Source organism: Salinicola sp. DM10 (genome assembly GCF_017306975.2).
GTDB lineage: Bacteria > Pseudomonadota > Gammaproteobacteria > Pseudomonadales > Halomonadaceae > Salinicola.
On the sequence record NZ_JAFLEN020000001.1, the window covers coordinates 1386322 to 1443700 of the forward strand.

A 57379-nucleotide genomic window follows, 5' to 3' on the forward strand; every position below is an offset into this window, starting at 1 on the left:
AGGTGCTGTCTGAAAAGTCGACGAGCGAAGGCCAGGCAAGGCAAAAATCGGCGAAAACGCGGAGTTTACGGGGTGTAAATGAGCATTTTTGACCGGGCTGGCGCTCCAGCCGATTTTTAACGACGCATGGGCGAGCGCAGTACTTTTCATACGGTGCCTAGGTGACGCCAGCGCAGGAAAGGATTCCCAAGTTCATGCAACACCTCGATCTACAAGTGCTCGACACCGCGCTGCGCTGGGCCAACGCCGGCGAGACGGTGTGGCTGTGCAGCGTGCTGGCCACCTTTGGCTCGTCGCCGCGGGAGCCCGGCTCGCTGCTGGTGGCCCGAGCTGACGGCAGCCATGTCGGCTCGCTCTCCGGCGGCTGCGTCGAAGAGGATTTTCTCGCTCGGGTGGCCGCCGGCGAATTCACCGACCCGCTCGAAGTCGTGCGCTACGGCGAGGGCGCCGACGAGTCGCCCCAGGTGAGCCTGCCCTGCGGGGGGATTCTCGACGTGCTGGTGGAGCGGCTGCCGGCGGATGCCGAGACCCTGACCCAACTGGAAGTGATGCACGCGACCCTGCTCGGCCAGCGCTCGCTGGTGCGGGTGATCGATCTGCCCAGCGGCCGGCGGCGCTTCACCGCCGCCGCCGAGAACGGCCCGCGGGTTGCCCGTGAGGGCAACGAGGTGCGTCTGCGTCTGGGCCCGGCGCTGCGTCTGATCATCGCCGGCATCTCGCCGGTGTCGCGCTTCTGCGCCGAGTTCGCCCAGGCGCTGGGGTTCGAGGTGATCGTGTGTGACCCCCGCGAGGAGGCGCGGCGCGACTTTGCCGTGCCCGGGGTCGAAGTGCAGGCGGTGCTGCCCTCGCTGTTCATCGCCAGCGGCGCCTGCCACGCGGCCACCGCGGTGGTGGCGTTGACCCACGACCCGCGGATCGACGATCTGGCGATGATCGAGGCGGTGCGCACTCCGGCGTTCTACATCGGCGTGATGGGCTCGAAGCGCACCTCGCAAAAGCGCGCCGAGCGCCTGGCCCGCTCCGGCGGGCTGAGCGCCGACGACATCGCCCGGCTGCACATGCCGATCGGCCTCGATCTGGACAGCAAGACCCCGGCCGAGATCGCCCTCTCGGTGGTCGCCGACGTGCTGCGGATACGCCGGGGCAAGGCGCGCGATGCGCTCTGAACCCAGGCTGACGGGCGAGCTGGTCGGGCTGGTCATGGCGGCCGGGGTCGGTCGCCGCTTCGGCAGCGACAAGCGCCGCCAGCCGCTGGCCGACGGCCGCACCCTGCTCGCGACCACCGTAGCGGCGGCCGCCGCGGCCTATCCGCGCCACTACGTGGTCCTGCGACCGGGTGAAGCCCCCGCCGCCCTAGGCCTGGCACCGGACACTCCGCTGCTCAGCGCCCCCGCGGCCGCCCACGGGCTGGGCGCGAGCCTGGGCGACGCCTTTCGTCAGTTGCTGGTGTGCGCGCCGGATGCCACCGCTGCGGCGGTGATCCTCGGCGACATGCCCTGGCTGAACGCGGCGAGCTGTGTGCGCCTCAACGCCCGGGCCAGCACCACGGCGATCGTCATACCCCATCATGCCGGGCAGCGCGGGCACCCGGTGATCTTCGGCCGCCGCTGGTGGCCGGAGCTGGCCCAGCTAAAGACCGGCGAAGGCGCCCGCGACGTGGCCACCCGGCACCGCCACGCGGTGGTCACACTCGAGCTAGACGATTCTGGCATCTGGCGCGACGTCGACCGGCCCCAGGATCTCCCAGACTAGGCGGAGTCTGAACAGTACTGCGCGCCTCAGCCAGCGAACTTGTCCCACGCCAGCAGGCCCCAGGTGGTAGCGGCCATGCCCAGCGCCAACATCACCGCGGCGGAGCCGATATCCTTGGCGCGCCCGGAAAGCTCGTGGTGCTCCGGGCCGATACGGTCGACCACCGTCTCCACGGCGCTGTTGAGCAGCTCGACGATCAACACGAACACACAGCTACCCACCAGCACCAGCCACTCCACCGGGTTCTTGCCGATCCACCAGGCGAACGGCACCAGCACCGCGCACAGCGCCAGTTCCTGACGGAAGGCGGTCTCGTTGCGGAAGGCAGCGACCAGCCCCTTGAGCGAGTAACCGGTGGAGTGAACCAGGTGGCGAAAGCCGGTCTTGCGCGAACTTGATTTCATCGGAACCTGTCGCGGTCGCCACGACGACCGCCCTCGATCGAGAACGAAGTGAGCGTCGACGAGCGAACCGGCACAGCGGGCTCGGCCGTCGAGAAAAGTATCGACGATGGTAGCAGAGGCGCCTGACGACGGCACCGCCAGCCACGGGCAAAACGCCACCCGTGGGTGGCGTCGGCGATGGCGAAGGTTACTTGAATAGTGGACGGAAAGGGGGAGGCAAGAGAGCGGCAAGAGAGCGTGCGACTCAGTCGCCGCTAGCCTTGCCCCTCACTCGTCAGCGGCCAGATCGAGAATCGTCGCGGCCACGGCCTGGGTCCGGGGCACAAAGGTCTCCAGCCGGCAGTACTCCTCGTCGGTATGCATCTTGGCCCCGACCGGGCCGGTGCCGCACAGCGTAGGGACGCCCAGGCTGGCGGTGGTGCCGGCATCCGAACAGCCGCCGGTGAACTCGCCCTCGACGGCGAAGCCGAGCCGCGCCGCCTGGGCCTGGTAGCGGGCGAACAAGGCTGCGCTCATCGCAGGCTCCAGCGGCAGGAAGCCGGAGGTCTGGGTGAGCGTGGCGTGGGTGCCGGGAACCTCCTCCTCGGCGACGATCGCCGCGATCGCCTGGAACAGCGCCTCGCGCTGGGCGTTGTCGACGAAGCGGGTGTCGAGCTGGGCGCTCGCTGCCGGGGCCACGGTGTTGCGCGACACGCCGCCCTCGATCACCCCGATGTTGGTGGTCACGCCGCTGGCGTAGTCGGTCAGCGCGTGCAGCTTGACGATCTTGCGCGCCAGCGCCTCGATCGCGCTGGCGCCATCGGCATGGCTCACCCCCGAGTGGGCGGCCCGCCCGCTGACCTCGATGCGAAAGGCGGCACCGCCCTTGCGCGCGGTCACCACGTTGCCGCTGACCCGCCCGGGTTCGGCGTTGAACACCGCCCGCGCCCCCTCGGCGGCGGCGCGGATGAACGCGGTGCCGTCCGGCGAGCCGATCTCTTCGTCGGCGGTGAACAGCGCGTGCACCGCGAATGGCAGCCCGCCGGCACGCTTGAGCGCCCGCAGCACGAACAGATTGAGCACCAGCCCCGCCTTCATGTCGGCGACCCCGGGGCCGAAGGCGAGATCGCCCTGACGGGTGTAGCCGCGCTCGCTCACCGTGCCGCGGGGAAAGACGGTATCGCGATGCCCCATCAGCAGTACGTGCCCACCGGCACCAGCGCCGGCCGCCGGCAGGCGCGCCTGGAGAATGTCGCCGGAACCCTCGCGCGGCGTGCGCTCGACAGCGATGCCATCGGCGTCGCACCAGCCGGCGATGGCGTCGGCGACGGCATCGGTTCCGGCCTTGTCGTAGCTGTTGGAGTCGATGTTCACCAGCGTCTCCAAACACGCCACCATCGCCTCCTGCTGCTGCGCCAGCCAGTCGCAGGCCTGCGCCAGGCGAGTCTCGTGGTCAGTGGCACTCATACGCCTCTCCTCATTGCCTGGCGTGCGGCATGCACGCTCGCGCCCTGTTCGCCCAGATCCCACCACAGCCCGGCCATGATGCCCAGCCCCTCGCGCAGGATGCTGGCCAGGGCGTGCTCGTCGGGGGCGTGCTGCGAACACGCCGGATAGGAGTGCGGCACCCACAGGGTGGGCAGCCCGAGCGTCTCGGCGAAGACATCGTTGGGCAGCGAGCCGCCCAGATTGGGCAGCAGCGTCGGGGTCTTGCCGCTGGAGGCGTGGATCGAGTCCAACGCCCAGCCGACCCAGGGGTCGTCCGGGTCGAGCCGAGTCGCGCGCATCTGCGATACCCGCGCCGTACTCACCTCGACATCGTCGAAGCCGTGGGCATCGAGATGCAGGCGCAGGTGGCGCAAAAAGTGCTCCTGATCGCTGCCCACCACGTAGCGTAGCTGGGCGTGGGCGTAGGCCTCGCCGGGAATGGCGTTGGCCGGGGCCTCGGGGTTGCCGGCCTTGAACGCCAACAGCTCCAGGGTATTCCAGGCAAACAGCCGCTCAGCGGGCGTAAGCCCAGGCTCGCCCCAGCCCTCGGCCAGCGCCGGGTCGCCCGGCGTGGTGCCGACTTCCAGCGCCGCCAGCGCCTGCTTCACCGCGGCGGGGATGGCCGGCGGGCGCAGCCCCGCGACCAGAATCCGGCCATCGGCATCGACCAGCGAGGCCCAGGCGTTGGCCAGGCGCGTGGCGGGGTTGGAGAGCACGCCGCCCCAGTTGCCCGAGTGGTGGGCGCCTTCGCGTGCGCGCAGGCGCAGGTCGAAGTTGAACGACCCACGTGAGCCGAGGAACAGGGTCGGCGCATCCGCCGCCAGGCGCGGGCCGTCGGAGGCGATGAACAGGTCAGCGGCCAGACGCTCACGGTAGGCCGCGCAGACCGCCTTGAGCCCCGGGGAACCGGTCTCCTCGCCCATCTCCAGCACCAGCTTGACGGTGTAACCCAGGCGCCCGCCGCGGGCTTCGATGACCGCCGCCAGTGCAGCCAGGTTGATGCTGTGCTGGCCCTTGTTGTCGGCAGTGCCGCGACCGTACCAGCGCTCCCCCTCCACCGTCAGCTGCCAGGGCGAGAGCCCCTCGCGCCACTGGTCATCGTAGCCGCGGACCACGTCACCGTGGCCATAGCTGAGCACGCAGAGGGCCGCCTCGGCTTCACGACGCTCGGCCAGCAGCAGCGGGCCGTAGCCCGGCTCCGGGTTGGCGACGATCTCCCAGGTGAACCCGAGCCGCTCGAGCTCGGGAATGATGCACTCGCGCAGATAGCGCTCCAGTTCGGCCTCGCCCTCACCGCTCTGGCTATCGCTGCGCACCGCGACCCGGGCCGCCAGCTGGCGGCGAAACTCGCCCTCGTCGAATCCCTTATAGACGCTGGCGAGCGCTTGTTGACGTGACATGCAGTGTCCTCGAATAGACTGAAAAATCACCCCTAACGTCCTGACGTGCCCTGCTCAGGCCGAGGCGAAGTGACAGGCGGCGCGGCTGACACCGGTGGTCTCCGCCGTGAGCACCGGGCGGCTCTCGCGACACCGCGCCTGAGCCTTGGGGCAGCGCGGGTGGAAGGCGCAGCCGCTGGGCGGGTTGCTGGGGTCGGGCATGACGTCGCCCAGGCCGATGTCCGGCACCCCCAGCCCCGGCTCCGGCGTCAGCGCCGAGGCCAAAAGCGCCTGGGTGTAGGGGTGGCGTGGGGCGGCGAATATCTGCTCGCGGCTGCCCTCCTCGACGATCCGCCCCAGATACATCACCGCGACCCGGTCGACCAGGTGCTCGACCACCGCCAGGTCGTGGCTGATGAACAGATAGGTCAGCCCGAACTCCTGCTTGAGATCGAGCAGCAGATTGAGAATCTGCGCCTGCACCGAAACATCCAGCGCCGAAGTGGGCTCGTCGCAGATCACGATATCCGGACGCATGATCAGCGCCCGGGCGATCGCCACGCGCTGGCGCTGGCCGCCGGAGAGCTGGCCCGGAAACTGCGCCGCGGCGCGCTGGGGCAGGCCAACCAGATCGAGCGTCTCGGCGACCCGCCGGGCCCGCTCGCGCGGGGTGCCGATGCCGTGCACGCGCAGCGGCAATTCGACGATCGCCGCCACCCGCTTGCGCGGATTGAGCGACGAATAGGGGTCCTGGAAGATCGGCTGGATATGCCGCGCCAGCGCCTTCTGCCCGGCGTCCCCCAGCGGGCGGCCATCGACGCGCACCTCGCCGGCGCTGGGCGTTGCCAGCCCCAGCAGCATCTTGGCCAGGGTGCTCTTGCCGCAGCCGGACTCGCCGACCAACCCCATCACCTGGCCGCGCGGAATCGCCAGCGAAACCTCGCTCACCGCCTGCAGCGCACGACCACGCTTGAACAGCCCGCCACCCAGGGTGTAGCGCTTGGAGAGTGCGCACAGTTCGAGCGCCGGCATGGTATCGATGCCGGTATCGGTGTCGCTGCCTGTCTCGGTGCCTGTAGGGGCGCCAGCCTGATCGGCCAGTGCGCCGGGGGACGATAGCGCGTTCATGGGCTCAGCTCCGGTTGGACGACGCGCGTGGCCGCGCGGTGTTCAGCGTAATGGCAGCGCGCCTGATGGGCGCCGGCAAGCTGGCGCAGCTCGGGCGTGCGCTCGCAGCGCGCGGCATCGACTTGGCCCTCGCGCACCAGCGGGCAGCGGTTGCGGAAAGCGCAACCCTCGACCTCGCCGACCAGGCTCGGCACCACCCCGGGAATCGCCTGCAGGCGGCTGCCGGGCAGGGTCTTGCCGGGGGCCGGAATACAGCTCAAGAGCCCGCGGGTGTAGGGGTGGCTGGGGTTGGCGTAGAGCGCCTGGGTGGGCGCGGTCTCGATCACCTCGCCGGCGTACATCACCGCCACACGATCGGCGATCCGCGCCACCACGCCGAGATCGTGGGTGATGAAGATCACCGCGGTACCCAGCTCCTGCTGCAGGTCGCGCAGCAGCCGCAGGATCTGCGCCTGGATGGTCACGTCGAGCGCCGTGGTGGGCTCGTCGGCAATGATCAGATCGGGGTCGCACATCAGCGCCATGGCGATCATCACGCGCTGGCGCAGACCGCCGGAGAGCTGGTGCGGGTACTGCGCCAGACGCTCGGCGGCGGCGCTGATGCCGACCCGTTCGAGCAGTTCGATGGCGCGCTCGCGGGCCTGGCGGCGGTTGCCCAGGCGGTGGCGCAGGAACGCCTCGCAGAGCTGATTGCCCAGCGTGTAAGCCGGGTTGAGCGCGGTCATCGGCTCCTGGAAGATCATCGCCATGCGGCGGCCACGCAGCTGGCCGCGCCGCCGCTCGGAGAGCGCCGTCAGCGACTCGCCGTCAAAATCTAGACGCCCGGCGCTGAGCCGGGCGCGCCGCGGCAGCAGCCCCATCAGCGCCAGCGAGGTCATCGACTTGCCGCAGCCGGACTCCCCCACTAGGCACAGCATCTCGCCGCGCTCGACGCTTAAGTCGATACCGCGTACGGCGTGCAGGGTGCCGGCTTCCACCGGCAGATCGACCCGCAGGTCCTGGACATCGAGCAGTGGCATCAGTGGCGCCCTCCCGGTGCGTTGAGATCGCGCAATCCGTCACCCAGCAGATTGATCGCCAGCACCAGCACGAACAGCGCCACGCCGGGAATCGCGATCACCCATGGCTGAAAGAACATGTAGGCCTTGCCCTCGGCAACCATCAGCCCCCAGGAGGGCAGCGGCGGCTGCACGCCCATGCCCAGAAACGACAGCGTCGCTTCGAGCAGGATGGCGTGGGCCATCTCCAGGGTGATCACCACGATCAGCGCCCCGGCGATGTTGGGCAGCACCTCGCGCAGCAGGATGTAGGGCAGCGAGCAGCCCAGGGTGCGCGCGGCATAGACGTACTCGGCATCGCGCAGTTGCTGGGTCACCGAGCGCGAGACCACCGCGAAGCGATCCCACAGCAGCAGCCCCAGCAGCACGATCACCGTGGTCAGCGAACCGCCGGTGAGCGAGGCCAGGGCCAGCGCCACCAGCACCACCGGCATCGCCAGGCGGGTGGTGATGATGTAGCTGATGAAGGCATCGACGCGGCCGCCGAAGTAGCCGGCGAGCACACCCAGGGTGGTACCGATCACGCCCGAGATCAGCGCCGCCACCAGCCCGATGATGAGCGAGATGCGGGTGCCGTAGATCAGCCGGCTGAGATAGTCGCGCCCCAGCTTGTCGGTGCCCAGCACGTGCTCCCAGCTGCCCTTGTCGTGCCAGACCGGCGGCACCATACGGTTGGAGATATCCTGGAAATAGGGGTCGTGGGGGGCCAGCAGCGGGGCGAACAGCGCGATCAGCACCGCCAGCCCGACGCAGACCAGGCCGATCGCCAGGCCGCGGTGGCCGAACACCTTGCGCGTCACCCGCGACCAGGCCGGGGGCGGCAACGGGACTTCGCTCAGCGCGCGGGCACGGCCGCCGGCAGCGGGTGCCCGCGAGGGGCGAGATGTCGTCGAAGTCGAAACGGTCATGGCGGGCTCCTCAGCGGGTGCGAATGCGCGGATCGAGCGCCGCATTGGCGATATCCGCCAGCAGCGTCAGCACGATGTAGAACAGCGCGATGATCAACACCACCGCCTGCACCACCGGATAGTCGTTGCGCGAGATGGCGTCCCAGGCGAGCTGACCCAGCCCGCCGAGGGAGAACACCGACTCGATCACCACCGAACCGCCGAGCATGAAGCCGAGCTCCACCGCGGCCAGCGCCACCACCGGGATGATGGCGTTGCGCAGGGCGTGCTTGAAGATCACCGCGGTGGTGGAGAGCCCCTTGGCCCGGGCGGTGCGGATATAGTCCGACTCCAGCACCTCGAGCATGCCGGTGCGGGTCAGGCGCATCATCGCCGGGGTGGCGTAGTAGCCGAGCGCGATCGCCGGCAGAATGAAGTGCTCGAGCCCCCCACTGCCCGCCGCCGGCAGCCACTTGAGGGTGACCGCGAAGACCACGATCAGGGTCAGGCCGAACCAGAAGCTGGGCATCGCCTGCCCCACCACCGCGAACAGCAGCGCCAGGCGGTCGACCCAGCTGTCGCGCTTGAGCGCGGCGACCACCCCGAGCGGGATCGAGATGCACACCGCCAGCCCCAGCGCCAGGCCGCCCAGGGTCAGGGTGATCGGCATGCGCTCGACGATCAGCTCGACCACCGTGCTCTGGTAGTAGTAGGAGCGCCCGAAATCGAACTGCAGCGCCCCGCCCAGCCAGTCGAGATACTGGCTCACGATGGGGCGATCTAGCCCGTACTCGGTGCGGATCTGCGCGACCTGTTCGGCAGTCGCCTCGGGCCCGGCGATCGATGTCGCCAGATCCCCCGATAGATGCAGCAGCATGAAGCTGACCACCGAGATGGTCAGTGCCACGCCCAGCGCCACCAGCAGGCGACGCACGATGAATGTGCCCATAAGCCGAACGCCTCTCCCCGTCTCTCCTGACGCCTGTCGACGCTTGCGTCACCCTTCTCTCATCACCCGATGCGTCGCGACGGCTCTCGAACGCCCCGGCGCTGACCGGGGCGCGGCCTCACGACAGCCGGATCATTTCCAGCTCGCCTCGGTGAAGCGCGGCAGCTCGTCCGGGTAGGGGGTGAAGTTCAGATCCGAGGTGTAGGCGTAGTAGGTCGAGTAGGAGAACAGCGGCGCCCAGTAGGCTTGCTGGGAGATCCGCGCCAGCGCCTGGCGGTAGTTCTCGCGGCGCACCGCGGGGTCCGTCGAGGTGTCGGCGGTCTCGAGCCAGGACTCGACCTGCGGGTCCTGCCACAGATCGTCAGCGCCGCCGCCGAAGTAGACGCTGGTGAAGGCCGAGGCGTCGTTGACCGAGTAGGAGCCCCAGGTCTTGAACGACATGTCGGTGTTGCCACTGCGCTGCTGATCGAGCAGCGCCGCCGAGGTCATGAAGCGCAGATTGGCGCGGATACCCACCTTGCGCAGGTCGCCGATCATCGCCTCGGCGTAGTCGCGCTCACGGTAGGCGTAGAGATCGATCTCGAAGCCGTCCGGGTAGCCGGCTTCCGCCAGCAGCGCGCGCGCCTTGTCCGGGTCATAGGCGTACTTGACCACGTCCTGGGTCTCGCAGCCGAACTGGGCCGGGAAGCACGGCGCGTAGAGCGGCCGGCTGCCTCCGCGCACCAGATTGTCGGCCATGCCCTGGCGGTTGATGGCGTAGTTGATCGCCTGGCGCACCTCGAGCTTGCTCAGCGGCGAGGCCTCACGCTTGGCGGCATCGAAGGAAATGTAGCCGACCCGCATGGTCTCGCCGCTGGCCACGGTGATACCCGGCATGCCCTGCATCTGCTCGGCCTGATCCGCCGGCACCCGCCAGATCCAATCGACCTGCCCGGTCATCAGTTGGGCCACGCGGGAGTCCTGATCGGGAATCACCTTGAACTCGATGTTGCCGATCTTCGGCTGGCCCAGCGGACTGCCGGCGAAGTAGTCCGGGTTACGCGTGAGCTTGACGCCCTCCCCCGGTTTCACCTCGGTGATGCGATAGGGGCCGGTGCCGATCGGGTGCCGGCTGAATTCGGCCAGGCCGACCTTCTGGAAGTACTGATCGGGATAGACCGGCGTCGGCCCGGAGAGATACTCCAGCGCCGCCGGGAACGGCTGCTTGAGATGGAAGCGCACCTGGAAATCACCCAGCTTCTCGACGCTCTCGATCCAGTCGACGTTCTGGCGCGTGACCACCTTGGAGTCGGGCGAGACCACGTAGTTGAAGGTGAACACCACGTCGTCGGCATCGAACGGCTCCCCGTTCTGGAAGGTCACCCCCTGGCGCAGGGTCATGTCCAGGGTGGTGGGGTCGACCCAGTGCCACTCGGTGGCCAGCTGCGGCTGATACTGATTGGTCTGCGGATTGCGGTAGATCAGGGTATCCCAGGCCAGATGCGAGAGGATCACCCCTTCGCGCACGTTGTTGTGGTAGGGGCTGACGTTCTCCGGCTCGGTATCGGAAGCGTAGACCAGGGTGTCGTCGGCCTTGCCGGCCAGGGCGGGCAGCGAGAGGCAGCACAGGGTAGTGCCGACCAGCACGCGATGGAGCACGGTAGTGGAACGCATATCGACCTCGTCTTGTTGTTACTGTCGTCGTTGATGCTGTCGTCTGTTTATTGGCTGTCGCTTGTTGGCTGTCGTTTTTAGCTGTCGCCTTGAATGCCTTGATGGGTGCCGTCGGGTGATGAGTCAGAAGCGCCGGCGAGCAAGCTCGCTCGAGATGGCGCTTGAAAATCAAGCTATCGAAGGGAAAAACATGCCGCAAGTATCATGTTTCGATGGCATCCTTGCCGTATCGGCAAACCTTAATAAAAACAGGGCAACACATCATGGCCAGCTCCCATCGCGCGTTGCAGGAGACCGCCCTGCGCTACTTCCTGGCAGTGATCAAGTGGGGTTCCATCAGTGAGGCCTCGGCTCATCTCAACGTCGCCGCCTCCGCAATCAGCCGTCAGATCGCGCGGCTCGAGACCGAACTCGACACCCAACTGTTCGAGCGCCGCGCCCGCGGCATGATCCCCAGCGCGGCGGGCGAACTGCTGGCGCTGCATGCGCGGCGCCAGCAGCTGGAGAGCGAGCGCGTGGTGGGCGAGATCCAGGGCTTGCGGGGGCTTCAGCGCGGCACCGTGCGGCTGGCCAGTTCGGAGGGATTCGCGGTCGACTTTCTGCCCAAGGCGATCGCCGAGTTCCGCCACGCCTACGCCGGCATCCTGTTCCGGCTAAACGTGGCCTCACCCGCCGAGGTGACGCGCCAAGTGCGCGAGGGCGAGGTGGATATCGGGCTCACCTTCAGCCTGGCGCCGCAGCCCGACGTGCGCGTCGAGCACCGCCAGCGCTCGCCGATCCTGGCGCTGATGTCTCCGGCGCATCCCCTGGCCGGCAGACGTCAACTCAAACTGGCCCAGTTGCAGCCCCACGCCATGCTGCTGCCGCCGCCGGAAACCACCCTGCGCCAGCTGTTCGACATCTGCTGTGGCCAGCAGAATCTGATCTTCACCTCGGTGTTCACCAGCAACTACATCGAGTCGATGCTCAACTGCGCCATCTTCGGCGGCGGCATCGCACTCGCCGGGGAGCTCTCCATTCGCCAGCGGCTGGCGCAGCAGCGGCTGGTGGCGATCCCCATCGTCGACGCCGGCATGGACGCCCGCCACATCGAAGTGCAGACCTTGACCAACCGCACCCTGCCGGCGGCCACAGCGGCCTTCGTGGCGCACCTCAAGCAGGCGATGGTCGCCCCGGCTTGAGGCGGCGCACTCGGAACTTCAAGTGGCGTGGCACTTCTTGAACTTCTTCCCACTACCGCACGGGCAGGGGTCGTTACGCCCGACATCCTTGAGCGCATTACGCACCGGCGCCTGGGGCGTGTGGTGGTGATGCTGGCAGTGCGGGCCGTGAACGTGACCAGCGGCGCCGTGGTCGTGCTCATGGGCGTGATCGTGGCCACAATCGGGGCCGTGGACGTGGGGCTGGGTCATGCCGAGTACTCGTGAGGGGGAGAAAGGCGACGATTATCTCCCAAGCCCTCCTCTACCGCCACGCCATCTCAGACCTTGAGTTCGATCTCGACGAACACGAACTCCTCGTCGTTGGGGTTGATCACATTGTGCTCGACGCCGCGCTCGCGGTAGTAGGAGACGCCGCTCTCCAGCGTCGAGAAGGTGTGGCCGTCCAGCGTCTCGAGATCGAGCTTGCCGGTGCTCTGGGGTACCACCACGTAGTCACAGTCGTGCACGTGCCAGCCGGTCTCGGCACCGGGGGCGAAGCGCCACTCGGTGACGCGCACGCGGGCGTTGTCGATCTGGACGCTGGACTGGGCCTGGGGGCGGTCGGTAAACATATGACTAACCTCATGAAAAACGAGTACCGGGCGCGGTGGCGTGCCCGGCAAGATAATGTAAAGACTCGGCGCCCTCCTCCTCGGACAGCGCCTGGGGGTTATGAATCCTAGAACCCCTCGCGGGTCAGAATCACCCCCTGATCCCCCACCGGACGGCCGAGAAACTCGAGCAGCGCCGCGGGGCGATTGGTGAAGAAGCCATCGACGCCGTTGTCGCGATAGCGGGCGAAATCCGCCGGCTCGTCGACGGTGTAGGCGTGGACCAGCAGGCCGTCGTCATGCGCCAGACTGACCATCCACGGCGCCGCCAGCTCCATGTAGCTGAACTGACTGCTGAAGGCCCCGTCATGATCGTGCTGCACGGTGGAGGGCCCGACGCCGATGGCGCCGTGTGCCTTGGCGACATCGAGCCACGCCTGGTAGGCCGCCGGCGAGGCCACCTGCTGGCGCGCGTAGTAGTCGGCGTCGCTCTCGTGCTCGCCCTGGGGGTCGCTCGGCGCGGCGTCGATACCGCCCTCGCCCAGCCACAGCAGCAGTACCCGCGGCACCTGGGGCATGGTCTCTTCCAGCGCCGCGAGGCTGGCCTTGGAGAAGGTCTGCAGGATGACCCGCGCCTTGCCGTCGGCGACCTTGACCGCGTCACCGCTGGCCGGTGCCCAGGCGCCGGCCCCCTCCCCCAGCCAGCCGCGCGCGGTGAGCTTGTCGCGCAGATCGCGCTCGATCCCGGGGAACTGCTCCGGCACCTTGGTCTCGATGTAGAGCCCGGGGTGGTTGGCGCCGCCCTCGGCGATATCGATCACCTCGTCGAGGGTCAGGACCTTGAGCCCGGCATAGGCGTCGCGGGCTCGCTCGGGGTAGCGCGCATTGAACCAGCTGCCGGCATCGAGCTGCTTCAGCTCGGCCAGGGTGAAGGCGGAGATTGGCGCATCGGCGCGCTCGGGGAAGACCTCGGCGACGTTGGTGTTACGCCCCAGGGTGTTGTCGTGAAAGGCCACCAGCTGGCCATCGCGGGTGCGCTGTAGGTCGAGTTCGAGGTAATCCGCGCCCAGATCGCGGGCCAGCAGATAGGCCGGCCGGGTCGACTCGGGGGCCTGATAGGAAGCGCCACGGTGCGCGATCACCGCATTGCAGGGCACCGGCACCTTGGCGCACAGCGTCGCCCCCGGCGTGGCGGATTGGGCCTCGGCGAGCGGCGCCATGCTCGCGCACAGACTCAAGCTCAGCGCGCCCAGGGCCAGGGCGGATCTCCAGCGAATCGACATATGGTGTTCTCCTTGTTTGATTCCTCGTTACGAGGTAAGGCGCGCGTCCGACTGATCCTCTTGTAGGCCCTCTAGTGTAGCGCTTCACCACGGCCGCGTTGGCGGCGAAACGAGACCGGGATAGCGGTGGACGCAGACATACGTTAAGCTGCCGGCCATCGCCATGACCTGTCTGGCCGTCGTCACGCGAAGCGGATAACTCTGACGACCCATCTGATCGGCGCCCCACCGGCGCACCTGCCAGCACTGGCTTTTCCCCGGCAGCGCGTAGCCGCTTCGCTACGCCATCCGCCGCGACTAGAGATTACCGAATGTCTTTTGATTCACTGGGCCTGAGCGCCCCGTTGCTGAAAGCCGTGGCCGAAGAAGGCTACGACACCCCCTCCCCGATTCAGGCCCAGGCCATCCCCGCCGTACTCGACGGCCGTGACGTGATGGCCGCGGCGCAGACCGGCACCGGCAAGACCGCCGGCTTCACCCTGCCGATTCTGCAGCGTCTTTCCGAAGCCCAGCGCCCCAACGGCCGTCCGGTGCGTGCGCTGATCCTGACCCCGACCCGCGAACTGGCGGCCCAGGTCGGCGAAAGCGTCGAGACCTACGGCAAGCACCTGCCGCTGACCAGCGCGGTGGTCTTCGGCGGGGTTAAGATCAACCCGCAGATCGCCAAGCTGAAGTCCGGCGTGGATATCCTTGTAGCCACCCCCGGGCGTCTGCTCGACCTGCACCAGCAGAAGGCAGTGTCGTTCGAAGCGCTCGAAGTCCTGGTGCTCGACGAAGCCGACCGCATGCTCGACATGGGCTTCATCCACGATATCCGCCGCATCCTCAAGGTGCTGCCGGCGAAGCGCCAGAACCTGCTGTTCTCGGCCACCTTTTCCCAGGATATCCGCAACCTGGCCAAGAGCATCGTCAACGACCCGGTGGAGGTCTCGGTGACCCCGCGCAATACCGCGGCGGCCACGGTGACCCAGTGGGTGCATCCGGTGGACAAGAGCCGCAAGCCGGCGCTGCTGTCGCACCTGATCGAGACCCACCAGTGGCAGCAAGTGCTGGTCTTCACCCGCACCAAGCACGGCGCCAACCGCCTGACCAAGTATCTCGAAGGCCAGGGCATCGAAGCCGCGGCGATCCACGGCAACAAGAGCCAGAACGCGCGCACCAAGGCACTGGCCGACTTCAAGAACGGTGATGTCCGCGCGCTGGTAGCGACCGATATCGCCGCCCGCGGCCTGGATATCGACCAGCTGCCGCAGGTGGTCAACTTCGAGCTGCCCAACGTGCCGGAGGATTACGTCCACCGTATCGGGCGTACCGGACGCGCCGGGGCCAGCGGCCAGGCGGTCTCGCTGGTGAGTCTGGACGAGAAGAAGGAGCTGGCCGGCATCGAGCGGCTGATCAGCCAGCGTCTGGAGAGCCAGACGGTGAGCGGCTTCGAGCCGACGCCGGGCGGCGGCCCCAAGGTCGACGAGAACGAAGGTCGCCCGGCGCGTCCGCCGCGTCGTCAGGGCGGCAACCGTAACGGTTCCGGGCCGCAGCGCAGCGGCGGTCAGCGCAGTGCCAACAATCAGCGCCAGAACGGCGAGCCGCGCGGCAACAACAACCGTGGCAACGACAACCGTAGCGGCGAGAACCGCGGCAACGAGTCGACCGCACCGCGGCGTCGCCGCTCGCGGGGCGGCCGGGGTCGCGGCAGCGGCAATGGCGGCGCGGCCAGCGGCAACCGCTGAGCCCTACGCTAGGACGCTAAACCCTAAACGCAGAACCAAAGACGCCACCGCATGTGCGGTGGCGTCTGCGTTTCAGGCCCGGTATGGAGGTATGAAAGTAGAGATGAGGCGGATCGCGAACGCCGGGTAACGGCGGCTCGCCCGCTCACTCCAGCACGATCAGCCGGTTGGGCAGCTCGTTGCGCTCATGGGTCGCCGGCAGGTGGACCTTGAGACGCTCGCCGCAGGCTTCGATACAGTCGAGGAAGCCCGCCAGCGTGCGCCCGCCCTGCACCTGCGCGGTAAAGCGTGCGACGATCTGCCCCCACTCGCTGTCGTCGAGGCGCTGGGAGATGCCGTGGTCAACCAGGATCTCCACGTAACGCTCCGCCTCCGAGACGAAGATCAGCATGCCGGTGCCGGCCTCGGTGCGGTGCAGGTTCTGCTCCAGGAACTGCCGCCGGGCCAGATTGGCCGCGCGCCAGAAGCGTACCCGGCGCGGGATCAGCCGGGTCAGCAGCGGCGGCCAGCGAAACGCCAGCGCCAACAGGCTGAACAGCAGCCACTGCACCAGCAGCAGCGACCAGGCGCCGAAGCCAGCGATCAGCCCCAGCCAGCTGGCCACCACCGCCACGGCCCCCGGCACCAGCAGCGCCGCCAGCCCGGCCCACAGCAGCGGAATATAGGTGTAGTCATCCGCCTGGCGCGCCAGCACGGTGACGATCTCGGCGTCGGTATCGCGTTCGATGCGGGTGATCGCCTCGCCTACCTGCTGCCGCTCACGTTCATTGAGTAGCGTCATCTGCCATCGCCTCGCTCGTTACCAGCCACCGGAGGCGCCACCGCCCCCGAACCCGCCACCACCACCACTGAAGCCACCGCCGCCGCCAAAGCCGCCGCCGCCGAAGCCACCACCCAGGCCGCCGCCCAGCAGCACGCCGCCCATGGCGCCTCGCCGACGCCGCCGGCGACTCCCCCCGCCACCACCGCCTCCGCCGCCACGCACGATCAGCATGACGATGAAGAACAGCAGCCCGAACCAGATCCCGGCGCCGCCCAGGTGATGCGACTCGTCACGCTGGGGCTTGGGCGTGCTGGCGCGGGCTCCCGGGTCGCCGCCCAGGGTCTGGATGATCGCCCGGCTGGCATCGACGATGCCGGCGGCGAACTGGCCCTGCTTGAACGCCGGTAGCAGCACCTGATTGATGATCCGTGAGGACTGGGCATCGGTCAGCCGGCCCTCGAGCCCATAGCCGACCTCGATCCGCGCCTTGCGCTCGGCCATCGCCACGATCAGCAGCGCGCCGTTGTCCTCGCCCTTCTGGCCGATGCCCCAGTGGCGCCCCAGCTGATAGCCGTACTGCTCGATGGTTTCGCCCTGGAGATCGGGCAGCGTGACCACCACCACCTGCTCGCCGGTGGCTTCTTCATGTGCCTTGAGCATCGCATCAAGCTGGCTCGTAGTGCCGGCATCGAGCAGCTTGGCGTTGTCCACCACGCGCCCGGTGAGCTCGGGGAAATCCGGCGCTGCCACCGCGACCGCGGCGAACAGCGCCAGCCAGACGGCGAGTGTCAGCGAGATCGCGTGTCGCATGGGCGCGCTCCTGTGGCAGTGAAAAAGGCGGGCTCGAACGTCCACCGGCACCTCAGAACTTGACCTGGGGTGCCTGGTCGGCATTCGGGCTGGTGGCCTCGAAGGTCTCGCGGATCGGCATGTCGCTGTAGAGCAGGCTGTGCCAGATCTTGCCCGGGAAGGTGCGAATCTCGGTGTTGTAGGCCTGCACCGCCTGGATAAAGTCGCGCCGCGCCACGGCGATGCGATTCTCGGTCCCTTCCAGCTGCGACTGCAGGGCCAGGAAGTTCTGGTTGGACTTGAGTTCGGGGTAGCGCTCGGAGACCGCCATCAGCCGGCTCAGTGCCCCGGTCAGCTGGCTCTGGGCCTGCTCGAAGCGCTTGAGCGTCTGCGGGTCGTTGAGGGTATCGGCATCGACCTGGATCGAGGTCGCCTTGGCGCGCGCCTCGGTCACCGCGGTCAGGGTCTCCTTCTCCTGCTGGGCGTAGCCCTTCACCGTCTCGACCAGATTGGGGATCAGATCCGCCCGGCGCTGGTACTGGTTCTCGACCTGGGCCCAGGCCGACTTCACCTTCTCGTCCAGGGTCGGGATGTTATTGACGCCGCAGCCCGACAGGGCCAGCACCAGACACAAAAGCGCCAGCCAGCGCCACGAGTAGGCCACGGCGAAACGACGGGGATCAGCAGGATGGGACATGAGATACGCTCTCGCAGACAGGTCAGGAAAGGATCAGGGAAAACCAAGCCCTAGGGTTCGCACGAAAAGTCGTCGAGCGAAGGCAAGACAAGGCAAAAATGGGAGAAGAGGCGGAGTTTACGGGGTGTAAATGAGCACTCTGAACCGATTTTTAACGCCGTATTGCCGAGCGCAGACAGTTTTCGTAGGAAGCCTACCGTACCCGCGGCAGCGGGCGCTGTACATCTCCCCGACTTACTCCTCCTGAGTGTCGCTGTCAGCCTCGCGAATAAACGCCGCAAGCCGGGCCAGCTCGGCATCGTCGGCACGCCTATAGTCGTGAGAAGAGAGATACCCTTCGTAGCGCTCGAAATACTTGTCCACCCGCGATTCGATCGGCTGGAAACCCGCATCATCGCCGGTACCGTGCATGGGAAACAGCTTGGCGTGGAGGTGATCGACGCCGTAGCCCTCGAAGAACATGCCGCAGCGGGCCACGCCCGCCAGCGCTCGATCCAGCCGCCTGGCCACCTGCTTGGTCGCCACGATCAACTCACACAGCACCGTGTCTTCCTGTTCGAAGGCATAGCTACCGTGATGCGCCTTGGGGATCACCACACTGAAACCACGGGTATTGGGGAAGATGGAGAGAAAAGCGAGATGCCGCTCATCCTCCCAGATCCGATGACAGGGCACCCACCCGGCCACCATGTCACAAAAGAGACAGCTCATAAGGGTTTAGTCCTTTCATCTCGGCGTGAACGTACCGATCTCTGGAGATTAGGGACAAGATAGACCATGGCGCTACGAGAGCGGGCTCCCAGTGACCAATAGCGAAGTCACAACAGCGCAGAAGACGAAGAAAGCCCTTGAGTCAGCTTGCTGGCTTGGAGGCTTTGCGTTGTGGCAACCATGCATCCTTGGTGGCGAATTGACACCAGTGTTCGTGGACGAATCTCGAAAATGGGCACGAATTTCGACAATCTGAACGCTTTGACCAGAAACCCAAACGGATAGGTCTAACTTGGGTCTGATTCCGACTGGCGGCCTCCGACCCTCAAGAAATTCAGAAGCAGCCCGCTCAATTTTCTTTGCTTCGAACTCACCGAATGCCATATACATTCTCTAATGGAGACGCCCACATAACGCTTGGCACAGCGGACGTTTGGAGCGACGCAGGAGCGGAAAAGCGTTCCGACTGCTGCCACTTTTTAGACATCGGGTGCTCCAGCTTGGACAGCCAGCCATTGCGACGCTGCGGCTAAGAGTGCAAACGACGAAATCAGAAAATCCAACCTAACGTTGCCAGATCCAAAGGTGATTCTTTCACCCGGCCGTGCGCGAGGTAGCTCAATGTAGCGTTGCGCAAGCGATGTAAAATTTTCATCAAATTCTTTGATACGGTCAACCTGTCGAGCAAGCTGTGCAACTCTATCGTCCGCGAGTGATTTGATTTTATGTGCCAACTCGTTTCGGATTCCATTGACCTCATGCATTGCTCTGACGAAGGGAATAGGCATTCCAAACGCACCTGCAAATGACAGTTTCTGCCCAGTATAACGCGGTATCTTTATGTATGGCTTAAGGTCTGCAGTTATCTTTCGGTCGAGATAGGATTCAAGTAATTGATCGATCGCAAGGTGCATACGAAGAACGGTGCCAATCTCATCCTCGGTTTCAGCGGCGCTAACTAACCGCTCAGCATCAAACCACTCTGCGATAACTTCCGTCATTTCACCTCCTTTGTCTAACGCCCCCAAGCAGGGGCATGTTTTTGCGTTTTGAGCGCAGCGAAGCAAAAAATATGCCCCACTGCCTTGGCTTGTTAAGTGGACGTTAATAGCTTGAAATCTTCAGGTTTTAGGGAGGTTTTTGATAGTAACTTTTGGCTTATGAGGTCCTTCCTAATAGCTAGGATGAGGCTACCCAATGCAACCTCTTTTTCTTCGTCAGACGAATCGCTTCCAGTGTGAACCGACTCGATAAATCTATAAGCCTTCTGGATTACCTCATCCGGACAGTACATCCAACAAAGATTAAGCTGATCTATGAACTGATTCTTTAGAACCTTACTTTCCTCTTGAGACCAAGACGATGCATAGAAACCCTTGAGCGATTTTATTAGCTCTTGGTATCTATCCTCCTTTCTATGGTACTCCTCCCAGCGTCGTTTCCGCCATTCGTTCGCGAACCAAGCAGTAGCTGCCGCGATCAAAGGGATTAGAATTTTAAGATAATCCATTCACTTCTCCTGACTTGGGTCCCACTTAACGCCAGCCAGCATGCGCGGCTACGGAATGGAGGCGAAGCCGCAATGTAGTAGACGTCGCCGTGCCTGGTCTTGTTATATTTTCTGGCATAACTGATCACCATAGACGCGCTGTCCAATCAGGTCGAACACCTCATCGAGGCTCTCGTCCCAATCGTTCAGCAACTGGAAAATATTTGCTTGAAGAGAAAGGTGGCCGCTTACATGATTGGTCGAATAACCTTCAACTCGGCCAAAACGCATAGCGTGTCTGTCGAGAATAAAACTGTGCTGTTCGTTTCCTCTACCACGGTTAGGTGAGTGGGCCGAAAAGCTATTTCTGAAATTTACAATGTCTGCGGTTTTAATTGACTCCAAGCCGTCAGTAACGCCAAGCTCCCTGCACAATACGAGTGTAGCCTGCTGTTGCATGTAACACGCATTGAGAAGGCCGTAGTAAAACAGATACAAGGCGCCAAAATCTAAGTCTCGAAACCTAGAATCTCTGAATGAGGCTTTCGCTAATTGGGTGTCCTCCAATAGGTAAAAAGCATCCAAAATAAAATTGTAAGAACGCGAAGTATCAACACCGACGAAGCGGTGCAGATCACCGTCATCTTTATCGTGATTTGTGGCGATATCAGAGAGATCTGAGCGAATTGCTTGAACAACGTTGTCGAGTTTACTCATGACTCCCTCAAATATAACAGTGGTTATACAGCGCGCTCGCTTAGTGACTTGAACGCGCTAGCACGCCCAACAACATTATCGAGCACACCATTTTTACTTAACCCCCTGATAGAAAAGGCTTCTCCAAACAGCTAACCTTCCTATGAAGAGTTCGCGCGCTTGCGCGTGTTGTCAGAGCCAATGAAGCTGTATAGAAACACAGCAGCTCAGACATCAACGGATAGATGCGCAGAGCAGACCTCCCAAGCTGATGGATCGTGTGAAGGCCATCATGCGGGTAAAACGCTACAGCCCGCGTTCCGAGAGAACCTAATGCCTGGCCACGCTACCGCCCCTACCTAGGCATGAGGTGATGGCACTTGCCATCCATGCAGTAGCGCTAGCATTCAGCTGAGAGACAATTCCACCTGGCCATGCAAGAGGTTTTGAACAACAAGATTATTCACTCATCATGAAGGATGCAAAACGTTGCGGGTCGCAATAGACGCATAATTCGCCGCTCTGGGATTCAGCCCCCGGGAACTCCACCACGCAAGCGGATGCCGGCTCAGTGAAAGCGCCACAAAAGAGAAACGCCCCGAGCCAGTGGTCCGGCCCGGGGCTTTTTCTGATACGGCGAGTTTGCTAGGCAAATCTTACCGTTAGCTACTGACCCACTGCCCGTTACGGTAAGCGAGTACTTCGCCGCTATGATCATCCAGCGCGAACAGATGCAGCCAGCCGTTGTGCGTCAGCGAGGTCAGCGCCTCGTGGCGTGCGACGATATCCGCGATGGCTTCCGGGGGTGCGGCGAGGTAGGCGCTCAGGCGCAGCGGTTCGTGGCGCCAGCGTTCGCCGTCGTGCAGCGACTGCAACGGCAGGCCGATACGCAGATCGCCGCCGTTGCCTTCGAACACCCCGATATGCCCACCGACCACGTTGTGCAACACCTTGTTGCCACTGCCGAACTTGCGGTTATCGGTGACCGAGGCGTTGTACTGCATGTTGATCCAGTGGGCGACCACCAGCGGTGCGGTCATGATCGCTTCCAGCCGCGCGAAGTCGCTATCCGTGCGCCAGTCGTAGTCGTGCAGGAAGCTGCGCCCGGCAAGATCGAGTAGCGCGGTACAGCGCCGCGGGGCGGCGATGAAGCTGGCGTTGTTGGCCAGCCCCCACTCGGGGCGGGTCTGCGACCAGTCGGCGCCGCGGCGGTCCAGGGTCTGCTCGAGTTCGGGCGTATCGGCCGCGAGGCCGAGCTGCGGGGCGCGCTCGCGCCGGGCCTGCTCGCCGGCCCGTTGGAGCCAGGTGCGCATCTCTTCACCCAGCACTTGGGCGTCCGTCTCGACCTCCAGCAGTTCGAGGCGGTCGGTGATGGTGTGATGCAGCGCCGGTACGAAGCGCGTCTCTTGGGGGATGACCAGTCCATCTTCGGCCAGCGCCTCCCGCATCGCGGGGTCGTTGAGCAGCCGCGCCAGGGCGCGCACCGAGACCTCCCCGGACTGGCCGCCGCAGGCGCCACACTCGAGCCCCGCAGCATGCGGGTTGTTGCTGCTGTGGCTGCCGTGCCCCACCAGCAGTACTCGCGAGGCGATGTGCTCGGTCAGCCCCATGCCCACCAGCACGCTGCGGGCGAGCGCGGCCTTGTCGGCCAGGCTCAGCGCCTCACCACTGCCGCGCCAGTGCCAGCTCAGCGTATCCATGGCGAGCGGCTGGCGCCGGCCCTTGGCCTCCAGCGAGCGGCGCAGCAGCTTGCCGGCATAGAGCAGCCCGCCCGCCTCCACCGCAGTGAAACTGGCGCTCGCCGTGCGGCTCCACTCCTGCAGGCGTGCCTGCCAGTTCAGCCGTTGCGCGGTGTGTGTCGTCCCCGTGTTCGGTTCGCTCTTGAGCATCACCTGTGGCGCCAGCAACCCCGGCAGATGCGGCTGGGCCAGCGCGGTGCCGCCCTGCTGGTGCGCCAGCGGCAGTCCGAAGAAGCCGGCGAAGCCCAGGGTTTGGATCGCCGGGCTCTGGCGCTCCAGCGCCCGGCGCATCGGCTCGGAGCGCACATCGATGCAGAACACCGCCTGTAGCCGCGGCGTCTGCGTATTGCCTGAAGCCACACCCGCAGCCTGCCGCAGCGCGTGATGCAGCGGCTGCTGGTAGGCGATTTCGCTGGCGAGCTGCCACACCCATAGCGGCTGCTGCGCACGCTGGTGGCGCTCGATGCGCGTCGGCAGCTCCACCAGCTCGGCGTGCCACAGCCGATTCAGGCGCTCGGCCTGCTCCGGCTGCTCCGCTCCGGTATAGCGCCACAGCACCAGCTCCCAGGCCAGGCGGATCGCCAGCAGGCTGCGCATGTCCGAAGGAGGACGCTCGCCCTCGCGCTGATGCGCCTCCTGCCCTTCACCGGCGGAGGCATCCAGCCCCTGCTGCCAATCCTGATAGGCGACCCAGCTGGCCCAGCCGTTGATATCGAGCAGCAGCGCCTGGGCGTAGCTCTCGAGATGGCCGGTGGCGACGTCCAGCTCGGCAATGGCTGCCTGGAACAGCCCCTCTTCGCTCTCCGGCAGGGTCTGGAAGTAGCGCCGCAGCCGCGGTTCGCCCATCAGGATGGCGATGCCGCGATCCTCGAGGGTCATCTCGCGCCAGTGCTGGTAGAGCCGTTTGCCGCGGGGCGCGTGCAAGCGTTCGGCGTTGAGCGGCCCGTCCGCCTGATAGTAGGCAGCGCAGAACTGGCTGATCTGATGGGTGATCTCGTCGCGCCAGGCCATCTGGTGCTGGCGGTCACGGCGGGCATCGATCAGATCACTGATGTTGTGCCAGTGGGGCAAGCGGCTCAGCTCGTCTACCACCGCCAGCAGGTTGCGGTAGGCGCCGTGGTAATCGAGCCGTGCGGCGGCCTCACTCAGGTGCGCCTCGGTGATCTCACCGCGCTGCGACGCCGCCAGATAGTGGCTCGGCGGCATCAGGCCGTGGACATTGCCCAGCGCCGAGAGGCGCGCCGAGACCGTGGCGGCGTCTTCACCGCGCTGGGTCCAGTAGGGGCTCACTGCGATCAGCCGATCCAGCGGCCAGCTCGGGGCGATGCGTGCGCAGGCGCGATCCAGCGCCGCGATCTGGGGCTCGGTGAGCGGCATGGCGTCGCTCGCGTCGGCCAGCCGTGCGGTTCGAGAGGTATCGAGACTCATCATTGGAAACTCCCGCGAGAGACGGTGTGATGCTGCTTGGCCTGAATCCGGCCGGGCAGCGCGTGGGGCCAGAGCTTGAGGGTGTTACGGGTGACCCATTCGTCGAGGTAGAAGCCGGCGTAGCAATAACGGTTGAGCGTCTGCGAGGCGCGGTAGTGCAATCCATGGCGCTGCAGCCAGTAGCCGGCGAAGAGCAGCACGAACAGCACGCTCACCCACAGGTCTGCCCAGGGCGAGACACTGTGCCCGGTGGCGGGCAGCAGCGTGACGAACAGCGTCTTGAGGCCGACATAGGCGAGCACCACCAGCACGGCCAGGCCGAGGAAGCTGCCGAGGGCGCCCGCGCTACGCTCACTGCGGCGCTCGGCCAGCATCACGCTAAGCGCCAAAGTGACCAGCACCCAGGGGCTGTAGGCGGCGAAGGCTGGCGAATCGCTGAGGCTGCGTGCCACCACCACCACCGTGCTCACCAGCGCGGCGCTGATCAGAAAGGCGGCGAGCCACTGGCCCGGCGAGGGGCTGCGGGCCGGGGCCTGGCGGCGTAGCAGATCCTCCGCCACCGCCTCGCCGGAGCTGAGGAAGGCGTAGGCCTTGTAGCAGGAGTGAGCGAGCAGGTGCAGCAGCGCCAGTTCGGTAAGCCCGAGGGCGATCTCGACCAGCATCAGGCCCATCTGGGCGCTGGTCGACCAGGCCAGGCGCACTTTGACGCTGACGCGGGTCATCATCACCAGTGCCGCCAGCACGCTGCTGACACCGGCCACCGCCAGCACCAGCGCCTGGGCCAGCGCCGACTGCAGCAGCAACGGCGAGAACAGCAGCAGCAGGTAGCCACCGAGGTTGATCACCCCGCCGTGCAGCGTCGCCGAGACCGGGGTCGGCGCCTCGACCACCTGGATCAGCCAGCCGTGCAGCGGTAGCTGGGCGCACTTGATCAGCGCCGCCAGCCCGATCAGGCAGGCCGCGGCCTGATCGGCGAGAGTCAGGGCGTGGCCGGGTACGGCATAGGCGGCGGTGATGACGCTGATCCGCGCGCTATCGTGCTCCAGGTAGAGGATGAGGAAAGCGGCTGCGGCGCAGAGCTCGGCGGCGCGGGCGAAGAGGAACTTCTTGTGCGCTGCCAGGGCGGCACGTGGGCGGTCCGGGTAGAACATCAGCAGCTGGTGCATGGCCAGGCTGATGCCCAGCCAGGCGAACAGGAACAGCAGCAGATGATCGCTGAGCACCGCCACGCTGACCGCGGCGAAGAGCGCCTGGACGAGCGTGACGAAGCGCCGCTGGCGCGGCTCGCCCTGCAGATAGGTAGCGCTGTAGCGCATCACCACGAACGCGATGAAGTTGGCCAGCGCCAGCATGCATAGTTGCAGCATGCCACTCTGCCACCAGCCGGCGAGTGCCGGCAGGCCGTGCACCAACCCCAGCACCAGCAGCGCTGCTGCCAGCAGCACGCTGACGCTGGTGGTGACCTGGCCGATGCGCCAGGCCCGCGCGGTGGCGCCGCGGGCGCTGACCACGGCCCCCAGCGCCAGGACGAGCGGCACCAGGGTAAGCAGGATGATGAAAAATGGCTCGTTGCCGTGCATGAGAGGGCTCCGCTGATCCGTGGAGCCTGAAGTATCCGGCGAAGCGATTTTTAATTAAAATAGATATTGATTGACCAATGGTTCTACAAAAGAGAACGAAATGAGCCGGCTCAACTATCATCATCTCTACTACTTCTGGCGCGTGGCCCGCGACGGCAAGCTGACCCAGGTGGCGGACTCGCTGCACCTCTCCCAGAGCGCGCTGTCGGCGCAGATCCGCAAGCTGGAAGAACGGATGGACAAGCCGCTGTTCGAACGCCGCAACCGCGCCCTGGTGCTGACCGAGGCGGGCCGCCGGGTGTTCAACTACGCAGAGGCGATCTTCACCAAGGGCGAGGAGCTGGAGTCGCTGATCAGCCGCGGTATCGAGCCCGAGTACCAGCGCCTGCGCATCGGCACGCTCTCGACCATGTCGCGTAACTTCATCGAGAGCTTCGTCGCTCCCCTGCTCCATCAGCCCGAGCAGCGGGTGCACTTCAGCCTGCACGCCCGCGGCATGGCCGACCTGCTGGATGGCCTGGCCCGCCACGAACTCGACGTGGTGCTCACCAACACCCAGCTACCGTCTTCGCATTCGCAGGCCGCCGCCTGGCAGAGCCAGCTACTGGCGCGCCAGCCGCTCTCGATCATCGGCCCGCCCGGCACCGCCCCGGGCACACCCTTCCCCGCCGGCTTCGAAGACAGCCGCTGGATACTGCCCGGCGAACACCACGAGATTCGCCGCGCCTTCGACGGCCACTGCAGCCTCTACCAGTACCGGCCGAAGATCCTCGCCGAAGCCGACGACATGGCGATGCTACGCCTACTGGCCCGCGACAGCGGCGCGCTGAGCGTACTGCCGGAGGTGGTGGTCAAGGACGAGCTTCAACAGGGGCGCCTGACGCGCCTAGAACAGCTCCCCAACGTTTTCGAGAACTTCTACGCCATCACCCTGCCTAGAGAGTTCATGCCGGGTGTGGTCTCGGAGCTGCTGGCCCGGCCACTAGGGGATATGGCGTAGACCATGTCGGAAAAATAGCGCCGGGTTCCCGTGAAGAACCAATAAAAAGCCCCGAGTCAGAGGTCTGACTCAGGGCTGGTTATGATGTGCAAGAGCAGCTGTGGTCATTGAATACAGGCGAACCCGACCGGCAGGCACCAGCAAAGATAGATAGGCACTTGCGGGGCCTTTCTGCCACCGTCGAGGTGCAGCCGCACCAGGTAACGTCAATTCGATGAGGAGCGTGGACCGGGGCGGAATTTACGCGTCTTGTCAAAAAACGCTCGCCCGCCTCTACCCAATCGACACCTGATGCTCGATGACCTCGTAGTGCTGTACCGAAAGATCAGGCTCAAGTTCATAAACTTTATCTTCTGGGTACAAGCGCGCCTGGGAAATATCGGCACCCGCAAATGCCTCTATTGACTTCAGATCGTCCCAGTAAGTAATGAGAGTGAGCTCGACTTTCCCTACATGAGAGCGGCGAAAAATCTGAGCACCACAAAAGCCCGGCGTTGCGGATGAATCCTTGATGCCCGTTTCGTAAAGGTAGCTCGTGAATCCTTCACTGTGGATCTCGGGCACTCGACATTTCCATTCTCTAGCAATCATTCAGACCACACTCCACATACGTTACAGAATTAAGATTAGCGAAGACGCCCTAGCAAATACAGCAGTCACCCACCCGCAGCATTAAACCAAAGATACTTATCAAACACTCTTTCCAAAAACCACCGCTGCCTTATCACCCCCTCTAATTCATCATAATTTTCTTCTGCAACCAAAGAGTATTGCTTGACATCAATTAGACCTTCGCATGCCTCTCGAACCCTTTCCTCATGCCTATCAAAAGCTAACAACCACTTCTCGCAGTAGGTATCGTAGCTAGCGCCGTGAGGAACCTTGTATTTATTAGCTCGCAACCAAGCAACTGCCCTGCCATCGAAAATAATTATGGGTGATTTAAATCGAAGCCAAAGAAGCTTTGAGGCGGCGGAAATGGCAGTCTTTCCGTATTTTTCTCGAAAACTTGCGGCAAGAGCTCGCACAGTTTCACAGGCGTCATTCGCGCTAATGGGCCTCTTCACGTCCAGCACCAAAGCCTCAGCTGTGGCTAGACGCTTTTCATTTTTTAAGCCAGAGAAGTTCCTCGTGACTTTGTAGTACTTCGCAGCCTCATGAAAAGCTTCGAGGCTATCATCCTTATCGGAGCCACCGATGCGTTCAGAGAACGGCTTGTCCCACCAGTACCAGTCATTTAGATACATCAGAGCAAAATAGTTAAAATTCTCCAAAATCAACCCCTTAGGCAGCCAACATGGCGCAAAAAGCGACTCCAAGACGTCGACATCACTCGAAGAACCACTCTTTGAGGTAAGCGACCCGTGTAGCAGAAAGCTTGCATTCAACTTCAATCAACCCGGAGGGCTCTATAACCTCCTTGACTTCACTACTAACACTCATACGCCGACAAGAGAAAGCCGACCTTGTTTCTCAGAAAAACGGCTAAAACCCTGGTCATTGTCTGGAAAATTTCGACATATTCCACTTAGCGACCACGCCTTTCATCCGAGTCGTCGATGGTCGTTTGGAGCCGCGCCCCCTCAGCGAACGAGATAGTTCGCTGGGGAAAGGGAATCTCGATGCCGGCCTCATCGAACCGGCGTTTCACATTGGCATAGCTGTCGCATTGCAATACGAAGCCATTGGCAGAACTATCCGCCCAGGCCCACGCTCTGAGCGTGATGGAGGAATCATCCAGCGCCGTGACTCGCACCGGAACGATCGGAGCATCATCTCGTATTTGCTCTGCTGTGCGCGGGTCAATGACCAGCGGATGCTTGACGATCGCGTCTTGCATGATCGCCATGGCTTGTTCCAGGTTCGATGAATAGCCCACCCCTACCTCGATGATCTTGCAGATTTTACTGTCAGTGTGATTGGCGTTGACCACTACCTCACTACTGATCTGTGAATTCGGGATGATGATACGGTTGTTCTCGGCATCTCGGAGGATGGTTTCTCGCAGGGTGATGTCTTCGACCGTACCGGTGTAGTTGCCGGAGACCGTGATTCGGTCGCCGATCCGGAACGGGCGGAAGAACACGATCATGAAACCGCTGACGATATTCCCCAGGACTTGCTGTGAGGCCAGACCGCCGACCAGCGTCAGAATACCCGCCCCCGTCAGCAGCGAGTGACCCACGATATCGAGTTCGGGGATACGCGTCAGGCATGCGCCAATGCCGACGCCATAGATCACGACAGAGATGAGACGCTTGGCGAAGTTGAGCGCAGTCTTGTCGACGGAGGCCGTGGCCAACTTGGACGACTCCACCCGATTGATGATCGCCATCAGGACCCAGTTCACCATGGCCGAAATGAACAGAATGGTGACGAGTATGGCCAAAAGCCGAAAGTCCGAAGGGACGCTATCGAATACTGACTTCATCTGGCAGGCCCCGATCCATCAAAATACACAGCGGCGCGGCTATATTGGTGCCGTGCAGCGAGGGAAACATCGCACGACCAACGCGGCGGGTCATACATGAGCTTCATCCGGAATCAGCGCTAGCAGATCGGTGACACCAACATCCTTGCCGGCCTGTGACAACAAGGTAGATGCCTGGCCGCGATGGTGGGTTTGATGATTGAAAAAATGAAGAATCAGGCTCGAATACCGCCTGTGGAAAGTCACCCCTTTGCTATTGCGATAGGTGAGGATGATATCCAGATCCTCGTCAGACAAGCCGGCTATCCAACCGATGATTTTCTGATCCAGCCAAATCCTGCGCTCAGCCAGACGCTCGAGGTCGTCAAAGACAATCTGATCCAGGCCGGTCGTCTGTGGCAGATCAACCACCTCGCGTAACGAGATCGAGCAGGCGGGATGTTCAGCAAACCGCTTGAGCCAGAGGATGTCAGCAACGACGAGATGATTCAGCGTTCCCAGAAGGGAGCCGAAAAAGGCCCTACGATCCTTGGCGAGATCGGCGGCAGAGAGACGCCCCGCAGCCTCATAAATCTTCTCGTTCATCCACTGATTGTAGGTAGCCATCAGCCCAAAATGATCTTTCAGCTTCATCGCGGATTCTTCTCAGATAGAACCGATGGCTAGGAGAACACCGGTCGTGCCGTGGCACGTTACTACGCCCCGCGGCGCCGGCCCATGGCCATTCGGGTGTGGCCTTTCTCTGACAGTAGCCAAGCGCCTGGTCGAGAACAACGGCCCGCGCCTATCTTCCCATCACGGGCGGCTTGCGGCACGCTGTCCGGGTGGGGCGCATGCCGCCCCGCGCCAACAACAATCGCATCGCACCGATAACAACCGCACAACTTCAAGGATCTCTCCGTGACACCACGCTTCTTCGCCTCTCGCGGCATGGCCTGTCTGGCGCTCTCCGCCGTGGCGCTGTTCACCGCGCAGCTATTCACCGCTCCCACCGCCAGCGCCGCCACCCAGACCGAAGCCGGGCAGCACGTGCGCATCGCCGTCGACGTGCCCTATCCGCCGTTCGAGTATCGTAACGCCGCCGGTGAGCTGGAAGGCTTCGAGATCGACCTCGGCAACATCCTGTGCCAGCGCGCCAAGCTCGACTGTGAGTGGGTGGTACAGGGCTGGGATGGCATCATCCCTGGCCTGCTGGCGCGCAAGTACGATGCCATCATGTCGTCGATGCGCATCACCCCGGCGCGGGAGCGTCAGGTGCGCTTTACTCGCCCCTATGCGATGTCACCCAAAGTATGGGTGGCGCGCCGCGGCGCGACGATCGATCTCGACGACCCCGCCTCGTTGAAGGGGCTGAGCGTGGGCGTCCAGCGCGGGACCACCCAGGATAGCTACATCACCCAGCGTTACGGCGACGTGCTCAATGTTCAGCGCTACGCCACCGCCGCCGATGTGGCCCTGGATCTGGAAGCGCAGCGGCTCGACCTGGCCTTCCTCAACTATCCGGTGGCGCTGGATGCGCTGTCACTCGGCAAGCCGGACAGCCAGTTCGTGCAGGTGGGCCCGCGTATCGATCGGCCGGAGTCGATCTTCGGCCGCGGCAACGCCATTGCGGTGCGCCCGCGGGACGAAGCCCTGGCCGCGGCCTTCGATCAGGCGCTGGATAGCGTCTATGCCGATGGGACTTTCCTGAAGTTGATGCACCAGTACTTCGATTACGACCTGCGCCCGCCCTCACGCAAGTGAGGCAAACAGCGCTGAGCGCCGGCCCCTCGCCAATACGCGGGGCTACAACGACAACGCCGCCGGAGGAGCTCTCCGGCGGCGTTGTCGTTAGGTGGCGGACTAGCGCCTATCGGGGAACGCTCAGAATTCGAGGCAAATCTTGCCGAAGTGCTTGCCCGACTCCTGATGACGAAAGGCATCCGCGATCTCGCCGAGGCCGAAGCTGCGGTCGATGATCGGCTTGAGACCGTTGACCTCGAGGGCGCGGATCATCTCGATCTGATCGCGGCGGCTGCCGACGATCAGCCCCTGCAGCTTGGCCTGCTTGGCCATCAGCTTGGCGGTGGGCACTTCGCCACCGCGCCCGGTGAGCACACCGATCAGCGCGATATGGCCAGCGATCGCCACGGCATCGATCGACTGTGGCAGGGTGCCGGGGCCACCGACCTCGATCACATGGTCGACCCCGCGCCCGTCGGTCAGGGCCTGGACCCGCTTGCCCCATTCGGGCTCGTCGCGGTAGTTGATGGTGTGATCGGCGCCCAGCTCGCGCAGCCGTTCGAGCTTGGCATCGGAGGACGAGGTGGCGATCACCTGCGCCCCCATCGCCTTGGCCATCTGCAGGGCGAAGATTGAGACGCCGCCACTGCCCAGGGTGAGCACGCTGTCCCCCGGCTTGAGGCCGCCATCGACCACCAGGGCGCGCCAGGCGGTGAGCCCGGCGGTGGTCAGGGTGGCGGCTTCGGCGTGGCTGTAGCCGGCCGGGGCCAGGGTGAACCAGTGGGCGGGGCGCACCACCTGCTCGCGGGCGTAGCCGTCGACGCCGTCGCCGGGCACGGTCTTGAAGTCGGCGACCCGCGCCGGCCCTTCCAGCCAGTGAGGGAAGAAGGTCGAGACCACGTGATCGCCGACCGCGAACTCGTCGACACCTTCGCCGACTGCTTCGACCACGCCGGCACCATCGGACATGGGAATACGCCCATCCTCGGCCGGCGAGCCGCCGCTGGCGACGATATAGTCATGGAAGTTGAGCGAACTGGCGTGGATACGCACGCGGATCTCGCCCGGCCCGGGGGCGCCGGGAGCGTCGGTGGTTGCGAGAGAGAGCTTGTCGAGCCCGCCGGGGGCAGCCAGATGAACGACCTGCATACAATCAGCCTCCTGAAGTCATGAACATGAGGTAACGAACATGGGGTGGTGGACGTAGCGTGATGACCCCATGACGATGTGCCCCCAGTGTAGACACCTCACCCTGCTCCCGCCTCACCAGTCGTCGGCGTCTTCCTGCTGGCGGGCGTCGCGCTCGGCGGCCTCCTCGCGGGCGGCATCGATCACGCGCATCACGTCGCTGACATCGACCCGCGTGGCGTCCGGGGTGTAGCGCCCGGTCAGCACGCTCTCCGGGTGCAGCTCGCCGGCCTCGTAAGCGGCCCAGATCTCCTTGCCGTAATCGGTGGCGAGCAGCTCCGGGGCGAAGCGGCCGAAGTAGTGGCGCAGGTTGTCGACGTCGCGCACCAGCATCCAGGGCGCGTTGTTGTTGCCGGCGGCATCCACCGCCTGGGGCAGATCGATGATCACCGGCCCTTCGGCGCCGACCAGGATATTGAATTCCGACAGATCGCCGTGGACCAGCCCGGCGCAGAGCATGCGCACCACCTCGCCGATCAGGCGCTGGTGATAATCGAGTGCCTGCTCGGGAGTGAGTTCGACATCATCCAGCCGCGGGGCGACATCGCCGTCGGCATCGGCGATGCGCTCCATCAGCAGCACGCCATCGACGAAGCCGTGGGGTTGGGGCACGCGCACCCCGGCATCCGCCAGGCGGTAGAGCGCATCGACCTCGGCATTGAGCCACGCCGACTCCTGCTCGCGCTGACCGTAGCGAGTCTTCTTGGACATCGCCCGGGCGCGGCGGCTGTTGCGCACCTTGCGCCCCTCCTGATAGGTCACCGCCTGCTTGAAGCTGCGGCTCTTGGCCTCCTTGAAGACCTTGGCACAGCGCAGTTCGTCGCCACAGCGCACGACGAACACCTGGGCCTCCTTGCCGCTCATGAGCTGGCTGACGACCTCGTCGATCAGGCCATCCTCCACCAGCGGCTGCAATCGCTTGGGTATCTTCATGCGGCCTCGCTCTCAGCGCTTTCCACTATTCGCGTTCCACTATTGTCGATCATCAGCACCGACCATCGGCTATCGACCATTAGTAGCTATCGATCATTAGTAGCTATCGATCATTAGTAGCTATCGATCATTAGTAGCTATCGATCATCGCCAGCGACCACCAGACGAGCACGGCAGCGCCGCCCTTTCAACTTGCCGGCATTCAACACCGCCAGGGCCTGGCGCGCGATCTCCCGCTCCACCGCGACGAAGGCGGCGCGATCGGTCACCTTGATCTTGCCGACCCGGCCGCCCTCGATGCCCTCGGCGTCGCCGCCGCGGGTCAGGGCACCGAGGATATCGCCGGGGCGGATCTTCTGCTGCTTGCCGGCGTCGATCTCGAGCGTGGCCATGGCCGGCTGGAACGGCGTTTCGTCGCCGCCCGCGGGCAGCGGCTCGAATTCGGGCGGCTCGGCGAGCAGCTCCGCCAGCCGCTCCAGACGATAGGTTTCGTGCTCGCTCACCAGGGTGCAGGCCGTGCCCTGCTCGCCGGCGCGGCCGGTGCGCCCGACCCGGTGCACGTGGGATTCGAGCTCCCGCGCCAGTTGGTAGTTGAATACCGCATCGAGGGCGTCGATATCCAGACCACGCGCCGCCACGTCGGTGGCGACCAGGATCGACAGGCTGCCCTGGGCAAAGCGGATCAACAGGCGGTCGCGCTCGCGCTGGTCGCGCTCGCCGTGTAGCGCCTCGGCGCTGAAACCCGCCTGCGCCAGCGCCTGCGCCACGCTCTCGGTCTCCTGGCGGGTATTGCAGAAGACGATGCTCGAGCGTGGCCGATAGTGGCGCAGCAGACGCATCAGCGCCGGCAGCCGTGCGGCGTCGTCGGCGACCCGGTGGAAGTGCTGGTGGATACTCTCCCGGCCGTGGGTCTCGGGCACGCTCAGGCTGACCGGGTCGCGCAGCATGCGCTCGGCGACCGGGCGCACGGCGTCGGCGTAGGTGGCGCTGAACAGCAGCGTCTGGCGTGAACGCGGCGTGGCGGCGACGATCGTCTCCAGCGCCTCCTGAAAGCCCATGTCGAGCATGCGGTCGGCTTCGTCGAGCACCAGCACGCGCAGCGCACTCAGATCGAGCGTGCCCTTGCGCAGGTGCGCTTCGAGCCGGCCCGGCGTGCCCACCACCACGTGCGCGCCGTGGGCCAGCGAGTTGAGCTGCGGGCCCATCGGCGTCCCACCGCACAGGGTCAGGATCTTGACGTTGGCCAGCTGCCGCGCCAGCCGGCGCAGCTCCTCGGCGACCTGATCGGCCAGCTCGCGGGTCGGGCAGAGCACCAGCGCCTGCACCTCGAAGCGCGCGACATCGAGCGCCTGGAGCAGGCCGAGTCCGAAGGCAGCGGTCTTGCCGGAGCCGGTGCGCCCCTGGCCGATCACGTCGCGCCCGGCGAGGATCGGCGGCAGCGCCAGCGCCTGAATCGGCGTCATGGTGTGGTAGCCCAGCGAGTCAAGGTTGTGCTTGAGCGCCGGGTTCAGCGCCAGCGTGCTGAAGTCGGTGGAGGTCGCGGTGTCGGGCACGAGCGGAATTCCTGTGAAGGTGGCGAATCGCGGCCTTCCCGCCGCGTGTGGCGCCGCGCAATGGCGGTCATCGAAGGGCGGCAGGATACCAGAGACCTCCGCGGCGCGTCGGTATCCCGCTGCGTGACGCTTACTAAAGCGTAAATAAACCTGCAACATCCCCGCCAGGTTGAGTAAAATCGCCGCCATCGTAGACAAGCTGATCTTAGACAACCTGTTCGTAGACAACCTGATAGGTGTGACTGATGGGAAGGGCCTTCCAGAACCGCAAGGAATCCATGGCCAAGACGGCCGCCGCCAAGACCAAGGTGTACAGCAAGTATGGCCGCGAGATTTACGTCTGCGCCAAGTCGGGCGGGACCGACCCCAACGGCAACCTGACCCTGCGCGGCCTGATCGAGAAGGCCAAGAAGGATCAGGTGCCCTCTCACGTCATCGACAAGGCGCTCGACAAGGCCTCCGGGGCCGGTGGCGAGGACTTCTCCACCGCGCGCTACGAAGGTTTCGGCCCGGGCAACTGCATGGTCATCGTCGACTGCCTGACCGACAACCCCAACCGCACCTACGGTGACGTGCGCGGCTGCTTCACCAAGAACAAGGCCAAGATCGGCACCCAGGGCACGGTCAGCCACATGTTCGATCACTGCGCGATCTTCGCCTTTGCCGGCGATGACGAGGAAGCGGTGCTCGAAGCGCTGATGGAAGCCGATGTCGATGTCACCGACATCGAGAGCGAAGCGGGCCGGATCACCGTGTTCGCCCCGCATACCGAGTACGCCAAGGCCAAGCAGGCGCTGCTCGACGCCTTCGGCGAGATCGACTTCGAGGCCGACGAGATCCAGTTCCTGCCGCAGACGACCACGCCGCTGGAAGGCGACGACGTCGCCCAATTCGAGCGTTTCATCGACATGCTCAACGATCTCGACGATGTGCAGAACGTGTATCACAACGCCGAGCTGCCCGAAGACGCCTGAGCCGCACGTCTCTAGGGCGCCGATCCGAGCCGGCGCCATGACCCCAGCCCCCGCCGACTAAGCGGCGGGCGCGGGACATGGCGCCGGCTCAGTGCATTACGGGCGCTCTTTGGAGATCTTGGCGCCGTTGAGCGAGACGCCGCCCTGCAGCCCCTGGTTGTTCATGACGAAGGCGATCACCTCCTGATTGGCGGTGTTGTTGGTGATCTGGCCATTGGCGCCGATATCCGCTACCGCCACCCCGGCACTGGCACCCACCGACCAGTCGTTGTCGCTACGCACGCGGTTGAGCGCCTTGTCGGTCATCAGCAGATAGACCACCGCCTGGGACTGGGCACCGGCCTGGAAGCCGATCGAGCCACTGGTGGTGGTGTAGTAGCCGGCCTTGGCGCCATCGATGAGCAACTCCCCTTCGCCGTGGCTGGCGCCGACGATGAAGCTGGCGCCGAGCACGCCGGGGAACACCAGCACGCCCTTGGCCTGGTCCACCAGCGAACGCGACTGCGGCGCCACACGATAGAGCCGGTCGAGGGTGTTGCTCACGTCCTGATCGAGTTGGCGACGCTCGGCGCGCTGGCTCTCGCGATCCTGTGGTGTGGTGGTGGTACACGCCGAGAGCAGCGTAGTGCCGAGCATGGCGGCGAGCAGCAGCACGCTGGTGCGGCTGGTGAGAGTCGAAAGCGACATGAAACGGGGTGTGGAGCGTGGCATGGATAAGCCTCCTGGCTTGATGATGCGAGCGGCTCGCGCATGGGCCTTGCCGTCAAGGGCGCCGGCGCTTGGGCGTGATGTGACAGTGTTGTTATAGACGACCGCTGCCCATTGCGCCTGTCTGCATCTGCCGGTCGGCTCGCGTGCACGGGTCCAGCCCAGGCGTGTTTTCGCCTACAATGGTCACCTTTCACGCCACGATGTTGCCACTCATGAGTCACCCCACAGCCACAGCGTCATCCCCGGCCGCGGCCACTAGCGCGCCCGCCGCCGAGCCCGCGCCGGTGATCGAGATCACCGGGCTCTCCAAGCGCTACGACTCCGGTTTCGAAGCGCTCAAGCAGATCGATCTCAAGATCCGACGTGGCGAAATCTTCGCCCTGCTCGGCCCCAACGGCGCCGGCAAGACCACCCTGATCAGCATCATCTGCGGCCTGGTCAACGCCAGTACCGGCCAAGTCAAGGTGGACGGCCACGACAACGTCAGCGCCTACCGCGCCGCCCGCGCCAAGATCGGCCTGGTACCGCAGGAGCTGACCAGCGACGCCTTCGAGACCGTATGGAACACGGTACGCTTCAGCCGCGGCCTGTTCGGGCGCAAGGCCGATGACGCCCATATCGAACGGGTGCTGAAGTCGCTGTCGCTCTGGGACAAGCGCAAGAACAAGCTGATCACGCTCTCCGGCGGCATGAAACGCCGCGTACTGATCGCCAAGGCGCTGGCCCACGAGCCCGAGATCCTGTTCCTCGACGAGCCCACCGCCGGGGTCGACGTGGCGCTGCGCCGCGACATGTGGGAGGTGGTCCGCGAGCTGCGCGCCAGCGGCGTCACCATCATTCTCACCACCCACTACATCGAGGAAGCCGAGGAGATGGCCGACCGCATCGGCGTCATCAACCGCGGCGAGATCGTGCTGGTACGGGAAAAACAGGCGCTGATGCGCCAGCTCGGCAGCAAGCAGCTCACCCTGCAGCTACAGCAGCCGCTGGCCAGCGTGCCGCCGGCGCTTTCGCACTACCCGCTTTCGCTGGACGAAGCGGGCAGCGTGCTGGTCTACACCTACGATGCCAGCGACCCGAATGCCCAGGGGCAGGTACCGATCAGCACCCTGCTCAACGATATCGAAGCCGCCGGCATTCGCTTCAAGGATCTGCATACCAAGCAGAGTTCGCTGGAAGAGATCTTCGTCAACCTGGTCAGAGAGCGCCAATGAATCTCCAAGCCGTACGCGCCATCTACTGTTTCGAGATGGCCCGGGCCGGCCGTACCCTGCTGCAGAGCCTGGTATCCCCGGTCATCTCCACGTCGCTCTATTTCGTCGTCTTCGGGGCCGCGATCGGTTCGCGTATCCAGGAAGTCGAAGGGGTCAGCTACGGGGCCTTCATCGTGCCCGGGCTGATCATGCTGATGCTGCTCACCCAGAGCGTCTCCAACGCCTCCTTCGGCATCTTCTTCCCCAAGTTCACCGGCACCATCTACGAGGTGATGTCGGCACCGATCTCGTACTTCGAGATCGTGCTCGGCTATGTCGGCGCCGCCGCCTCGAAGTCGGCGGTATTGGGGCTGGTGATCCTGGGCACGGCGAATTTCTTCGTCGACCTGCACATTCTGCATCCGTTCATGATGCTGCTGTTTCTGGTGCTCACCGCGATCACCTTCAGCCTGCTCGGCTTCATCATCGGCATCTGGGCGGACAGCTTCGAGAAGCTGCAGCTGGTGCCGCTGCTGATCATCACCCCGCTGACCTTCCTCGGTGGCAGCTTCTACTCGATCGACATGCTTCCCGAGGTATGGCAAGCGGTCACCCTGGCCAATCCGGTGGTCTATCTGGTCAGCGGTTTCCGCTGGAGCTTCTACGGCATCAGCGACGTCAGCGTGACGGCGAGCCTGATCATGGTGTTCGTGTTCCTGGCCGTCAGCCTGGCGGTGGTCAACTGGATCTTCCGCACCGGCTACCGGCTGCGTCCGTGAGCGACTGAACCCAATCCGCCCCCGGCGCTGCCACTGCGGCGCCGGGGCGTGTCATCCACCGCGTCGAGGTTCCCATGCCCATACTGCAAGCCTGCGCCCACCGCATCGACAAGCGTGGCGACGACAGCCCTGCAACCCTCACCGCCGGCGAAGCGCTGCCCGCCGGCGACGCCGCGGAATCGCTGCTGGCCGCGCTGAACCAGAGCTTTCACGCCAAGCCCAAGGCGTGGGGACACTTTTCAGACCCCCAGACGGCAGCCGATGCCAGCGACGAGGACGACGCGTCTGGGACACAGGAGAGCGAGGCGCCCCCGTTCACGCCCGACGCCCAGGTCGGTGCTCAGGCGACCCCTGAGGCCGCGCCGATGCCGCCCTCGCGCTTCGCCGCCGAATTGACACGCTATCGTCGCGGCGAGCTGAACTTCACCGACTTCACCACCCAGGCGGCGCAGGATCTGCTGGCGCTGGTCGACGCCCAGCTCTCCGTCGGCGGCCAGCTCTGGTGCGTGCACAATCGCCAGGGCGAGACGGAGTTTCTGACCGTGGCGCTGCTGCACCAGCGCCACGGCTACGGCTTCGATGCGCAAGGCCAGGTGGTCGAAGTCGACCAGCTCAATCTCGGCCAGCTGATGCTGGCGGCGCGTATCGATCTGACTCAGTGGCAGCGCGGCGAGTCGCGTCAGTACATCGCCCATGTGCAGGACCGCGGCAGCAAGAAGACCGGCGAAGCCTTCCGCGAGTGGCTCGGCTGCCGTGAAGGGGTCGATGCCAGCGCCGAGACCCGCAACCTGCTCAAGGCCTTCAGCGACTACGTCGAGCACGAAGACCTCAACGAGGAGGCCAGCCGCGAGAAGACCACCACCCTGATCGACTACGCCAACGCCCAGGCCAAGCGCGGTGAGCCGATCACCCTGGACGAGCTTTCCGAGCTGGTCGACGAGAGCCAGCCCAAGGCGTTCTACGACTACATCCGCAATCAGGACTACGGGCTGGCCGCCGAGATTCCGCCGGACAAGCGCACGCTGCAGCAGTTCAAGCGCTTCACCGGCCGTGCCACCGGCGTCTCGATCAGCTTCGACTCGCACTTGCTGGGCAACAGCATCGAGTATGACGAAGAGCGCGAGCGCCTGATCATCAAGCAGATCCCGGGACAGCTGAAGGATCAGATCAAGCAGCGCGGTCAGTAACGGTACGAAAGCCCGAAGCCCCTTCCTGGCCCGGCGACCCGCCGGGCCTTGTGGCGCAACTCTCTCGCACTCCCCAGTTATCCCCCTGCTCTCCTTCCTGCCAAGCCGGCCGGCAGCGCCTGCCCCTGCTCGTTTATCGCGCTGAGCCTTAGGGTCGTCAGTTCTCCACCGCGATCGATGGCGCGAGCAATGATTCGCAAACTACTTAATTAAAGTTGTCTTAAACCATAATTACATTCCGCCGATATACGCCTTAAGCAGCAGTGTCATGCCACGTGCTGCCTACCGACGTCCAGGACAAAACCTAGAAGCGTATCCACTCGGGGGAACGAACATGAGAAGTGCGCTACACAGCGTCAAGGGCCGGCTATGCATGGGATTGGGGTTGATCATCCTGCTGCTGGTCGCGATCGGCGTGCAGGGGATCATGAGCAACCGCCAGACTCATCAGGCCATGCAGAGTATCGTCGAAGACAACACCCAGACGATGATCACGCTCGCGACGGTCAGAGCCGCGATTGCCGACAATCGCACCATCTTTGGCAAGATCGGCAGCGCCGAGCCGACACCGGCCCAGCGCCAGGCGATCACCGATAACCGTCAGCGTGCCGATGAAGCCTGGGGGCACTACTACCCGGAACTCGCCACCACCGAGATAGAGCAGAAACTATCGCGCGAATACCTCGACACCTTGACCAAGCTGCGCCAACTGGTGGATGGCGGCGCCGCGGAAACCGAAATCGACGCCGCCTATACCGAGATCTACAAGGTCGTGACCGAGCTCTACCGCCTGGCACGCGAAACGACGCTGTCCGAGTATCAGAAGAGTGTGGCGGACTACCGCACCAGCCTTTACGTGGTCTTCGCGGCCATCGGTATCAGCCTGCTGCTGGCGATCGCCATCGGATGGTGGCTGGCACGCGGCATCCTGCGCCCGCTAAAGGAAGCCACCGGCTTCTCCGCCGCCCTGGCCGAGGGCAACCTGGGCGTGCGCCTCGACGCCCGCTACCGCGACGAGTTCGGGCGCATGCTGGACGCCATGGCCGCCATGCGTGACAAGCTCACCGGCGTGATCCGCGAGGTGGCGAACAATGCACGCACCGTGGAGTCGATCTCCGCCGAACTGGCCGCGAGCAACGAGAACCTGAGCCAGCGTACCCAGGAGCAGGCCGCCAGCCTGCAGGAAACCGCCTCGGCCCTGGAGCAGATCACCAACACCGTCAGCCAGAACGCCGACAACGCCGGTCAGGCCGATACCCTAGCCAGCGAAGTCAGCACCCAGGCCAAGCAAGGCGGTGAAGTGGTCGACGAGGCGATCGGCGCCATGCGCGAGATCGACGCCTCCAGCAAGAAGATCTCCAATATTATCGGCATGATCGACGAGATCGCCTTCCAGACCAACCTGCTCGCCCTCAACGCCTCGGTCGAGGCCGCGCGTGCCGGCGAACAGGGCCGCGGCTTCGCCGTGGTCGCCCAGGAAGTACGCCAGCTCGCCAGCCGCAGCGCCGACGCCGCCGGCGAGATCAAGCAGTTGGTCTCCGAGAGCGCTCAGCGCGTGGCCCGCGGCTCCGAGCTGGTCAATCGCTCCGGTGAGACCCTGGCGCAGATCGTCACCAACGTCGAGAAGGTCACCGACCTGGTGTCCGAGATCGCCGTCGCCAGCCGCGAACAGTCCACCGGTATCCAGCAGATCAACCTGGCGGTGGGCGAGATGGACAGCGTGACCCAGCAGAACGCTACCCTGGTCGAAGAGTCGACTACCGTCACCGGCACCTTGCAGAATCAGGCCGAAATGCTGGCGCAGGAAATCAGCTTCTTCCGCGGCTTCGAAGCAGGCCAAGCGCAGCCGCGCGGCGTGCGCCCCAGCCTTGCCTCACCGGCCACGCAGCCGCGTCAGCCACAGCGCCATTCCCAGCCACAGCGCCGCCAGCCCACCCAGGAAGTGGAGGAGTGGAGCAGCTTCTGACACTCGCGCTTTCACGCCAGCGTATCCCCCAACGATGGAGGATACGCTGGCCTCCTCGTCGCTCTTTCGCCTCCGCCTCGCTGCATCTCCCCCTTCACCTATTCCTCCCCTTCACCTATTCCTCCTCTTCACCTATTCCTCATCTACCCCTCTCCACCTCGTCCTTTGCCCTCACATTGTCTATGCGCTCCGCGCATGCCATTCGTCGTCGCCAGTGAGACGTGTCGTCAATCTAGGCATGCTTCTGCCCCACCAAAAAAAGTTAATATATTAAAATATGATTATTTAAATATAATTAAACCAACAATTTTAATGGTATCTCTAATTTAGATAAGACACCTTTATTAAATAAATGCTCAACAATAATTGAATACGGCCGATAGGCTTTTCGCGGCACTGCGAGGCCTGCCGCGTATTTCCTTCCGTCAGATTACTTATATAGGAAAGAGAAAATGAGAAGTGCGCTACATAGCGTAAAAGCCCGCCTTTGTCTGGCGCTGGGCCTGATCATCCTCCTGCTGGTCGCCATCGGCGTACAGGGAATCGTGAGCAACCACCAGACCCAGCAAGCCATACGCGCGATCGTCGATGACAATGTGCAAGCGATGATAGAACTCTCCACGATACGGGGCGCCACTGGCGACAACCGTGCCCTCTTCGCCAGGGTCAAAGGCAACGTTTTTTCCAACGCCCAGCGCCAGGAGATCGAGAAGAATCGCAAACTCGTCGATGATGCCTGGAATCGCTACTCTCCTGAACTGATCTCCAGCGATGAGCAGCGCCAGAACGCGAAAGTCTTCGTTCAGCAACTGCAAGACCTGCGCCAACTGGTCGACAGCGACCACGCCAGCGATACCCAGATCAACACGGTTTACACCGACCTCTACAAGACCATCACTCAGCTCTATCTCTCGTCACGCAAGGCGACGCTGGCAAACTATCAGCAGAGCCTGGTGGACTATCGGACCAGCCGCACGATCATCATCGCCGCCATTCTGGTCGCCCTGTTGATCGCCATCGCCATCGGCTGGTGGCTGGCCCGCGGCATACTGCGCCCGCTGAAGGAAGCCACCGACTTCTCCACCGCGCTGGCCGAGGGCGATCTGGGCGTGCGCCTGAGTACCCGCTACCGGGATGAGTTCGGGCGCCTGCTGGATGCCATGGCCACCATGCGTGACAAGCTCACCGAGGTAATCCGTGACGTCTCGCACAACGCACGCACGGTAGCGTCGATCTCCGGTGAACTGGCCGCGAGCAACGAAAACCTGAGCCAGCGTACCCAGGAGCAGGCCGCCAGCCTGCAGGAGACCGCCTCGGCGCTGGAGCAGATCACCAACACCGTCAGCCAGAACGCCGACAACGCCGGCCAGGCCGATACCCTCGCCAGCGAGGTGAGCACCCAGGCCAAGCAAGGCGGTGAAGTGGTCGACGAGGCGATCGTCGCCATGCGCGAGATCGATGCCTCCAGTAAAAAGATCTCCAATATCATCGGCATGATCGACGAGATCGCCTTTCAGACCAACCTGCTCGCCCTCAACGCCTCGGTCGAGGCCGCGCGTGCCGGCGAACAGGGCCGCGGCTTCGCCGTGGTCGCCCAGGAAGTGCGTCAGCTTGCCAGCCGCAGCGCCGACGCCGCCGGCGAGATCAAGCAGCTGGTCTCAGAAAGCGCCCAGCGCGTGGCCCGCGGCTCCGAGCTGTTCAATCGCTCCGGCGAGACTCTGGCGCAGATCGTCACCAACGTGGAGAAGGTCACCGATCTGGTGTCCGAAATCGCCGTCGCCAGCCGCGAGCAGTCCACCGGTATCCAGCAGATCAACCTGGCAGTGGGCGAAATGGACAGCGTGACCCAGCAGAACGCCACTCTGGTCGAGGAGTCGACCACGGTGACCTCCAGCCTCCAGGCCCAGGCCGAGCAACTGACCCAGGGGGTGAGCTTCTTCCATGGCTTCGAAGAAGCCTCTGGGCATTCGCAAGGCATGCACGCTCGCCTTGCCTCACCGGCGACGTAGCCTCAACAACTTGGCCTCAACAAAGTGGCTTCAACAACCTGGCCTCAACAACCCCGGCGCCGCCACCTACCGGCGCCATCTGCCGATCCCTAGCGCAACCCGAGCCCCAAGAACGTTACGAATAAAGCACACAAACTCACGAAAAAAATCGAATCCTGCGAATTTCGCTCAACCTCTCTCACGGCTCGCCGATATTCATGGATGGACCGTGCCATGTGCAGTATCGACATGGCGACCCAAGGAAGGCACTACACTAGCGAGGAAGCACAGATGTCAATAATCGCAAAGAGCGTCAAGGCCCGACTGGTCTTGGCGTTGAGCATATTGATTGCACTCTTGATCGCGGTCGGCGTACAGGGCGTGCTCAGCAACCGCCAGACCCAGGAGGCGATGCGCTCGATCGTCGACGAGAACGTCCAGGCGATGATCGAACTCTCCACGGTGCGAAGCGCCACCGGCGATAACCGCACCCTCTTCGGCAAGGTCAAAGGCAACACGTTCTCCGACGCCCAGCGCCAGGAGATCGAGAAGAACCGTCAGCGTGCCGATGACGCCTGGGACCGTTATTCACCCACACTGATCTCCACCGACGCCGAGCGCGAGCTGGCCGCTACTTACGTCCAGCAGCGCCAGGCGCTGCGCAACCTGCTCGACAGTGGCAACGCCAGCGATGCGCAGATCGACGCCGGCTACGCGGGCCTCTACGGCACCATCACCCAGCTCTATCGCTCGGCACGCGAAGAAACGATGGCGAGCTATCAGCAGAGCGTGGCGGACTATCAGACCAGCCGCACGATCATCATCGCCGCCATTCTCGTGGCCCTGTTGATCGCCATCGCCATCGGCTGGTGGCTGGCACGCGGCATCCTGCGCCCGCTTCAGGAAGCCACCGATTTCTCCACCGCGCTGGCCGAGGGCAACCTGGGCGTACGCCTGAGCACCCGCTACCGCGACGAGTTCGGGCGCATGCTAGATGCCATGGCCGCCATGCGTGACAAGCTCACCGGGGTCATCCGCGAGGTGGCGCAGAACGCCCGTAACGTGGAGTCGATCTCCGGTGAACTGGCCGCGAGCAACGAAAACCTGAGCCAACGTACCCAGGAGCAGGCCGCCAGCCTGCAGGAAACCGCCTCGGCCCTGGAGCAGATCACCAACACCGTCAGCCAGAACGCCGACAACGCCGGCCAAGCCGATACCCTCGCCAGCGAAGTGAGCACCCAGGCCAAGCAAGGCGGTGAAGTGGTCGACGAGGCGATCGGCGCCATGCGCGAGATCGACGCCTCCAGCAAGGAGATCTCCAACATCATCGGCATGATCGACGAGATCGCCTTCCAGACCAATCTGCTCGCCCTCAACGCCTCGGTCGAGGCCGCGCGTGCCGGCGAACAGGGCCGCGGCTTCGCCGTGGTCGCCCAGGAAGTGCGCCAGCTCGCCAGCCGCAGCGCCGACGCCGCCGGCGAGATCAAGCAGCTGGTCTCCGAGAGCGCCCAGCGCGTGGCCCGTGGCTCCGAGCTGGTCAATCGCTCCGGTGAGACCCTGGCGCAGATCGTCACCAACGTCGAGAAGGTCACCGACCTGGTGTCCGAGATCGCCGTGGCCAGCCGCGAGCAGTCCACCGGCATCCAGCAGATCAACCTGGCGGTGGGCGAAATGGACAGCGTGACCCAGCAGAACGCCACTCTGGTCGAGGAGTCGACCACCGTGACCTCGAATCTGCAGTCTCAGGCCGAACTGCTGGCCCAAGAGGTGCGCTTCTTCCGCGGCTACGATGATGGTGCCCACCACCCTGCGAAACGCACCACCGACAGAGGCACCGCCAGCCTGGCTGCTCCGCAGCGCCAGCCGGCAACCGCCGAGCGTCAACCGCCGCGTAAGACCTCCGAGGAAGTCGAGGAGTGGAGCAGCTTCTGACGCTCGCGTCACCGGCGCATCGCTCCCCGCTTATCCGATGCGCCAATGGGTAAAACCGATCCTCCGGCAGCCACCTTGCCGGAGGATCGGGCCCCGACGATATGCCCTGACTGTCAGCGCATCGAGTGCGCACACAGACCGCCAGCCGTGACGCCAGGACTCTCTTTGGTTTCACGAGAAACCGAACGCTAATAGCCTAATTCAATCTATCTCGCTATCCGCCGATAGTTGTAGGCGGACCGTCCCATCGGCCATGTTGGTGAGGCCCATGGACGGCAATACCCCAGCGAGTGATCATGCATGTCAGTCATAGGAAGAAGCGTAAAGGCCAGGCTCGTCGTGGCACTGGGCGTATTGATCGCGCTGTTGATCGCGATCGGCGTCCAAGGCGTTATCAGCAACAGCCAAACGCAGGAGTCGATGCGCTCGATCGTCGAGAGAAACGTGCAGTCGATGATCGAGCTATCCACGCTTAGAGCAACGATCAGCGACAACCGCACGATATTCGCAGTGTCCCGTCGCCAGGAACTCTCGGCCGAGCAGCATCGTGATGTAGAGGCTAACCGCGAGCGCGGTATGGCCGCCTGGAACCGTTATTACCCCAAGCTGATCTCCAACGATGAGCAGCGCCAGCAGGCGGAAAATTTCATCCAGGCGCTGAAGCATCAGCAAAATTTAATGGGTGGCGGGAATCCCTCGGAAAGCGAGATACGTCAGAGCTACGCCAATCTCTACGCACCGATCGCCGCACTCTATGACGCTTCCCGCAAAGAGACCCTGACACGCTATCAGCAGAGCTTGGATAACTACCAGACCGGCCGCACGATCATCATCGCCGCCATTCTAGTGGCCTTGTTGATCGCCATCGCCATCGGCTGGTGGCTGGCCCGCGGCATCCTGCGCCCGCTGAAGGAAGCCACCGATTTCTCCACCGCGCTGGCCGAGGGCAACCTGGGCGTGCGGCTCGACGCCCGCTACCGCGACGAGTTCGGGCGTATGCTGGACGCCATGGCCGCCATGCGTGACAAGCTCACCGGGGTCATCCGCGAGGTGGCGCAGAACGCCCGTAACGTGGAGTCGATCTCCGGTGAACTGGCCGCGAGCAACGGAAACCTGAGCCAGCGTACCCAGGAGCAGGCCGCCAGCCTGCAGGAGACCGCCTCGGCCCTGGAGCAGATCACCAACACCGTCAGCCAGAACGCCGACAACGCCGGCCAGGCCGATACCCTCGCCAGCGAAGTGAGCACCCAGGCCAAGCAAGGCGGTGAAGTGGTCGACGAGGCGATCGGCGCCATGCGCGAGATCGACGCCTCCAGCAAGGAGATCTCCAACATCATCGGCATGATCGACGAGATCGCTTTCCAGACCAACCTGCTCGCCCTCAACGCCTCGGTGGAGGCAGCACGTGCCGGCGAACAGGGCCGCGGCTTCGCCGTGGTCGCCCAGGAAGTGCGTCAGCTCGCCAGCCGCAGCGCCGACGCCGCCGGCGAGATCAAGCAGTTGGTCTCCGAGAGCGCCCAGCGCGTGGCGCGCGGCTCGGAGCTGGTCAATCGCTCCGGTGAGACCCTGGCGCAGATCGTCACCAACGTAGAGAAGGTCACCGACCTGGTGTCCGAGATCGCCGTCGCCAGCCGCGAGCAGTCCACCGGTATCCAGCAGATCAACCTGGCGGTGGGCGAAATGGACAGCGTGACCCAGCAGAACGCCACGCTGGTCGAGGAGTCGACCACCGTGACCTCCCATCTGCAATCTCAGGCTGAACAGCTAGCCCAGGAGATCAGCTTCTTCCGTGGCTATGACGATGGCTCTCGGAAGGCTGCCCAGCGCGCCATCGGCAGCGCCACTGCCGCACTGAGCGCTCCACAACCTCAGGCGAAACCGGCCACGCGCCAGGTCTCGCGACAGTCATCGCGCCAAGCGTCGGCGGAAGTCGAGGAGTGGAGCAGCTTCTGACGCTGCATTGGCATCTAGGCGATAAGCCAGAACTAGACGTCAGAGACAACGGACGCATCCATGAACCGCTCCCTCCATAACAGGGGTTCATTCAGCAGGCGGTTCATTCAGCAGACGGTCCATTCAGCAGGCGCCCAAGGCCTGAGTCCCATAACGAAAAGGGCTCAGGCCTTTGTGGTTTTTTGCACGAAGACGAAACCGCCATATTCCCATCGAGAGCGCGAGCGAGTCTGCTGGCATGCCGGCCCGATCTGCGCTGTCACCGACTCCCGCCCTGGGTACGCGCTTCGATCCAGCCGCTATTCGTCGCCGCTGCAGGCAGAACCTGGCGCCAGCCGGGTGCCGTGGGCACGGCCAAGAGTTACACGATGAAACTCCCGGTGACAATCGATGTCACACCACTGGTTTAACGTCACCGTCTATTCACCGGCTGGCGGATTCGGTGTCTGCCAGCCAGTCACAGGAGTCGAATCGTTATGGTCAGGTTGCGTTGGTGGATTGGGATCGCATTGTGGTGTGTCGCGGCAGTGGCGCTCGCTCAGGGGCACGATGATTACGTCGGTTTGACACTGTCGACCCCCTATCCGGAACAGGCACTGGGGCTGAAAGACACCATCGACATTCCTCTCGAGATCGACAACGCCGGTCTCGACCCGCAGGCGGTGCAACTTAGCGTCGATCAACTGCCGCCGGGGTGGAAAGCCCATTTCATGGGCGACGATCGCGATATCGGCTCGGTATTCGTCGGCCACGATGCCAGCCGCACGGCGACGCTGGTGGTCGAGCCGGGCAAGGACGCCAAGGAGCAGCACAGCTATGCGTTGCGGCTGGTCGCCAACGGCGAAGGCGGACATCGTTCGACGTTGCCGCTGACGCTCACCTTCGACAAGACACCGCCGGCGGCGCTAGACATGAGCGCGACCTTGCCGACGCTCAAGGGGTCGGCTTCCACCGACTTCACCTACCACCTGACACTCGATAACAAGAGTCTCCACGCTGTCGACGTCAACCTGTCGGCGGATGCCCCCGAGGACTTCCAGGTCGATTTTTCGCCACAATACGGCGCCGAAAGCATCACCAGCCTGCCGTTGAAGGCGGGTGAGTCGAAGCAACTGGACGTCAAGGTGCACATGCCGCCACATATGGCCGCTGCCACCTACCCGATCAAGGTGCATGCCACTGCCGGCGAGTTGAACGCCAGTGTCGACCTGCAAGCGGTCGTTAGCGGTTCTCCCCGCCTGACCCTGAGCACGCCCAGCGGCCAGCTCTCCGGGTCGGTCTACGCCGGCGAGCAGACCAGTATGCAGTGGGTACTGACGAATACCGGCAGTGCACCGGCGCACAACGTGAAACTGAGCGCCGAGGCGCCCCAGCACTGGCAGGTCAAGCTTGTACCGGACACCATCGATACCCTGGCGCCCGGAGACCGAGCCAAGATCAATGCCACCCTGTCGCCTTCAGACAAGTCCCTGGCCGGTGATTTCATGGTCGGCTTCGACGCGCGTGCCGACCAGGGCGCTGCCACAGCCAGTGCCGACTATCGAGCCACCGTGTCGACCTCCACGATGTGGGGCATGGTCGGGGTGCTCATCGTGCTGGCCGCGCTGCTGGTGGTGGGCTTTGCCGTGATGAGGTTCGGCCGCCGATGAACGCATCCCCAAGACATCTCGATGCGACCGACATTCCGGTCATCCGGACCCGTGCGCTGAGCAAGCGCTATGGGCCTCACATTGCCGTGGAGGCGCTCGATCTCGACATCGCCGAAGGCGAGATCTTCGGCCTGCTGGGCCCTAACGGTGCGGGCAAGACCACCACGATACTGATGCTGCTCGGCCTCACCGAGCCCAGTGGTGGCGATATCTCGGTCGTCGGTCTCGATCCACGGCGGCGGCCGCTGTCGGTCAAGCGTCGGGTCGGCTACCTGCCCGACACCGTGGGCTTCTACGACGACATGAGCGGGCGCGAGAACCTGGGCTACAGCGCTTCGCTGATGGGATGGTCACGCCGTGCGGCACGCGCGCCGATCACGCGAGTGCTCGAGCGGGTCGGGCTGACGGAAGCCGCCGATCGACGGGTAGCGGCCTATTCCCGCGGCATGCGTCAGCGTCTCGGCCTGGCCGAGCTGCTGCTTAAGGAGCCGCAGGTGGCGATTCTCGACGAGCCCACGCTGGGGCTCGATCCGGAGGCTGCGACCTGGTTTCTGGCGACGATCCGTGATCTCAAACAGGAAGGCATGACGATCCTGCTGTCATCGCATCTGCTGGCAAAGGTCCAGACGGTCTGTGATCGGGTGGGGCTGTTCCATCGCGGGCGCATGGCGATGTGCGGCAGCGTCGCCGAGCTTGCTGACGAGGTGCTGGGGGTGACCCAGCGGGTCGATCTCGATATCGGGCTTCCCGCCACTCAGGCAGAGGCGCTGCAGGCGTCACTGCTAGGCCTCGCAGGCGTACAGCGCGTCACTCCGACCGGCAACGGCTTTCGGATCGAGACGCAGGGTGACTTGCGCAGCCGTCTGGTGCGTCGGGTCATCGATGCAGGGGGTGACGTGCACGGCGTCACGCTGCACCGACCCGGACTGGAGGAGATCTATCAGCGCTATTTCGAGGAGGCCAGCAATGCAACGTGAAGGTTCCCCCTGGACCGGTCTAGCAGCCGTCGCCGCCAAGGAGCTCGCGGATCACCTCTCGTCGACGCGAATGGTGATTCTCGAGATCCTGGTGGTGATCGCCGCCATCGGTGCCGCTTACACTGCCGGCGAGCAGCTCAAGGCGACCGTAGCCGAGAGCTCCTTCGCGTTCCTCGCCCTGTTCACCACGGCGCAGGCACCGCTGCCCTCGTTCGTCTCCTTCTTGACCTTCTTCGTTCCGCTGATTGCGATCGGGCTGGGGTTCGATGCAGTCAATGGCGAACAGAATCGGGGCACGCTGAGTCGCATCCTTTCACAGCCGATCTATCGTGATGCGTTGCTGACCGGCAAGCTGATGGCGGGCATGGGGACGCTGGCCATGGTGCTGGTCGCGCTATGGTTGCTGATCACCGGGCTGGGCATCCTGTTTTTGGGCTTGCCACCGAGTGCCGAAGCGGTCGCCCGTGGGCTCTGGTTCCTGGTCGCCACGCTGTTCTACGGCGGCGTGTGGCTGGCGGCGGCGATGTTCTTCTCGATCGTGTTTCGCCAGGCGACCACATCGGCCATGGCATCGCTGGGACTCTGGCTGTTGCTGGTGGTGCTGTGGCCATTGGCATCGCAGTTTCTGGCCCAGGCCTTGGAGCCCATTCGCTACGGTCTACCGCAGGAGCAGTTGGCGCAGTTGAACCTGGCCCACGCACTGGCACGTCTCTCTCCCAACACGCTCTACGGGGAAACCGTGACGGCGCTCCTGAACCCTTCGGTACGCACCTTGGGGCCGGTGTTCATGGCGCAACTAGAGGGGGCGATACCGGGTAGCCCACTGCCGCTGGCACAGAGTCTGCTGGTGATCTGGCCACAGTTGGTCAGCCTGATTGCCGCTACCGTGCTGCTGTTTGCGCTGGGCTATTTGGTTTTTCAGCGGCGTGAGATTCGCGCCTAGACGTGCACGGCATAGACGCTTTCATCATTGTCGATGCGCTTTCGCCATTGTCGATGTACGGCCCCCCGACAGTTGGACATTCGAACCAACCCTCGGGGTGCCTTTCATGAACTCTCGATATGACGACACGACGATACGTGAGGCTACTGGCGGCATCGCCGCACTGGCAGCATGACACCAGAAGACCCGAGCCCCACACAGTAAAGGACTCGAGTCTTGGGCGACGGTTGAATGAACCGCCCCACGGATTGGCGGTTGGTCGATCTCGTCAGGCAGGGCTACTCGCATTGTGCCCCCGGCGAGCGCATCAGTGCAGGGTCAACGCCCGCGATTGGCCTTCACGCCCGCCTCCACGCGCTCGCCGATCTTGGCATCGACATTCTTCCAGTACTCGAACACCCGCGACAGTACCGGCTCTTCGACCCCGTTGGAGACATGGCCGACGATATTGTCGACGAGACGATCACGCGCGGCGTCGTCCATCACCTTGTTGACCAGGTCGTTGGCCTGACTCCAGTCGTCATCGGCCGGGCGCAACGTATAGGCCGTGCGCACGAACTCCCCGTCGGCGGACCACACCGCATCTTCCGGGTAGCGCTGCGGATCGGCCTTGGCACCGCCCTTGCTGTTGGGGGCGTAGACCGGGTCGCTGGCGTTGTGCATGCGCATGGCGCCGCCCTTGCTGTAGCTGTGCACAGGGCAGCGCGGCGTATTGACCGGAATGTGCTTGTAGTTGACCCCCAGCCGGGCGCGGTGGGCATCGGCGTAGGAGATCGAACGCGCCAGCAGCATCTTGTCCGGCGATAGCCCGGTACCCGGGACCATGTTGTTGGGCTCGAAGGCAGCCTGTTCGATCTCGCTGTGGAAATCGGTCGGATTCTGGTCGAGCGTCATCTTGCCGACTTCGATCAGCGGATAGTCGCTGTGTGGCCAGACCTTGGTCAGGTCGAACGGGTTGATGTGGTAATCCTTGGCCTCCTCGAACGGCATCACCTGCACGTGCAGGGTCCAGGTCGGGTAGTCGCCGCGCTTGATCGCCTCGAACAGATCGCGACGGTGGTAGTCGGCATCGCTGCCGGCCATCTGATCCGCCTGCTCCTGGGTCATGCACTTGATGCCCTGGTCGGTCTTGAAGTGATACTTGACCCAGAAGCGCTCGCCTTCGGCGTTGACCCACATGTAGGTATGGCTGGAGTAGCCGTTCATGTGGCGCCAGGTGGCGGGAACGCCGCGGTCACCCATCAGCCAGGTCACCTGGTGGGCCGATTCTGGCGCCAGGGTCCAGAAATCCCACTGCATGTCGTGGTCGCGCAGGCCGTTGTCGGCACGGCGTTTCTGCGAGTGAATGAAGTGCTGGAACTTCATCGGATCGCGTACGAAGAACACGGGGGTATTGTTACCCACCATGTCGAAGTTGCCTTCCTCGGTATAGAACTTCAGCGCGAAGCCGCGCGGGTCGCGCCAGGTATCCGGGCTACCGCTCTCCCCCGCCACGGTGGAAAAACGCGCCACCATGTCGGTCTTCTTGCCCGGCTGCAGAAACTTGGCCTTGGTGTAGCGGCTGACATCCTGGGTCACCTCGAAGTGACCGAAGGCGCCGCCGCCCTTGGCGTGGGGCTGACGGTCCGGGATCATCTCACGGTTGAACGCCGCCATCTGCTCCATCAGATAATGATCATGCATGACGATGGGGCCATCCGGGCCCACCGAGAGCGCATTCTCTTCGCTCGAGACGGGGATGCCGGCATCCGTCGTCGTCGGCTTGCGGTTGTCGCTGGTCACGTTGATCTCTCCCTGTTCGACGCGGCGACGCGATGATCGCGTCGCCTCACATCTCCGCCGTGGGCCCTCGACTCGACCACGGACTCTGGGTCAGGACCAGGAAACAGTCGTGGCGATATCAGGGCGATACCAAACGGGGACAGCTTGAAGGTATAGAACCCCACGCGCCGGACTGTCCAATGCCGACTGTCGATGCCGGCATTTTTGATGCCAGCGCTGCTGATGCCAGCACCGGCGAGACCAGCTACCGGGCGATACGCCGGGCGTGATCAAGCGACGATCGACGCGCTCAGGACGACAGCTCTGAAAGGTCCGGTTCCAGGCCGCTGGCGCGGGCAAAGGTGAGAATGACCTGACGCAGGAGCTGACGCTGCTCGTCAGGCAAACCGCGGTAGACCCGCAGCACCTCGTCCTCCTCGCCGCCGACTGCGATCGCCCAGGTCGCCTGGGGCGGCTGCGAGCCATCGCAGGCTCGGGCGCCGTAGCGCAGATAGTGCGGCTCCAACCCGAGCCACCCTGCCAGCACCTGAAGCTTGTCCTGGGCAGGGATCGACTCACCGCGTAGCCATCGCCTGACGCCCTGGAACGTCATCGGCGAGCCCCAGTAGCGCAGATTGAACTCCCGCTCCAGCACCGAGGGGCGTGGCTCGTACCCAGCCGAGATCAGTGCCGCTTTCAAGCGCTCGGCAAACAAGGTCTTTTCATCCATGTGAGATAACTTGAACCATTAATTAAAATTCAGTTGCATCCCTGTTTAACCAGTCATTAAAGTGTCGATTAAACGAAGATACGGCTCATAGGCGCGCTGCCCGGCGCCCACTGATGCACCGTGACTGCGATGCGAGAGCGTTCTCACCGCGACGAAGGTTTGTTCTGTCACAGCGTCCCCCGATACGGCATGCGCTCATCCAGCGCCGGTCAGTCTTGGTTGCAGGTGAAGGTGCGGCGTGACGCGTTCGTCAGCTTAGAGAGATTTAACGTAGACACCACAAATCCGCGACTTCGTCGCAAGCATCAGCGGGAGAGTTGGCAGCACAACGATCGAAACAGTGCTGGCGTATCGCTGACAGAGTTCTGGCGTATCGCTGACAGAGTGCTGGCGTATTGCTGACAGAGTGGCGGCGTATCGCTGACAAAGCTCCACGCGATATCACCATCAGGTCACCTTCATCGAGATCTGGACGACTCACGAAAAGGCCGGGAGCGAGCCCACAGATCGCCAGGCTGAAGAACCGATAGGCCATTAAGGCTCATCGGCCGCAGGAAGGAATGACTTCAGTCGTATAGGGCAGGCAGATCGCCGGCCCGAGAAAAAGCATGGCCGTCAGTGGCCGTGACGACGCCGATGCAGCGCACGTACCTGCTGGTCGAACCCGGCCACGGGCCCCTCGACTTGGAGCCCGGGGACCACCGCGGTGATCGGCAGCGGCGCCACCGGTGGCACCGCCTGGCCCAGCTCGCCGAGCCACGTCATCAGCTGCGCTGCCGAACTGGCGTAGACGATCCGCCCCAACCCCACCCAGCCGTGCGCCGCGGCGCACATCGGGCAGTGCTCGCCGGAGGTGTAGACGGTAGCCGCGACGCGCGCTTCGGGGGAGAGATTCTCCGCCGCCCAGCGCGCCAGAGCGAACTCCGGATGGCGGGTGGCATCGCCGCCGGAGATGCGATTGCGATCCTCGGCCAATATCTCGCCGGCGTCACTCACCAGCACACTGCCGAAGGGCTCGTCGCCGGCCTCCAGCGCAGCCTCGGCCAAGGCCACCGCGCGCGCCAGGAAGCGCGCCTGGTCTATATCACTATCACTCATGCGTTCTCCTCACTGGGGATGGAAAAGCGTGCCAGCCCGAAGGCGGCGAGTTCGGGCGCCCGCGTGCCGCGTGATAGCCACTCGCCGAGCACTTCGCCCATCACGCTCGCGAACTTGAAGCCGTGGCCGGAGAAACCGCCAGCGACCACCAGCCCCGGTAGCGGCTCGTCGATCAGGAAGTGCTCGTCGGGAGTCCGAATGTACTGACATACGGCGCCGCGGCGCAGCGCCCCGACGCCGGGCAGATAGCGCGCGATCACCTGCGCCAGCTCGGGGACGTCATCCGGATGCTCGCCGAACGCCAGCAGCGGCTCTCCCGGCGCCAGCGGCTGGCCCGCGTCATGACGGCCGATCTTGAATCCGGCACCGTCGATATCGGGAAAACCGTAATAGATGCCCAGCGCATCATCGGTGAGGCTGAAGCCCGGAAAGCGCTCACGGTGATAGCACGCATCCGCGGCGTACCAGGCGAAGGTCTTGCGCACCCGTGTCAGCGGCAGCGCCACCCCCAGCGGCGCCAACAGCCCGGCCAGGTGCTGGCCGCAGGCCGCCAGCACGCGCCGGGCGCCGAAGCAGCGGCCATCGGCACAGCGAGCCAGGTACCCACCCGCCGGCAGCGCCTCGAGGGCGACCACCCGTGCGCCGGTGGCCAGGGCCACGCCGGTTTGACGCGCGAGACGCTGGCGCCAGCAGGCGAGGATACGCTCGACCCGCAGCACCCCGGCACGCGCCTCGAAGGCGCCGACATGGGTCTCGCTCAGCGCCCCACGACCGCCGCGCCAGCCTGGCCACCGCTGCGCCACCCCGGGGCCGTCGAACTGCTCCAGCGGCAGCCCGTGGTCGCGCGCGCTGGCCGCGACCTGACGCATGAAGGGCGCGGTCGCCGGGCCGAGGTTGAGTACCCCGGTCGGCAACAGCAGCGACTCGCCGGTCTCGCGCTCGAGCCGCCGCCAGCCCGCCCAGGCACGCTGGGCCAGCGCCACGTAGCCACCGCCTTCGCCATAGGCGAGCCGGATCAGCCGCGTCTCGCCATGATGGGCGCCTTGATCGTGGGGCGGGTCGTGGGCATCCAGCACCTGTACCGACTCCACCCCGCTGGCGGCCAGATGATCGGCCGCCGCCAGCCCCATACTGCCGCCACCGATGATCAGCAGCTCCGAGTGTGTCACCTGTGTCATGCCTTATCTTGTCCTTTCACAACCGGGGGACGGCGTGGGCCTAGCCGACGTCAGGCCGCCGACTCCTGAGCCACCGCCGCGTCGCTCGAGCGCGCTTCGCTACGCGCGATGATCGCACTGCCGGTCAGGTCACCGGTGACGTTTAGCGCGGTGCAGCCCATGCCCACCAGCGCATCGATCGAGGTCAGCAGCGCCACCGTCTCGATCGGCAGGCCGACCTGGGCGAACACCGTGGCGATCATCACGATACCCGCCCCCGGCACCCCGGCGGTACCGATCGAGGTCAGGGTGCCGATCAGCACGATCTCGAGCATGCTGGTGAGATCGAGCGGGATACCCGCCACGTTGGCGGCGAACACCGCCGAGATCGCGATACGGATCGCGGCGCCGTCCATGTTGACGGTCGCCCCCAGCGGCAGGCTGAAGGCATAGAGACTGCGCGGCAGCCCCAGGCGCTGCGCCGCGTTGAGCGTCAGTGGCAGCGTACCGCTGCTGCTCTGGGTGGCGAAGGCGGTCGCCATCGGCGTACGCGCCTCGCGGAAGAAGGCCCCGAGACGCACCCCAAAACTCTTCATCAGCACGCAGTAGAGCAGCAGGTGCACGGCCAGTGCCAGGTAGAGCACCAGCACCATGCTGCCGAGGGAGAGAATCGTCCCCAACCCCTGCTTGGCCACGGTGCCGGTGACGATGGCGAAGACCCCGATCGGCACGAACTGCAGCACCCCGGCCATCACCTTCATGGTCACCGCGTTGAGCCCTTCGATCACGCCATAGAGCTTCTCCGCCAGCTCGCCCTGGGTCTTTTCATCGGCCCGGGGCTTTTCATCTGAACGACCATCGCCGTCGGCCTGGGCCGCGTCCTCGAGGGCCGCGTCCTTGAAAGCCGCCCCGCGCTGGCGCAGCTTGAGCAGCGCGATCCCGAACACGAAGGCGGTGAAGATGATCCCCAGCAGATTGGGCTCCGCCAGCGCGGCGACGATATTGCTGGGCACGATCGACAGCAGCACGCTGACGATGCCGGGGTTCTCCGGAACCGCGACACTGGCACTGTCATCGAGGGTCATGCCGCTGCCCGGCGAGAGCAGCGAGGCGACGGCCAGCCCGACCACGATCGCCAGCGCCGAGGTCACCACGTAGTAGACGAACACCTTGCCGCCCATGCGCCCGAGCCGCCCAAGTTCGGCCTGATTGATCCCCACGATCAGCGTGAACAGCACGATGGGGACGATCAGGAACTTGAGCAGACGCAGCAGCAGATCGCCCAGCGGCGCCACCCAGGCGGCCAGGGTCTCGCCGCCCAGCAGGCCGGCAACCAGGCCCAGCACCAGGGCTATGGTGACACGCAGAATCAGAGAAGCATCGAGATAGGAGCGAAAGAGTGACTTCATGAGCAAGCCTTGATGGTGGAATGACGAGCGTCCCGCGAGAGGCGGAGCGCAGCGGCGCGCGACATCCAGGCCGCTGACCGAATGGATACATTATCGACGTATATTCCACCCGGCCGCCAACGCCGACCGCCAATCTAGGCAGTCAACCCTGACCGGCTTCGGGATCGCAGCCCCGGAAACGCAAAACCCGGCCAGGCGGCCGGGTCGTCAGCGAACACGCGGCGGATTCAGCCGCCGAGCTTGTCCTGGGTGCGGGTATCGAAATCGCTGGCGTCGTGACGCTCGTGGAGCTGGCTCGAGGGCTCACCGAAGGTGCGGTTGACCATCCGCCCACGCTGCACCGCAGGGCGTGCGTCGATCTCCTTGGCCCAGCGCTGCACGTGGGTATAGCTCTCGACCTGCAGGAACTCCGCCGCATCGTAGAGCCGTCCCAGGGCGAGCTGACCATACCAGGACCAGTTGGCGATATCGGCGATGGTGTACTCGTCACCGGCAAGATAGCGCGATTCGGCCAGACGCCGATCGAGCACGTCAAGCTGGCGCTTGGTCTCCATGGTGAAGCGGTCGATCGGATACTCCAGCTTCTCCGGCGCGTAGGCGTAGAAGTGGCCGAAACCGCCACCCAGATAGGGCGCGCTGCCCATCTGCCAGAACAGCCAGTTGAGAGTTTCCACCCGCGTGGCGGTGTCCTGCGGCAGGAAGGCACCGAACTTTTCCGCCAGGTGCAGCAGGATCGAACCGGACTCGAAGACCCGCAGCGGCTTGTCACCGCTGTAGTCCATCAGCGCCGGGATCTTGGAGTTAGGGTTGACC

Annotated in this window: 51 protein-coding genes (1 of these 51 cut by a window edge); 17 read left to right on the top strand and 34 right to left on the bottom strand. The window is 64.4% G+C overall.

The features are described from left to right. Positions 1–194: 194 nt before the first annotated feature. On the top strand, positions 195–1166 hold the full coding sequence (locus J0A90_RS06185; RefSeq protein ID WP_233076536.1) for an XdhC family protein: 972 nt from the start codon (positions 195–197) through the stop codon (positions 1164–1166). Beyond that, positions 1156–1752, top strand: coding sequence for a nucleotidyltransferase family protein (locus tag J0A90_RS06190; RefSeq protein ID WP_233076537.1), 597 nt, complete (start codon positions 1156–1158; stop codon positions 1750–1752). Before J0A90_RS06185 ends, J0A90_RS06190 begins: the two co-directional genes overlap by 11 nt. A gap of 26 nt (positions 1753–1778) precedes the next feature. On the opposite strand, the gene J0A90_RS06195 is transcribed toward J0A90_RS06190, so the two are convergent. From J0A90_RS06195 to J0A90_RS06230, 8 genes are all read right to left on the bottom strand, one after another. Beyond that, on the bottom strand, positions 1779–2156 hold the full coding sequence (locus tag J0A90_RS06195; protein WP_035474178.1) for a diacylglycerol kinase: 378 nt from the start codon (positions 2154–2156) through the stop codon (positions 1779–1781). A gap of 267 nt (positions 2157–2423) precedes the next feature. Continuing rightward, entirely contained in the window at positions 2424–3602 is a 1179-nt protein-coding gene (locus J0A90_RS06200; RefSeq protein WP_207032467.1) for a M20 family metallopeptidase, read from the bottom strand. Further along, on the bottom strand, positions 3599–5023 hold the full coding sequence (locus J0A90_RS06205) for a M20 family metallopeptidase (RefSeq protein WP_207032469.1): 1425 nt from the start codon (positions 5021–5023) through the stop codon (positions 3599–3601). The genes J0A90_RS06200 and J0A90_RS06205 overlap by 4 nt, the downstream gene beginning before the upstream one ends. A gap of 54 nt (positions 5024–5077) precedes the next feature. Then, entirely contained in the window at positions 5078–6130 is a 1053-nt protein-coding gene (locus tag J0A90_RS06210; RefSeq protein ID WP_233076538.1) for an ABC transporter ATP-binding protein, read from the bottom strand. Next, positions 6127–7149 carry an ABC transporter ATP-binding protein gene (locus J0A90_RS06215; protein WP_233076539.1) on the bottom strand — a complete coding sequence of 341 codons (1023 nt, stop codon included), beginning with the start codon at positions 7147–7149 and terminating at the stop codon, positions 6127–6129. Before J0A90_RS06215 ends, J0A90_RS06210 begins: the two co-directional genes overlap by 4 nt. Continuing rightward, positions 7149–8096: an ABC transporter permease gene (locus J0A90_RS06220; protein WP_207032471.1), complete on the bottom strand. Its 948-nt coding sequence runs from the start codon at positions 8094–8096 to the stop codon at positions 7149–7151. Before J0A90_RS06220 ends, J0A90_RS06215 begins: the two co-directional genes overlap by 1 nt. Before the next feature lie 10 nt (positions 8097–8106). Next, positions 8107–9024 (bottom strand): ABC transporter permease, encoded by a 918-nt coding sequence (locus J0A90_RS06225; RefSeq protein ID WP_035474184.1) that lies wholly within the window; start codon positions 9022–9024, stop codon positions 8107–8109. A gap of 132 nt (positions 9025–9156) precedes the next feature. Then, positions 9157–10677: an ABC transporter substrate-binding protein gene (locus J0A90_RS06230; RefSeq protein ID WP_207032475.1), complete on the bottom strand. Its 1521-nt coding sequence runs from the start codon at positions 10675–10677 to the stop codon at positions 9157–9159. Positions 10678–10940: 263 nt separating this feature from the next. On the opposite strand from J0A90_RS06230, the gene J0A90_RS06235 reads away from it, so the two are divergent. Next, entirely contained in the window at positions 10941–11858 is a 918-nt protein-coding gene (locus J0A90_RS06235) for a LysR family transcriptional regulator (RefSeq protein WP_207032477.1), read from the top strand. Positions 11859–11876: 18 nt separating this feature from the next. On the opposite strand, the gene J0A90_RS06240 is transcribed toward J0A90_RS06235, so the two are convergent. From J0A90_RS06240 to J0A90_RS06250, 3 genes are all read right to left on the bottom strand, one after another. Further along, positions 11877–12089: an SEC-C metal-binding domain-containing protein gene (locus J0A90_RS06240; protein WP_207032480.1), complete on the bottom strand. Its 213-nt coding sequence runs from the start codon at positions 12087–12089 to the stop codon at positions 11877–11879. Positions 12090–12157: 68 nt separating this feature from the next. Continuing rightward, the gene (locus tag J0A90_RS06245) at positions 12158–12451 is read right to left on the bottom strand and encodes a cupin domain-containing protein (RefSeq protein WP_207032483.1); all 294 of its coding nucleotides are present in this window, start codon (positions 12449–12451) and stop codon (positions 12158–12160) included. Between the two features lie 107 nt (positions 12452–12558). Beyond that, complete coding sequence (locus J0A90_RS06250) at positions 12559–13713, bottom strand: glycerophosphodiester phosphodiesterase (RefSeq protein ID WP_207032485.1); 1155 nt, start codon at positions 13711–13713, stop codon at positions 12559–12561. Between the two features lie 311 nt (positions 13714–14024). Here J0A90_RS06250 and J0A90_RS06255 point away from each other — a divergent pair, with 311 nt between their 5' ends. Further along, positions 14025–15440, top strand: coding sequence for a DEAD/DEAH box helicase (locus J0A90_RS06255; protein WP_207032496.1), 1416 nt, complete (start codon positions 14025–14027; stop codon positions 15438–15440). A 145-nt stretch (positions 15441–15585) separates the two neighbouring features. On the opposite strand, the gene J0A90_RS06260 is transcribed toward J0A90_RS06255, so the two are convergent. From J0A90_RS06260 to J0A90_RS06300, 9 genes are all read right to left on the bottom strand, one after another. Further along, positions 15586–16221, bottom strand: coding sequence for a TPM domain-containing protein (locus tag J0A90_RS06260; protein ID WP_207032505.1), 636 nt, complete (start codon positions 16219–16221; stop codon positions 15586–15588). 18 nt (positions 16222–16239) lie between these two features. Next, a complete protein-coding gene (locus tag J0A90_RS06265) occupies positions 16240–17013 on the bottom strand; it encodes a YgcG family protein (RefSeq protein WP_106419611.1) in 774 nt (257 codons plus the stop codon). Positions 17014–17065: 52 nt separating this feature from the next. Further along, a complete protein-coding gene (locus tag J0A90_RS06270; RefSeq protein WP_035470087.1) occupies positions 17066–17689 on the bottom strand; it encodes a LemA family protein in 624 nt (207 codons plus the stop codon). 234 nt (positions 17690–17923) lie between these two features. After that, the gene (locus tag J0A90_RS06275; RefSeq protein ID WP_207032507.1) at positions 17924–18400 is read right to left on the bottom strand and encodes an HIT family protein; all 477 of its coding nucleotides are present in this window, start codon (positions 18398–18400) and stop codon (positions 17924–17926) included. Positions 18401–18879: 479 nt separating this feature from the next. Beyond that, positions 18880–19401, bottom strand: a complete 522-nt coding sequence (locus J0A90_RS06280; protein WP_207032509.1) for a hypothetical protein — start codon at positions 19399–19401, stop codon at positions 18880–18882. Positions 19402–19493: 92 nt separating this feature from the next. Continuing rightward, positions 19494–19910, bottom strand: a complete 417-nt coding sequence (locus J0A90_RS06285; RefSeq protein WP_233076540.1) for a hypothetical protein — start codon at positions 19908–19910, stop codon at positions 19494–19496. A gap of 102 nt (positions 19911–20012) precedes the next feature. Then, positions 20013–20606 carry a hypothetical protein gene (locus J0A90_RS06290; RefSeq protein ID WP_207032511.1) on the bottom strand — a complete coding sequence of 198 codons (594 nt, stop codon included), beginning with the start codon at positions 20604–20606 and terminating at the stop codon, positions 20013–20015. 641 nt (positions 20607–21247) lie between these two features. Beyond that, complete coding sequence (locus J0A90_RS06295) at positions 21248–23755, bottom strand: YbcC family protein (protein ID WP_207032512.1); 2508 nt, start codon at positions 23753–23755, stop codon at positions 21248–21250. After that, the gene (locus J0A90_RS06300) at positions 23752–25332 is read right to left on the bottom strand and encodes an NADH-quinone oxidoreductase subunit L (protein ID WP_207032514.1); all 1581 of its coding nucleotides are present in this window, start codon (positions 25330–25332) and stop codon (positions 23752–23754) included. The genes J0A90_RS06295 and J0A90_RS06300 overlap by 4 nt, the downstream gene beginning before the upstream one ends. 100 nt (positions 25333–25432) lie before the next feature. On the opposite strand from J0A90_RS06300, the gene J0A90_RS06305 reads away from it, so the two are divergent. Further along, positions 25433–26332: a LysR family transcriptional regulator gene (locus J0A90_RS06305; RefSeq protein ID WP_207032516.1), complete on the top strand. Its 900-nt coding sequence runs from the start codon at positions 25433–25435 to the stop codon at positions 26330–26332. A gap of 273 nt (positions 26333–26605) precedes the next feature. Here the strand turns inward: J0A90_RS06305 and J0A90_RS06310 are convergent, their stop codons facing one another. From J0A90_RS06310 to J0A90_RS06325, 4 genes are all read right to left on the bottom strand, one after another. Further along, positions 26606–26896, bottom strand: coding sequence for an antibiotic biosynthesis monooxygenase (locus tag J0A90_RS06310; RefSeq protein ID WP_233076541.1), 291 nt, complete (start codon positions 26894–26896; stop codon positions 26606–26608). Positions 26897–26988: 92 nt separating this feature from the next. After that, the gene (locus J0A90_RS06315; protein ID WP_207032521.1) at positions 26989–27606 is read right to left on the bottom strand and encodes a hypothetical protein; all 618 of its coding nucleotides are present in this window, start codon (positions 27604–27606) and stop codon (positions 26989–26991) included. 254 nt (positions 27607–27860) lie between these two features. Then, the gene (locus J0A90_RS06320) at positions 27861–28763 is read right to left on the bottom strand and encodes a mechanosensitive ion channel family protein (RefSeq protein ID WP_207032523.1); all 903 of its coding nucleotides are present in this window, start codon (positions 28761–28763) and stop codon (positions 27861–27863) included. A 90-nt stretch (positions 28764–28853) separates the two neighbouring features. Then, entirely contained in the window at positions 28854–29396 is a 543-nt protein-coding gene (locus J0A90_RS06325; protein ID WP_207032533.1) for a DinB family protein, read from the bottom strand. A gap of 267 nt (positions 29397–29663) precedes the next feature. Here J0A90_RS06325 and J0A90_RS06330 point away from each other — a divergent pair, with 267 nt between their 5' ends. Beyond that, positions 29664–30506 (top strand): transporter substrate-binding domain-containing protein, encoded by an 843-nt coding sequence (locus tag J0A90_RS06330; RefSeq protein WP_233076542.1) that lies wholly within the window; start codon positions 29664–29666, stop codon positions 30504–30506. Between the two features lie 120 nt (positions 30507–30626). Here the strand turns inward: J0A90_RS06330 and J0A90_RS06335 are convergent, their stop codons facing one another. The 3 genes from J0A90_RS06335 to dbpA form a co-directional block, all read right to left on the bottom strand. Further along, a complete protein-coding gene (locus tag J0A90_RS06335) occupies positions 30627–31634 on the bottom strand; it encodes an NAD(P)-dependent alcohol dehydrogenase (protein ID WP_035470524.1) in 1008 nt (335 codons plus the stop codon). Between the two features lie 114 nt (positions 31635–31748). Next, positions 31749–32606: a PA4780 family RIO1-like protein kinase gene (locus J0A90_RS06340; protein WP_207032535.1), complete on the bottom strand. Its 858-nt coding sequence runs from the start codon at positions 32604–32606 to the stop codon at positions 31749–31751. Between the two features lie 137 nt (positions 32607–32743). Beyond that, positions 32744–34159, bottom strand: a complete 1416-nt coding sequence (gene dbpA, locus J0A90_RS06345; RefSeq protein WP_233076544.1) for an ATP-dependent RNA helicase DbpA — start codon at positions 34157–34159, stop codon at positions 32744–32746. Between the two features lie 245 nt (positions 34160–34404). On the opposite strand from dbpA, the gene J0A90_RS06350 reads away from it, so the two are divergent. Further along, the gene (locus J0A90_RS06350) at positions 34405–35133 is read left to right on the top strand and encodes a YebC/PmpR family DNA-binding transcriptional regulator (protein ID WP_207032537.1); all 729 of its coding nucleotides are present in this window, start codon (positions 34405–34407) and stop codon (positions 35131–35133) included. Between the two features lie 96 nt (positions 35134–35229). On the opposite strand, the gene J0A90_RS06355 is transcribed toward J0A90_RS06350, so the two are convergent. Next, positions 35230–35844: a YSC84-related protein gene (locus tag J0A90_RS06355; protein ID WP_207032547.1), complete on the bottom strand. Its 615-nt coding sequence runs from the start codon at positions 35842–35844 to the stop codon at positions 35230–35232. Positions 35845–36056: 212 nt separating this feature from the next. Here J0A90_RS06355 and J0A90_RS06360 point away from each other — a divergent pair, with 212 nt between their 5' ends. The 10 genes from J0A90_RS06360 (at position 36057) to J0A90_RS06405 (ending at position 50411) form a co-directional block, all read left to right on the top strand. Then, entirely contained in the window at positions 36057–37058 is a 1002-nt protein-coding gene (locus J0A90_RS06360; RefSeq protein WP_207032550.1) for an ABC transporter ATP-binding protein, read from the top strand. Beyond that, positions 37055–37816, top strand: a complete 762-nt coding sequence (locus J0A90_RS06365; RefSeq protein ID WP_035470535.1) for an ABC transporter permease — start codon at positions 37055–37057, stop codon at positions 37814–37816. The genes J0A90_RS06360 and J0A90_RS06365 overlap by 4 nt, the downstream gene beginning before the upstream one ends. 74 nt (positions 37817–37890) lie before the next feature. Next, positions 37891–39003: a nucleoid-associated protein gene (locus J0A90_RS06370; RefSeq protein WP_207032556.1), complete on the top strand. Its 1113-nt coding sequence runs from the start codon at positions 37891–37893 to the stop codon at positions 39001–39003. Positions 39004–39337: 334 nt separating this feature from the next. Continuing rightward, positions 39338–40969, top strand: coding sequence for a methyl-accepting chemotaxis protein (locus tag J0A90_RS06375; protein ID WP_233076546.1), 1632 nt, complete (start codon positions 39338–39340; stop codon positions 40967–40969). A 452-nt stretch (positions 40970–41421) separates the two neighbouring features. Then, positions 41422–42978: a methyl-accepting chemotaxis protein gene (locus J0A90_RS06380; protein WP_233076548.1), complete on the top strand. Its 1557-nt coding sequence runs from the start codon at positions 41422–41424 to the stop codon at positions 42976–42978. Between the two features lie 270 nt (positions 42979–43248). Next, positions 43249–44889: a methyl-accepting chemotaxis protein gene (locus J0A90_RS06385; RefSeq protein WP_233076550.1), complete on the top strand. Its 1641-nt coding sequence runs from the start codon at positions 43249–43251 to the stop codon at positions 44887–44889. 300 nt (positions 44890–45189) lie between these two features. Beyond that, positions 45190–46842, top strand: a complete 1653-nt coding sequence (locus tag J0A90_RS06390) for a methyl-accepting chemotaxis protein (protein ID WP_233076552.1) — start codon at positions 45190–45192, stop codon at positions 46840–46842. Positions 46843–47405: 563 nt separating this feature from the next. Next, entirely contained in the window at positions 47406–48491 is a 1086-nt protein-coding gene (locus J0A90_RS06395; protein ID WP_207032568.1) for an NEW3 domain-containing protein, read from the top strand. Continuing rightward, positions 48488–49468 (top strand): ABC transporter ATP-binding protein, encoded by a 981-nt coding sequence (locus J0A90_RS06400; RefSeq protein WP_207032570.1) that lies wholly within the window; start codon positions 48488–48490, stop codon positions 49466–49468. Before J0A90_RS06395 ends, J0A90_RS06400 begins: the two co-directional genes overlap by 4 nt. Then, on the top strand, positions 49458–50411 hold the full coding sequence (locus J0A90_RS06405; RefSeq protein ID WP_207032571.1) for an ABC transporter permease: 954 nt from the start codon (positions 49458–49460) through the stop codon (positions 50409–50411). The genes J0A90_RS06400 and J0A90_RS06405 overlap by 11 nt, the downstream gene beginning before the upstream one ends. A 318-nt stretch (positions 50412–50729) precedes the next feature. On the opposite strand, the gene J0A90_RS06410 is transcribed toward J0A90_RS06405, so the two are convergent. The 6 genes from J0A90_RS06410 to yghU all read right to left on the bottom strand — a co-directional run. Next, positions 50730–52193: a catalase gene (locus J0A90_RS06410; RefSeq protein ID WP_207032572.1), complete on the bottom strand. Its 1464-nt coding sequence runs from the start codon at positions 52191–52193 to the stop codon at positions 50730–50732. A gap of 289 nt (positions 52194–52482) precedes the next feature. Beyond that, on the bottom strand, positions 52483–52902 hold the full coding sequence (locus J0A90_RS06415; RefSeq protein WP_207032576.1) for a transcriptional regulator: 420 nt from the start codon (positions 52900–52902) through the stop codon (positions 52483–52485). 615 nt (positions 52903–53517) lie between these two features. Next, a complete protein-coding gene (locus J0A90_RS06420) occupies positions 53518–54000 on the bottom strand; it encodes a nucleoside deaminase (protein ID WP_207032578.1) in 483 nt (160 codons plus the stop codon). Continuing rightward, positions 53997–55178: an N-methyl-L-tryptophan oxidase gene (gene solA, locus J0A90_RS06425; protein ID WP_207032580.1), complete on the bottom strand. Its 1182-nt coding sequence runs from the start codon at positions 55176–55178 to the stop codon at positions 53997–53999. Before solA ends, J0A90_RS06420 begins: the two co-directional genes overlap by 4 nt. Before the next feature lie 50 nt (positions 55179–55228). After that, a complete protein-coding gene (locus J0A90_RS06430) occupies positions 55229–56566 on the bottom strand; it encodes a dicarboxylate/amino acid:cation symporter (protein WP_207032582.1) in 1338 nt (445 codons plus the stop codon). A gap of 227 nt (positions 56567–56793) precedes the next feature. After that, a protein-coding gene (gene yghU / locus J0A90_RS06435) for a glutathione-dependent disulfide-bond oxidoreductase (protein ID WP_207032591.1) crosses the window boundary here: on the bottom strand, positions 56794–57379 show its 3' portion. 275 nt of this gene lie beyond the right edge of the window; the window shows 586 of its 861 coding nt (coding positions 276–861); the start codon falls outside the window, past its right edge; its stop codon occupies positions 56794–56796.

Excerpts from the sequence above, each read along its gene's own strand:
- J0A90_RS06185 (WP_233076536.1), top strand. The coding sequence starts at position 195 with ATGCAACACCTCGATCTACAAGTGCTCGACACCGCGCTGCGCTGGGCC.
- J0A90_RS06190 (WP_233076537.1), top strand. The coding sequence starts at position 1,156 with ATGCGCTCTGAACCCAGGCTGACGGGCGAGCTGGTCGGGCTGGTCATG.
- J0A90_RS06195 (WP_035474178.1), bottom strand. The coding sequence starts at position 2,156 with ATGAAATCAAGTTCGCGCAAGACCGGCTTTCGCCACCTGGTTCACTCC.
- J0A90_RS06200 (WP_207032467.1), bottom strand. The coding sequence starts at position 3,602 with ATGAGTGCCACTGACCACGAGACTCGCCTGGCGCAGGCCTGCGACTGG.
- J0A90_RS06205 (WP_207032469.1), bottom strand. The coding sequence starts at position 5,023 with ATGTCACGTCAACAAGCGCTCGCCAGCGTCTATAAGGGATTCGACGAG.
- J0A90_RS06210 (WP_233076538.1), bottom strand. The coding sequence starts at position 6,130 with ATGAACGCGCTATCGTCCCCCGGCGCACTGGCCGATCAGGCTGGCGCC.
- J0A90_RS06215 (WP_233076539.1), bottom strand. The coding sequence starts at position 7,149 with ATGCCACTGCTCGATGTCCAGGACCTGCGGGTCGATCTGCCGGTGGAA.
- J0A90_RS06220 (WP_207032471.1), bottom strand. The coding sequence starts at position 8,096 with ATGACCGTTTCGACTTCGACGACATCTCGCCCCTCGCGGGCACCCGCT.
- J0A90_RS06225 (WP_035474184.1), bottom strand. The coding sequence starts at position 9,024 with ATGGGCACATTCATCGTGCGTCGCCTGCTGGTGGCGCTGGGCGTGGCA.
- J0A90_RS06230 (WP_207032475.1), bottom strand. The coding sequence starts at position 10,677 with ATGCGTTCCACTACCGTGCTCCATCGCGTGCTGGTCGGCACTACCCTG.
- J0A90_RS06235 (WP_207032477.1), top strand. The coding sequence starts at position 10,941 with ATGGCCAGCTCCCATCGCGCGTTGCAGGAGACCGCCCTGCGCTACTTC.
- J0A90_RS06240 (WP_207032480.1), bottom strand. The coding sequence starts at position 12,089 with ATGACCCAGCCCCACGTCCACGGCCCCGATTGTGGCCACGATCACGCC.
- J0A90_RS06245 (WP_207032483.1), bottom strand. The coding sequence starts at position 12,451 with ATGTTTACCGACCGCCCCCAGGCCCAGTCCAGCGTCCAGATCGACAAC.
- J0A90_RS06250 (WP_207032485.1), bottom strand. The coding sequence starts at position 13,713 with ATGTCGATTCGCTGGAGATCCGCCCTGGCCCTGGGCGCGCTGAGCTTG.
- J0A90_RS06255 (WP_207032496.1), top strand. The coding sequence starts at position 14,025 with ATGTCTTTTGATTCACTGGGCCTGAGCGCCCCGTTGCTGAAAGCCGTG.
- J0A90_RS06260 (WP_207032505.1), bottom strand. The coding sequence starts at position 16,221 with ATGACGCTACTCAATGAACGTGAGCGGCAGCAGGTAGGCGAGGCGATC.
- J0A90_RS06265 (WP_106419611.1), bottom strand. The coding sequence starts at position 17,013 with ATGCGACACGCGATCTCGCTGACACTCGCCGTCTGGCTGGCGCTGTTC.
- J0A90_RS06270 (WP_035470087.1), bottom strand. The coding sequence starts at position 17,689 with ATGTCCCATCCTGCTGATCCCCGTCGTTTCGCCGTGGCCTACTCGTGG.
- J0A90_RS06275 (WP_207032507.1), bottom strand. The coding sequence starts at position 18,400 with ATGAGCTGTCTCTTTTGTGACATGGTGGCCGGGTGGGTGCCCTGTCAT.
- J0A90_RS06280 (WP_207032509.1), bottom strand. The coding sequence starts at position 19,401 with ATGACGGAAGTTATCGCAGAGTGGTTTGATGCTGAGCGGTTAGTTAGC.
- J0A90_RS06285 (WP_233076540.1), bottom strand. The coding sequence starts at position 19,910 with ATGGATTATCTTAAAATTCTAATCCCTTTGATCGCGGCAGCTACTGCT.
- J0A90_RS06290 (WP_207032511.1), bottom strand. The coding sequence starts at position 20,606 with ATGAGTAAACTCGACAACGTTGTTCAAGCAATTCGCTCAGATCTCTCT.
- J0A90_RS06295 (WP_207032512.1), bottom strand. The coding sequence starts at position 23,755 with ATGATGAGTCTCGATACCTCTCGAACCGCACGGCTGGCCGACGCGAGC.
- J0A90_RS06300 (WP_207032514.1), bottom strand. The coding sequence starts at position 25,332 with ATGCACGGCAACGAGCCATTTTTCATCATCCTGCTTACCCTGGTGCCG.
- J0A90_RS06305 (WP_207032516.1), top strand. The coding sequence starts at position 25,433 with ATGAGCCGGCTCAACTATCATCATCTCTACTACTTCTGGCGCGTGGCC.
- J0A90_RS06320 (WP_207032523.1), bottom strand. The coding sequence starts at position 28,763 with ATGAAGTCAGTATTCGATAGCGTCCCTTCGGACTTTCGGCTTTTGGCC.
- J0A90_RS06325 (WP_207032533.1), bottom strand. The coding sequence starts at position 29,396 with ATGAAGCTGAAAGATCATTTTGGGCTGATGGCTACCTACAATCAGTGG.
- J0A90_RS06335 (WP_035470524.1), bottom strand. The coding sequence starts at position 31,634 with ATGCAGGTCGTTCATCTGGCTGCCCCCGGCGGGCTCGACAAGCTCTCT.
- J0A90_RS06340 (WP_207032535.1), bottom strand. The coding sequence starts at position 32,606 with ATGAAGATACCCAAGCGATTGCAGCCGCTGGTGGAGGATGGCCTGATC.
- J0A90_RS06350 (WP_207032537.1), top strand. The coding sequence starts at position 34,405 with ATGGGAAGGGCCTTCCAGAACCGCAAGGAATCCATGGCCAAGACGGCC.
- J0A90_RS06355 (WP_207032547.1), bottom strand. The coding sequence starts at position 35,844 with ATGCCACGCTCCACACCCCGTTTCATGTCGCTTTCGACTCTCACCAGC.
- J0A90_RS06360 (WP_207032550.1), top strand. The coding sequence starts at position 36,057 with ATGAGTCACCCCACAGCCACAGCGTCATCCCCGGCCGCGGCCACTAGC.
- J0A90_RS06365 (WP_035470535.1), top strand. The coding sequence starts at position 37,055 with ATGAATCTCCAAGCCGTACGCGCCATCTACTGTTTCGAGATGGCCCGG.
- J0A90_RS06370 (WP_207032556.1), top strand. The coding sequence starts at position 37,891 with ATGCCCATACTGCAAGCCTGCGCCCACCGCATCGACAAGCGTGGCGAC.
- J0A90_RS06375 (WP_233076546.1), top strand. The coding sequence starts at position 39,338 with ATGAGAAGTGCGCTACACAGCGTCAAGGGCCGGCTATGCATGGGATTG.
- J0A90_RS06380 (WP_233076548.1), top strand. The coding sequence starts at position 41,422 with ATGAGAAGTGCGCTACATAGCGTAAAAGCCCGCCTTTGTCTGGCGCTG.
- J0A90_RS06385 (WP_233076550.1), top strand. The coding sequence starts at position 43,249 with ATGTCAATAATCGCAAAGAGCGTCAAGGCCCGACTGGTCTTGGCGTTG.
- J0A90_RS06390 (WP_233076552.1), top strand. The coding sequence starts at position 45,190 with ATGTCAGTCATAGGAAGAAGCGTAAAGGCCAGGCTCGTCGTGGCACTG.
- J0A90_RS06400 (WP_207032570.1), top strand. The coding sequence starts at position 48,488 with ATGAACGCATCCCCAAGACATCTCGATGCGACCGACATTCCGGTCATC.
- J0A90_RS06405 (WP_207032571.1), top strand. The coding sequence starts at position 49,458 with ATGCAACGTGAAGGTTCCCCCTGGACCGGTCTAGCAGCCGTCGCCGCC.
- J0A90_RS06415 (WP_207032576.1), bottom strand. The coding sequence starts at position 52,902 with ATGGATGAAAAGACCTTGTTTGCCGAGCGCTTGAAAGCGGCACTGATC.
- J0A90_RS06420 (WP_207032578.1), bottom strand. The coding sequence starts at position 54,000 with ATGAGTGATAGTGATATAGACCAGGCGCGCTTCCTGGCGCGCGCGGTG.
- solA (WP_207032580.1), bottom strand. The coding sequence starts at position 55,178 with ATGACACAGGTGACACACTCGGAGCTGCTGATCATCGGTGGCGGCAGT.
- J0A90_RS06430 (WP_207032582.1), bottom strand. The coding sequence starts at position 56,566 with ATGAAGTCACTCTTTCGCTCCTATCTCGATGCTTCTCTGATTCTGCGT.